Annotated in this window: 46 protein-coding genes, 1 tRNA gene and 1 pseudogene (1 of these 48 running past the window's edge); 30 read left to right on the forward strand and 18 right to left on the reverse strand. The window is 44.5% G+C overall.

Translation table 11 applies throughout. The features are described 5' to 3' along the window. The first annotated feature begins 120 nt into the window (after positions 1–120). Positions 121–1350, forward strand: coding sequence for an alpha/beta hydrolase family protein (locus ONT18_RS13105; RefSeq protein ID WP_264905940.1), 1230 nt, complete (start codon positions 121–123; stop codon positions 1348–1350). 160 nt (positions 1351–1510) lie between these two features. Here the strand turns inward: ONT18_RS13105 and ONT18_RS13110 are convergent, their stop codons facing one another. Next, positions 1511–2878 carry a DUF3843 family protein gene (locus ONT18_RS13110; protein WP_264905943.1) on the reverse strand — a complete coding sequence of 456 codons (1368 nt, stop codon included), beginning with the start codon at positions 2876–2878 and terminating at the stop codon, positions 1511–1513. A gap of 239 nt (positions 2879–3117) precedes the next feature. Here ONT18_RS13110 and ONT18_RS13115 point away from each other — a divergent pair, with 239 nt between their 5' ends. The 8 genes from ONT18_RS13115 to ONT18_RS13150 all read left to right on the forward strand — a co-directional run bounded on the left by ONT18_RS13115 (position 3118) and on the right by ONT18_RS13150 (position 14344). Further along, positions 3118–5079 carry a DEAD/DEAH box helicase gene (locus tag ONT18_RS13115; protein ID WP_264905947.1) on the forward strand — a complete coding sequence of 654 codons (1962 nt, stop codon included), beginning with the start codon at positions 3118–3120 and terminating at the stop codon, positions 5077–5079. A gap of 298 nt (positions 5080–5377) precedes the next feature. Beyond that, positions 5378–7024, forward strand: a complete 1647-nt coding sequence (locus ONT18_RS13120; RefSeq protein WP_118155066.1) for a hypothetical protein — start codon at positions 5378–5380, stop codon at positions 7022–7024. A 591-nt stretch (positions 7025–7615) separates the two neighbouring features. Continuing rightward, complete coding sequence (locus tag ONT18_RS13125) at positions 7616–8899, forward strand: ETX/MTX2 family pore-forming toxin (RefSeq protein ID WP_118155072.1); 1284 nt, start codon at positions 7616–7618, stop codon at positions 8897–8899. Next, a complete protein-coding gene (locus ONT18_RS13130; RefSeq protein ID WP_118155075.1) occupies positions 8896–9234 on the forward strand; it encodes a hypothetical protein in 339 nt (112 codons plus the stop codon). The genes ONT18_RS13125 and ONT18_RS13130 overlap by 4 nt, the downstream gene beginning before the upstream one ends. Before the next feature lie 11 nt (positions 9235–9245). Further along, a complete protein-coding gene (locus ONT18_RS13135) occupies positions 9246–9386 on the forward strand; it encodes a hypothetical protein (RefSeq protein ID WP_233400604.1) in 141 nt (46 codons plus the stop codon). 58 nt (positions 9387–9444) lie between these two features. After that, positions 9445–10269 carry a carboxypeptidase-like regulatory domain-containing protein gene (locus ONT18_RS13140; RefSeq protein WP_118155084.1) on the forward strand — a complete coding sequence of 275 codons (825 nt, stop codon included), beginning with the start codon at positions 9445–9447 and terminating at the stop codon, positions 10267–10269. A 161-nt stretch (positions 10270–10430) separates the two neighbouring features. Continuing rightward, positions 10431–11603 (forward strand): ATP-binding protein, encoded by a 1173-nt coding sequence (locus ONT18_RS13145; protein WP_264905961.1) that lies wholly within the window; start codon positions 10431–10433, stop codon positions 11601–11603. 14 nt (positions 11604–11617) lie between these two features. Then, a complete protein-coding gene (locus tag ONT18_RS13150; protein WP_264905965.1) occupies positions 11618–14344 on the forward strand; it encodes a beta-glycosidase in 2727 nt (908 codons plus the stop codon). A 153-nt stretch (positions 14345–14497) separates the two neighbouring features. Here ONT18_RS13150 and ONT18_RS13155 read toward each other — a convergent pair whose 3' ends face one another. The 10 genes from ONT18_RS13155 to ONT18_RS13200 all read right to left on the reverse strand — a co-directional run bounded on the left by ONT18_RS13155 (position 14498) and on the right by ONT18_RS13200 (position 25343). Continuing rightward, a complete protein-coding gene (locus tag ONT18_RS13155; RefSeq protein ID WP_264905969.1) occupies positions 14498–16639 on the reverse strand; it encodes a S46 family peptidase in 2142 nt (713 codons plus the stop codon). 33 nt (positions 16640–16672) lie between these two features. Continuing rightward, positions 16673–16852 (reverse strand): Fic family protein, encoded by a 180-nt coding sequence (locus ONT18_RS13160; protein ID WP_264905973.1) that lies wholly within the window; start codon positions 16850–16852, stop codon positions 16673–16675. Between the two features lie 122 nt (positions 16853–16974). Continuing rightward, positions 16975–17253: an antitoxin VbhA family protein gene (locus tag ONT18_RS13165; RefSeq protein WP_264905976.1), complete on the reverse strand. Its 279-nt coding sequence runs from the start codon at positions 17251–17253 to the stop codon at positions 16975–16977. 38 nt (positions 17254–17291) lie between these two features. After that, a complete protein-coding gene (locus ONT18_RS13170; RefSeq protein WP_264905979.1) occupies positions 17292–17825 on the reverse strand; it encodes a hypothetical protein in 534 nt (177 codons plus the stop codon). Positions 17826–17836: 11 nt separating this feature from the next. Further along, the gene (locus ONT18_RS13175) at positions 17837–19168 is read right to left on the reverse strand and encodes an ATP-binding protein (RefSeq protein WP_234564668.1); all 1332 of its coding nucleotides are present in this window, start codon (positions 19166–19168) and stop codon (positions 17837–17839) included. Positions 19169–19546: 378 nt separating this feature from the next. Then, positions 19547–20449, reverse strand: coding sequence for an IS3 family transposase (locus tag ONT18_RS13180; protein WP_264905033.1), 903 nt, complete (start codon positions 20447–20449; stop codon positions 19547–19549). 2 nt (positions 20450–20451) lie between these two features. Beyond that, positions 20452–20889, reverse strand: coding sequence for a transposase (locus ONT18_RS13185; protein ID WP_089543290.1), 438 nt, complete (start codon positions 20887–20889; stop codon positions 20452–20454). Positions 20890–21503: 614 nt separating this feature from the next. After that, the gene (locus tag ONT18_RS13190) at positions 21504–22967 is read right to left on the reverse strand and encodes a lipopolysaccharide biosynthesis protein (RefSeq protein ID WP_264905986.1); all 1464 of its coding nucleotides are present in this window, start codon (positions 22965–22967) and stop codon (positions 21504–21506) included. Between the two features lie 16 nt (positions 22968–22983). Next, positions 22984–24213: a nucleoside recognition domain-containing protein gene (locus ONT18_RS13195; RefSeq protein WP_089545119.1), complete on the reverse strand. Its 1230-nt coding sequence runs from the start codon at positions 24211–24213 to the stop codon at positions 22984–22986. Between the two features lie 17 nt (positions 24214–24230). After that, positions 24231–25343, reverse strand: a complete 1113-nt coding sequence (locus tag ONT18_RS13200) for a PDDEXK nuclease domain-containing protein (RefSeq protein WP_182000955.1) — start codon at positions 25341–25343, stop codon at positions 24231–24233. A gap of 702 nt (positions 25344–26045) precedes the next feature. On the opposite strand from ONT18_RS13200, the gene ONT18_RS13205 reads away from it, so the two are divergent. The 4 genes and pseudogenes from ONT18_RS13205 to ONT18_RS13220 all read left to right on the forward strand — a co-directional run bounded on the left by ONT18_RS13205 (position 26046) and on the right by ONT18_RS13220 (position 30282). Next, on the forward strand, positions 26046–26651 hold the full coding sequence (locus tag ONT18_RS13205; protein WP_264905991.1) for a hypothetical protein: 606 nt from the start codon (positions 26046–26048) through the stop codon (positions 26649–26651). A gap of 6 nt (positions 26652–26657) precedes the next feature. Next, positions 26658–27488, forward strand: coding sequence for a zinc ribbon domain-containing protein (locus tag ONT18_RS13210; RefSeq protein WP_218433434.1), 831 nt, complete (start codon positions 26658–26660; stop codon positions 27486–27488). A 903-nt stretch (positions 27489–28391) separates the two neighbouring features. Then, a pseudogene (locus tag ONT18_RS13215) lies at positions 28392–28709 on the forward strand (energy transducer TonB); the annotation flags it as partial. Positions 28710–29298: 589 nt separating this feature from the next. After that, complete coding sequence (locus ONT18_RS13220; RefSeq protein WP_437183728.1) at positions 29299–30282, forward strand: cation diffusion facilitator family transporter; 984 nt, start codon at positions 29299–29301, stop codon at positions 30280–30282. A gap of 145 nt (positions 30283–30427) precedes the next feature. Here ONT18_RS13220 and ONT18_RS13225 read toward each other — a convergent pair whose 3' ends face one another. Beyond that, complete coding sequence (locus ONT18_RS13225) at positions 30428–32485, reverse strand: TonB-dependent receptor plug domain-containing protein (RefSeq protein ID WP_264905995.1); 2058 nt, start codon at positions 32483–32485, stop codon at positions 30428–30430. A gap of 381 nt (positions 32486–32866) precedes the next feature. On the opposite strand from ONT18_RS13225, the gene ONT18_RS13230 reads away from it, so the two are divergent. The 4 genes from ONT18_RS13230 to aat all read left to right on the forward strand — a co-directional run bounded on the left by ONT18_RS13230 (position 32867) and on the right by aat (position 36740). Then, entirely contained in the window at positions 32867–33373 is a 507-nt protein-coding gene (locus ONT18_RS13230; protein ID WP_264906000.1) for a flavin reductase, read from the forward strand. 10 nt (positions 33374–33383) lie between these two features. Continuing rightward, positions 33384–33686, forward strand: coding sequence for an ATP-dependent Clp protease adaptor ClpS (locus tag ONT18_RS13235; protein ID WP_006849241.1), 303 nt, complete (start codon positions 33384–33386; stop codon positions 33684–33686). Between the two features lie 110 nt (positions 33687–33796). Next, on the forward strand, positions 33797–36031 hold the full coding sequence (locus ONT18_RS13240) for an AAA family ATPase (RefSeq protein ID WP_373689852.1): 2235 nt from the start codon (positions 33797–33799) through the stop codon (positions 36029–36031). A 43-nt stretch (positions 36032–36074) separates the two neighbouring features. Then, on the forward strand, positions 36075–36740 hold the full coding sequence (gene aat, locus ONT18_RS13245; protein ID WP_117694924.1) for a leucyl/phenylalanyl-tRNA--protein transferase: 666 nt from the start codon (positions 36075–36077) through the stop codon (positions 36738–36740). Positions 36741–36850: 110 nt separating this feature from the next. Here the strand turns inward: aat and pafA are convergent, their stop codons facing one another. The 3 genes from pafA to ONT18_RS13260 all read right to left on the reverse strand — a co-directional run bounded on the left by pafA (position 36851) and on the right by ONT18_RS13260 (position 42516). Then, positions 36851–38461 carry an alkaline phosphatase PafA gene (pafA, locus tag ONT18_RS13250; protein ID WP_264906009.1) on the reverse strand — a complete coding sequence of 537 codons (1611 nt, stop codon included), beginning with the start codon at positions 38459–38461 and terminating at the stop codon, positions 36851–36853. Between the two features lie 81 nt (positions 38462–38542). Then, on the reverse strand, positions 38543–40513 hold the full coding sequence (locus tag ONT18_RS13255; protein ID WP_437183739.1) for a heavy metal translocating P-type ATPase: 1971 nt from the start codon (positions 40511–40513) through the stop codon (positions 38543–38545). A gap of 419 nt (positions 40514–40932) precedes the next feature. After that, positions 40933–42516, reverse strand: a complete 1584-nt coding sequence (locus ONT18_RS13260; protein WP_233339218.1) for an ATP-binding protein — start codon at positions 42514–42516, stop codon at positions 40933–40935. A 450-nt stretch (positions 42517–42966) separates the two neighbouring features. On the opposite strand from ONT18_RS13260, the gene ONT18_RS13265 reads away from it, so the two are divergent. From ONT18_RS13265 to ONT18_RS13280, 4 genes are all read left to right on the forward strand, one after another. After that, positions 42967–43464, forward strand: coding sequence for an AlbA family DNA-binding domain-containing protein (locus ONT18_RS13265; RefSeq protein WP_264906018.1), 498 nt, complete (start codon positions 42967–42969; stop codon positions 43462–43464). Between the two features lie 41 nt (positions 43465–43505). Then, positions 43506–44366 (forward strand): DUF2971 domain-containing protein, encoded by an 861-nt coding sequence (locus ONT18_RS13270; RefSeq protein WP_233339216.1) that lies wholly within the window; start codon positions 43506–43508, stop codon positions 44364–44366. 200 nt (positions 44367–44566) lie between these two features. Beyond that, positions 44567–44728 (forward strand): hypothetical protein, encoded by a 162-nt coding sequence (locus ONT18_RS13275; RefSeq protein ID WP_264906024.1) that lies wholly within the window; start codon positions 44567–44569, stop codon positions 44726–44728. A gap of 248 nt (positions 44729–44976) precedes the next feature. Beyond that, on the forward strand, positions 44977–45630 hold the full coding sequence (locus tag ONT18_RS13280; RefSeq protein WP_264906028.1) for a hypothetical protein: 654 nt from the start codon (positions 44977–44979) through the stop codon (positions 45628–45630). A 684-nt stretch (positions 45631–46314) separates the two neighbouring features. On the opposite strand, the gene ONT18_RS13285 is transcribed toward ONT18_RS13280, so the two are convergent. Beyond that, a tRNA-Ile gene (locus ONT18_RS13285) sits at positions 46315–46388 on the reverse strand. 172 nt (positions 46389–46560) lie between these two features. Between ONT18_RS13285 and ONT18_RS13290 the strand changes: the two genes are divergently transcribed. From ONT18_RS13290 to ONT18_RS13320, 7 genes are all read left to right on the forward strand, one after another. Continuing rightward, a complete protein-coding gene (locus tag ONT18_RS13290; protein WP_264906032.1) occupies positions 46561–49200 on the forward strand; it encodes a calcium-translocating P-type ATPase, PMCA-type in 2640 nt (879 codons plus the stop codon). A 43-nt stretch (positions 49201–49243) separates the two neighbouring features. Further along, a complete protein-coding gene (locus ONT18_RS13295; RefSeq protein ID WP_264906036.1) occupies positions 49244–50182 on the forward strand; it encodes a bifunctional riboflavin kinase/FAD synthetase in 939 nt (312 codons plus the stop codon). A 50-nt stretch (positions 50183–50232) separates the two neighbouring features. Further along, positions 50233–51066, forward strand: a complete 834-nt coding sequence (locus ONT18_RS13300) for a CPBP family intramembrane glutamic endopeptidase (protein WP_264906040.1) — start codon at positions 50233–50235, stop codon at positions 51064–51066. 80 nt (positions 51067–51146) lie between these two features. After that, on the forward strand, positions 51147–52043 hold the full coding sequence (locus tag ONT18_RS13305; RefSeq protein ID WP_264906044.1) for a hypothetical protein: 897 nt from the start codon (positions 51147–51149) through the stop codon (positions 52041–52043). 601 nt (positions 52044–52644) lie between these two features. After that, positions 52645–53877, forward strand: coding sequence for a site-specific integrase (locus tag ONT18_RS13310; RefSeq protein WP_153083897.1), 1233 nt, complete (start codon positions 52645–52647; stop codon positions 53875–53877). 64 nt (positions 53878–53941) lie between these two features. Then, a complete protein-coding gene (locus ONT18_RS13315) occupies positions 53942–55153 on the forward strand; it encodes a site-specific integrase (RefSeq protein ID WP_118161256.1) in 1212 nt (403 codons plus the stop codon). After that, positions 55150–55512: a hypothetical protein gene (locus tag ONT18_RS13320; protein WP_264906051.1), complete on the forward strand. Its 363-nt coding sequence runs from the start codon at positions 55150–55152 to the stop codon at positions 55510–55512. Before ONT18_RS13315 ends, ONT18_RS13320 begins: the two co-directional genes overlap by 4 nt. A gap of 238 nt (positions 55513–55750) precedes the next feature. Here the strand turns inward: ONT18_RS13320 and ONT18_RS13325 are convergent, their stop codons facing one another. Further along, positions 55751–56059, reverse strand: a complete 309-nt coding sequence (locus ONT18_RS13325; protein WP_008145366.1) for a helix-turn-helix domain-containing protein — start codon at positions 56057–56059, stop codon at positions 55751–55753. Between the two features lie 82 nt (positions 56060–56141). Then, positions 56142–56453 carry a helix-turn-helix domain-containing protein gene (locus ONT18_RS13330; RefSeq protein ID WP_008656559.1) on the reverse strand — a complete coding sequence of 104 codons (312 nt, stop codon included), beginning with the start codon at positions 56451–56453 and terminating at the stop codon, positions 56142–56144. Between the two features lie 397 nt (positions 56454–56850). Here ONT18_RS13330 and ONT18_RS13335 point away from each other — a divergent pair, with 397 nt between their 5' ends. Further along, positions 56851–57333, forward strand: coding sequence for a DUF3408 domain-containing protein (locus tag ONT18_RS13335; protein ID WP_153085319.1), 483 nt, complete (start codon positions 56851–56853; stop codon positions 57331–57333). Between the two features lie 184 nt (positions 57334–57517). Beyond that, positions 57518–57671: the beginning of a MobC family plasmid mobilization relaxosome protein gene (locus ONT18_RS13340; RefSeq protein WP_264906055.1), read on the forward strand. 260 nt of this gene lie beyond the right edge of the window; 154 of the gene's 414 nt are visible here — the first part of the coding sequence; its start codon is at positions 57518–57520; its stop codon lies beyond the right edge, outside the window.

Genomic DNA, 57671 nt, shown 5'->3' on the forward strand with positions numbered 1-57671 from the left:
CAAAGGTACACAAAAATATCGAGATTATTGGGCTCTTTTTGCGGATAATTTCTTAATTTTGCAAACAATAACTAATCTTATAAACAGGAAGAAAGATTTCTAACAAAACAAGACAAGAGAATGAAAAGGATTATCACATATAGTATCATCGCATTGTTGCAGGCGTCGGTGGCGCTTGCTCAGACCTCTGTGTCGCTTGCACAAACACCTTCGAAGCCGAAGCTTCAGAAGCGGGAGAAGTATGAGTGGCAGGGAGAGATTCCTACCTATGTAGAAACGCTGAAGAAGGAACTGACCTATCCGATGGCTTGGGGAAACAGTCCGATTAAGAACTTCAAGAAGTGGAAGAAGGCGGCAAGGGCGAAGGTATTAGAATGCATGATGACGCCTCCGAAGGCGGCTGCGGCTTGGAATATGGAATTTTTGGGCGAGGAGCAGAGAGACGGATATAAGGCGCAGAAAATCGCCTTCAATATCAATGCCTATTCCCGAATTACGGCTTATCTCCTGATTCCGGATGGCAAGGGACCATTCCCAACAGTCAATGCGCTTCATGATCATGGTGCCCATCTCTTTATCGGAAAGGAGAAGATGATTCGTCCTTTCTTTACTCCGGAAGAAAAAGATTCCCCTACGAAGCAGGCACTCTGTCAGGAGATCTTGGATGATGCGGATGCGTGGGCAAAGCAGCTTTATGATAATCAGTACGTGGGCGATTATCTGGCGAAACATGGCTACGTAGTCTTTTCGGCAGATGCTCCGATGTGGGGAGAACGAGGCCGGAAGGAGGGCGTGGATAGAAACAAATACGACCTGATAGCCGGCAACATGATGATGCTGGGTAGAGACCTCTCTGCCTTCATGACTTACGATGATATTTCCAGCACCGAGTTCCTGGCTTCGCTGCCGATGGTAGATGCGAAGCGTATCGGATGCGTAGGCTGTTCGATGGGAGCCTATCGCTCGTGGATGCTCTCTGCATTATCGGATAGAATCAAGGCGGGTGCTTCTATTTGCTGGATGATTACTACGGACGCTCAGCTTACCCGGAGATTCGGAAGAAAGGAGAATGGCGGTTTTGCGAATTGCATCCCGGGGTTGAGGCAGTATCTAGACTATCCGCACATCGCCTCCCTCGCCTGTCCGAAACCGATGCTCTTCATCAATGGCACAAAAGATAAGCTCTTCCCAGTGCCCGGCGTAAAAGATGCTTTCGCCGAAATGCACAAGGTTTGGAAGAGTCAGGGAGCAGATAATCTGCTGGATACGGAGCTTTGGGATATTCCTCATTCCTGCGGTTTGAAGGCACAGGAGAAAATGCTGGAGTTTCTGGACAAGAATCTGAAATAAGAAATAAATAAAGAGCGGAAGAACAGCTGAGGTTAACAGAGTTAACAGTTAACAGCTGATTTTCCGCTCTTTCTTCTATAAATCTGTAAAAGTCTGCTACGCTAACCCCTTAAAAAATGGAGTTAGCGTAGTAAACTTTTTGAGTATGCTGAATGCATCTTTACCACAACTCCTTAGGCGACAGGTCTTTATCCTTTCTGCCCATCAAGTAGTAATCGGCAAGGAACTGGAGGTTTGCCTGCGTAATCTTCAAGCCTTCTTCCTTTACATACTGGCTCGTAAAGATGTTTGCGTCAGGAATCAGGTTGTTTTCTATCAGTTTGCAGACAATTTCGTAAGGGAATGGGAGACCATTGCCGCTGATAATGCCAAAGCTGTCAGTCTCTGCACGCTCCTGTACATAGTATGGGTTCTCAGGCGATGCGATACAATGAGCCAGACCGAAACTGATGTTGATGCCTGTATATGGACTTCCGCTTAAGATGATGCCTTTCTCGTATTTCTGAGGGAATCGGATGTCCTTTGGCAACTCGAATTCAATCTCCTTGAGGAATTCCTTCAGCGTCTTCACATCTTCCAGGAAGATGAACTTGTCTTCGTATCCCTTCGCCTTGAGCAGATTGTAGTCGTGAATCGCCTTCTCATGATCTGCCTTTTCATGTAGCTCAATAGCCTTCTTCCTGAACTCCTCATCCTCCCAAAGCTTATGGGTAGGCATGTTCCTGCAAATCTTGCGGAGCCATTCGTAAGAAGTGAGCGCCAGGAGATTGTTTCTGCCGGCGATGGTCATTTCCATCTGCACAGAATAAGCGAGCGGTTCGGTGAGACCCTGAGGCGAGTTTGCCATCTGCTGGAGGGTAAACTGCAGGCGCTTCTGGTTGCCCACGTTGAAATAGCAGCCATAATGGAACCACGCCAGGGTGTCGCGACGGTGAATCTCATCCAACTCCTTGTTCTTCTCGATGTCCTCTTCGGTCGTTTCAGCGTTGCCCTCTATCTCAGGCATTTCGCTGAGATAAGTCAGAAGACGCTCGTTTTCCGGAGCCGTTTCGTATTCTCTGTCGAGAATGTTGTAGGCAAGTTTGGCAGCCAGTTCCAGGGTTCCGAAGAGGAAAGGAACGGCTTCCTGTACGAAACTGCTCTGCTGGTAATGGTGCCAGAGCAGGAACTTGACATCAGCGATGTTGATTTCCTCAGGGTCGTAAGCCGGGTCATCTTCGTTGAGCGTACTCTTGATGAATTCGCTTTCTTTCTCATAGAAAGGAATGTAGGTGCCGTAGCGCTGCTTGCATTCTTCCGTGAAAGTTTTCCAGATGCCTGTGCCCGAAATCACATCTTCGAAATAACCGGCAATGCTGAGTGCCAGCTGCTTGGCGTCATCCATATTCTTGAAGTTATGGGTGTAGCACGCCTCGTCAAGAGCGTGGTATATTTCGTTGGCGAGTTCTGTATAATACAGATCAACTTCGTCTGCTTTTTCGTATGGATGCAAAGCAATCCATTCTTGGGTGAAAATAACTTTTTTCATATATTTCAAGTTTTCTTGGTTATCTGCTTGTTGTAACTTTCATGCAAAGGTAATAAAATATTGCAGAAATCTGCAAGAAACTCACATTTTTTTCGTATCTTTGCACCCGAATTTAGGCAATCTTAATAAATGCGTGGGATTGCCGCAAGCGTTTCGGAAGGATTTTGCACCCTAATTCATGGCTGGGAGGGTGAATTCGGCCTTCCATTTAGATTATAATGAATTAAGGTTAAAAAGATTTGAAGACATTTGAAGAATTAGGCGTGAGCGAGGAGATTCGCCGTGCCATCGAAGAGCTTGGATTTGAGAATCCAATGCCAGTTCAGGAAGAAGTAATCCCATATTTGCTTGGTAATAAGAACGACGTGATTGCGTTGGCGCAGACCGGTACGGGTAAGACTGCATCTTACGGTATTCCGGTTATCCAGAAAACTGATGCCAGCAGCAAGCAGACACAGGCTATTATCCTCAGTCCTACACGTGAGCTCTGTCTCCAGATAGCAGACGATTTGAACAGTTTTGCCAAGTACATCGACGGTTTGCATATTGCCGCAGTTTATGGCGGTACCGACATCGGAAGCCAGATTCGCACCCTGAAGCATGGTGTGCAGATTATCGTGGCTACCCCTGGTCGTCTGCTCGATTTGATTAATCGTGGCGTGGCTCAGTTGGAGCATGTGAACAACGTGGTGCTTGATGAGGCTGACGAGATGCTGAACATGGGCTTCTCTGAGAGCATCAATGCCATCTTCGAGAACGTTCCGGAAGATAGAAACACTCTGCTCTTCTCGGCTACCATGAGCAAGGACATCGAGAAGATTGCCCTCAACTACCTGCACGACCACAAGGAAATCGTAGTGGGTTCGCGCAACGAGGGTGCTGAGCATGTAAACCACATCTACTATCTGGTAAATGCCAAGGACAAGTATCTCGCCCTGAAGCGTGTGGTGGATTTCTATCCACGCATCTTTGCGATTATCTTCTGCCGCACCAAGCTGGAGACTCAGGATATTGCAGATAAGCTCATCAAGGATGGTTATAATGCTGAGGCGCTGCACGGCGACTTGAGTCAGCAGCAGCGTGACCTCACTATGCAGAAGTTCCGCAACCATACCGTTCAGTTCCTGGTGGCTACCGATGTGGCTGCCCGTGGTCTGGACGTAGATGATCTGACTCACGTTATCAACTATGGTTTGCCTGATGATGTGGCAAGCTACACCCACCGAAGCGGTCGTACCGGTCGTGCCGGAAAGAAGGGAACATCCATCTCTATCATCCATACCAGAGAGAAGTTCAAGGTTCGCCAGATTGAGAAGCAGATTGGCAAGGAGTTCGTGGACGGCGTTTTGCCTACCCCAGAGGAAATCTGCAAGAAGCAGCTCTTCAAGACCATGGACGACATCATGAAGACCGATGTGGACGAGGATCAGATTGAACCATACATGGCAGAAATCAACCGCCAGTTTGAGTACATCGACAAGGAGGACATCATCAAGAAGATGGTAACCATCACCTTCGGTAAGTTCCTCGATTACTATAAGAATGCTCCTGAGATTATCAAGCCTGAAACCGGCAAGGGTTCCCGTGGCGGCGAAGGTCGTGGAAGCCGTGGCGAGGGCCGTGGCAAGGTTTCCAATGGTCGCAGAAAGCATGAGACTGAGGCTGGTTTCAAGAGGCTGTTCATCAACTTGGGTAAGGCGGATGGTTTCTATCCGGGCGAAATCATGCAGTATCTGAACAAGCACGTGAAGGGTCGTCAGGAGGTTGGTCACATCGACCTGCTGAGTAAGTTTGCCTACATCGAGGTGCCTGAGGAGGATGCGAAGCGCGTGATGAAGGCTTTGAACGGTACTGAATATAAGGGCAGAACCGTGAGATGTAACGATGCTGATGAGGAAGGTCATGGCAGAGCAGCCCGCGGAGGACGCAGTTCTGAGGGCAGAGGCGGCCGTGGTTCAGAAAGAGGCGGACGCAGCTCGGAAGGTCGTGGCCGCAGAGGTTCTTCTGATGATGCAAGAGACTCTCGAGATGCTCGTGGAAAGGGAGGACGTGGAAGCCGTGGCGGAAGAAAGTCTCGCCCTCAGGAGGATACAGGCGATTGGCGCCAGTTCTTCCAGAACAACGACAACGTGAAGTTCAAGGGTGAGGAGCCAAACTTCGAGGAAGAAGGTTGGGCTCGTCGCAGACCTAAGAAGAAGTAAAGCATTGCATGATGAAGTAAAGTAATTCATGTGGCTATAGTTATCATAGTAAAGAGCATTCTTTCTTGTAAATCAAGGAGGGGTGCTCTTTCCGTTATGATTCTTGTGGGAAACATCAAAGTTACTATGCTTTTATGAATAATCTTCGATATTTAGACTTTTTCTTTTGATGTTTTTTGTGTATGTTGTTGATTACCAGCTTGGTTGCTGTAGATGAAATTTTCTTATATTTAGACCTGGTTTTTACTTCTATCTAAAAATAAAATTGTATTTTTGCAGATTAAATAACTATTGATATATGAGAAAAGTAACTTTATACATGATCTTGGCTTTTATGGTAGCACCAATCTTTGTTTCCTGCTACCAAAGTCATAAGAAAGAGTTGGGCGTGGCTTATGCACTAGCTGAGACTGAACCGGATAGTGCCTTGGCGTTTTTGAACCATATAGAGCAGAGAAAACTTTCTGAAGAGGATATGGCGAAGTATGCCCTCATTTATTATATGGCACAGGATAAGTCTGGTTTGAATGTGGATAACGATTCCTTGATTCGCATAGCATATGATTGGTATGAGGAACACCAAAACGATTCGCTCTATGCTACAGCCTTGTATTATATGGGAGAATACTATAGGCTTGTTGATAGTATAGTACTAGCGAAGGCTTGTTTGGAAAAATCCTATAATTTGGCAAAAAAGAAAGATGATGATTATTTGATTTCGCTTTCATTAGATAAGTTAGTGAGAGTAGAGGGAGAATTGAATCCACATAAAGCTATGAAACTTGCAAGAAACTTAGTCGAATTCTATGATAAGCGACCTCAATTACCTCTTAAGAATAAAGTGTATGCTAGACTTCGTTTAAGTACAAGCCTCTTAGATATCGATAGTTTACACTCTGCATTAGATGAAAATTTGCTAGCTCTCAATGATGCAAAAGCGTTGAAAAACAAAGAGGTTATGTCTGATGTTTGTCAAGATTTGGCTTTTGTTTATGGTGAACTTGGTAAAAAAGATAGTAGTTTGTATTATGCAAAAATCGCAAGTAGTCAAAGAAACCCAGAAGATGTTACTTGTCAATTAGAATTGGCTTTTGCCTTTTACGATGTTGATTCTCTAAATGAAATGTTTGCAATTTTAAATAACCTTAGTCCAAAATCAAGGGAAGACAAGAATAGTATCCTTTATCTAAAAACTTTGGGGGCAATAAAAAATAAAAATATAAATTTAGCCATATGCTATACCGATTCTGCAAGTGATAATTACGAAAATGCATATCGCAAAGCTGTACAAGGGAAATACAACTATTATGCCTCTTATATAAATAACGTAAAGGAAAAAGCAGAACTAAAAGGTAAGGCGAAAATGCAAAGATGGGTGTTACTGCTATCTCTTCTATTACTTATTTCTTTACTTATATTTATTGTGTACGCTTATTTCACATACAAAAAGCGGATTGCCCTTAAAATACAGCAAGAGAAAGAGCTTGCTGCGACGAAGTTGATTCATGAACAAGAGTTGCATGAACAGGAAATGCTGATGACAGACAAATTACATAAGGAAGAGATTGCTCATAAAGAAGCTCAACTGGTAACCATGCGTGGTTATTTGCTAAAGAAAATAGAAATTGTGGAGAAATTGAATTCTATCGGAGAAAAAGGAATTAAACATTTAGTCTTGTCAGAGGATGACTGGGTGGAATTAGAGATGTTTTTGGAGGGTGTAGAGGATTTGTTTGTAACAAGGTTGAAAAAACAACATTCAAATTTGACTCAAAACGACATTAGGCTTATGATGTTGCTACGCCTGAAGTTGCCTCAGAAGTCTTTGGCTTCAATTTATTGCATTAGCGAGAAAGCCATCAAGCAAAAATTGTTCTTATATAAGGAGCGAGTAGGCATCAAAAATGAGCATATTTCATTGCGAAAATACATTGAAACATTTTGAAAAATCCATTCGAAAAGTATTTTTAGACCTTGTTAAAACTGGGGGGTGAATAAAACCTATTGTATATAAAGTTGTTGTGCGATTTTTGCCACGTTTAATAAATAGACCCAAAAAGTTTGTGTTATAGCCAAAAGATAGCTAATTTTGCAACCGAAATTTTAATTCATTAAAAGAGAGTCGTTATGAGAAAGATGATTATGGTAATAGGTTTGTCACTGCTTTTGGTTGTTCCAACTCATATGGATGCCAAAGAAGTCTACTTCCGTCATGGAAGTAAGGATAGTTGAAAAGCACGTACTGTACTTCCACAAGTAACTGGTGATTTAGAAGCAGAAGAGTTAACTCTAGATATCTATAGATATGCTGGGATTGCTCAAATCTGCATATCTGACGATAATGGTAATATGGTACAAACATATTCTGAAGTAATCCAAGGCAAGAATACTATGCATTTGCTGTTTGGTGATTTGTCTAGAGGTCTGTATACAATTGTGGTGACTCTAGGTAGTAATATCTATATAGGAATAGTAGACATAATTTAGTCAATCTTTTGGAAACATTATTATAAGTATAACTAAAATTATCACGCTTATGAAAAAGTATTTGAGTGTTTTGATGTTGGTAAGTGCTATCGTTTTGTCAGCTTGTTCAACAAACGATAGTTTTGATTCTATCTTAGCAAAAAGTAATCAAAGTGAGATAGGGCAAGATTATGCTGTTGGTACAGGTTCTGGTTGTATTGTTCCTTTAGACTCGACGTGCGTGAGAAAGAAAGTACAAACAAGAGCCTATAATGACAACGATGTTAGTGAAGAACTTAGCCAATTGGACGAGGTTCCTATATACTTACAAGTTGCAGGAAATACATCAAACCTACAATTTCTTAGTGCCTCTAGCCAAGGTAAAGAGCTTTCACTTGCAGCATTTAATGAAGAAGATGAAGGTCTACAGTTTTATCTGAAGATATTGCCTGCTACAGCTGGTATCCCATACTTAATTTATTCCACGAAAACAAAGACCCCAATAAGTATTGGAGCATATTCTAATGCTCCAGATGTAAAGGTTGTGTATGCAATGAAGGAAAGTACAACATCTTTGTTTGGAGCGTCATGGGATATAAAAAAAGCGGATTATTCAACAGATGCATATATCTTGGAAAGTCAAGATTATCCTCGACAAGGTAGTAGTGGTAATTGGTATGACATATATTATAGCGTAATAACTGCTAATGGAGCGAAATTATCATTGGAAAAATATTCCAAAATGGCAAGACAAGAATTTAGAATAATTCCTGTTGAGAAGTTTAATGTGGAGAGTGTGGAGTTTGATACAGATGCGGGTGTTTTAAATAAAGTTCCTAATGTGCTATATTCTGAGAAATATACAAATAAGGGTCCGATAGCTCAAACTTATTCTTTCAAGGTGCAAGAGTCATATAGCAAATCTTCCAGTTTTAATAAGAAAACCTCTTATAATGTTTCTGTTTCAACGGAGATAAAGACTAGGGTTCCTTTTATTGCAGAAGGTAAAATTACGACCTCTGTCTCCGGAGGGCAAGAGTTTACATATGGAAAAACTGAGGCAAAGACAGTTACAATAAGTAGGGAATATCCTGTGAGTGTTCCTGCAAATTATACTGCTCAATTGTCTGTTGTATTCTATAAATATAATATGGATGTCGATTATGTTGCAACTTGTGTTGGTGTTACTTCTGGCAGACGAATAAAGATTAAAGGAAAATGGAGCGGTGTAGATGCTCAGTTTGTAGATGCTGTTCTAAATCTTACACCTATAGATTCTTCTACAGCTTCTAGTCGAAAGATAATAATCACAAAGCAAATGTTAGATTCAGGTAAGATAATTAAGGTAGAATGAAAAAATACTGTTTTGTAGCATTTAATTTGTTGGCTTCTTGTACAGTGATTCCTACAAGTTCGCATTTTGCTGATGGACAGTTGACTTTGAACCTAGACAAACAGACAGTAATAGAACGATATGGAAATCCTTTCTCGATGGATATTTCTATTGATACGGATTCTGTATTAAAAGAACATTTGTATTACAAAGAAGCAGTAAGAGTTAAGAATTGTCCTTTTATTGTTACGACAAAGTTGGATTTCCATAATGGTAAGTTGTATAAAATGTACCAATTTGATAAAATGGTAGGAAATGTCGCATTAGAGGCTGATTCTGTAAAAGTAGAACATTAAATAAAATAATTATGGACAAAATGAAAAAGTTTGTAGACTCTTTGGATTTAGAAGAGTTGTCAAGTCGTGAGGAACTTGTTGAGATGGTTTCTGCACAAGAGTTTGACAAAAACCAAGATGTGACGCTTCTTGCTTGGAACATCCCAATTTAATTTAAATGTAGAACTAGATGAGTGGGCAAGGTTTTGCCCACTCTTTAAAACTTGGAACATGAAGAGATTTTTATTTATTCTAATTGTTTGTGAACAGATGGCTTTAGCATGTGTTGCTGCAAACAGAACCATTAAAGGCCATATTGTGGATGAATCTGGTCGGAATGTAGAGTTTGCAAGTATACATGCGGATAGTATTTATGCCGTGTCTGATAAGGATGGAAACTTTTCATTAGTGGTACCTGATGGTATGAAAAAAGAAATAGTTATTAGTCACATCAGTTATCAAATGTGTAGAATTCCTTTTGGTGTTTATAGTAAGAATAATGAATTAAACATTACACTAAAGGAAAAGATTAGTAACTTGTGTGATATAACAATTGTATCTGGAAAAAAGCAGAAAAGTATTGTTGATAGGGGTGTGCGCGCACCTGGTGATGTTGCTTTTCATAATGTTCAAAATACTCAATACGAAACAGGACCATTGTTTTCAGTAAACAAAGATTGGTTTGTGAAAAATGTCAAGTTGCGTGTGCAGAAATGCTCTTTTGCATATTGTACAATTCGTTTAATTGTCTATGAAATTATAGGCACGCAATTTGTCCCGATTCAGCATCGACCAATCTACATACAAGTGTCTAAAATCTCCGATAAAAAAGATTTTTTTGCATTGGTAGAAGAACCTTTAAAACTGAAACATAATCATAAATATTATATTGGTGTAGCTGTTATGGCAAGTAGTGGAAATGGTGAAATACATTTCCCAGCTTATTTTAAGAAGGGATGTGTGAGAAATCTGTGTACAGATAGAAAAAAGAATTTCCCTGTAACATTGGGAGTTTCTGTTTATGGAATGCCGGCAAGACACCATTTAGCCAAATAACATGGGTAGTCATAAAAATAATTGTACTTGCATTTATTGTGCCTTTTTCTTCGTAATTTATATTTTGCGGTAAAAATATAGCAATTTCTTTGGTAAATTGCGGTGTTTTTACCGCAATTTTTGTATATTTGCAGCCGTAAACATCAAATAAGGCAAGAAATATGGAATTATTGAAGCAACTTTCTGACAATCTTATCAAGCGTACCGATACTCGATACCTACGATATATGTATCATCAGATTCCTTGGTCGAATCGGATGACGGCTCTTGTTGGACCTCGTGGAGTCGGCAAGACAACACTTCTTTTGCAGTATATCAAATTGAATCTTCAGATGAAAGACACACTCTACGTGAGTGCAGAATCCATCTATTTCGCTAATCATACTCTCTTTGAAACTGCAATGAAGTTTAGCCAACTTGGAGGCAAGCATCTTTTTATCGATGAAATACATAAATATAAGGGTTGGGCTACAGAACTTAAAATGATATACGATAATCTGCCAACCTTGCAAGTGGTGTTTACCGGTTCTTCTGTGCTTGATATTTATAAAGGTACAGCAGATTTAAGTCGCCGGGTATTGGTCTTTACGATGCAAGGTTTGTCTTTTCGTGAATACATCGGTATGGAAAAGGGCATAGACATTCCTGTCTCTACATTGGAACAAATCGTAAACAATGAAGTTGTGTTGCCTGAGGAGATTGAGCATCCGTTGGCATTGTTTAATGAATATTTGCGCAAGGGCTACTATCCTTTTTCTAAGGATGAGGGCTATAGGATGCGACTGAATCAAGTGGTGAGTATGACTTTGGAGACGGATATACCACAATATGCCAATTATACGGTGATGGTGTCTAGAAAATTGAAGGAACTGATGCAGGTAATAGCTGATAGTGTGCCTTTCAAGCCAAACATGAGTACCATTGCTACAACTATCAAGGTAGATCGCAATAACCTGCCCGATTACTTCGAACTTATGGAGCGTGCAGGTTTGATAGCCCAACTTCACGAGTCCACAGGAGGTGTGCGTGGTTTGGGTAAGGTAGAAAAGGTGTATCTTGATAATACCAACCTCTCCTTTGCTCTCTCTTCTTCGGTGCCTGATATTGGCAATCAGCGAGAGACTTTCTTTTTTAATCAGATGCGTGTGAATCATGCTGTCTTCAATTCTCCAATTTCTGATTTTCTGATAGAAGACAAGACATTTGAAATTGGTGGTAAAAAGAAAGGTCAGAAGCAGATTTCTGAGGCTAAAGAAGGATATGTTGTGAAGGATGATATAGAGACAGGCATGGGCAATGTTATTCCTCTCTGGGCTTTTGGTATGAACTATTAGACAATTATAAGTAAATGAAGAAATCTATTCTTATCGCTTGTCTGGGACTGGTAAGTCTGGGCTTGCAAGCACAGAGCATTTCGCTCGCTGGTGAATGGAATGTGGAGTTGGGAAAGAGCGGTAGTGCTTTTGCCAAGAGTAAGCGTGCCTTCCAGGGTGAGGTGAAGCGTGCCATTCTTCCCGGTACCATCGATACGAATCATCTGGGATTCGCTCCGAAAGATACGATGGAAACAACGCATCTTACGAGACTCTATGCCTATAAAGGAGCTGCAAGATATTCCAGAACCATCAATATTCCGAAGGACTGGAAGAAAAAGCCGGTAGAACTCTTCCTGGAGCGTACCCGACCGACATGGGTGTATGTGGATGGAGAGCTGGTGGATTCCTGCAACTTCATCTCTACTCCCCAGCGCTATCTTCTGCCAAAGAAGGTGAAGCCGGGCAAGCATCTCCTGGAAATCGTGGTGGATAATGGAAAAGGTGTGCCTGATCAGGTTTACGGTTCCAGCCATGCTTATACGGAAGATACGCAGACCAACTGGAATGGAATTATCGGAAGAATTGAACTCCTGCTTGTCGGTTCTGCTGATAGCAAATCGGCAGAAACTCTAACAGGAGCAATCCCTAGCCGTTCTGTAGCTTCTCCTTCCGCCCTTCAGATGCCTGATTTCGCCAAGGATTTCCATATTGAGGGCGCTCACTTTTACGCCAATGGCCATAGGATATTTCTCCGTGGCAAGCATGATGCGGCTGTATGGCCGCTGACGGGACATGTGGAAATGAGCGTGGAAGGCTGGATGAAGTATCTCGGAACCTGCAAGGAATATGGAATCAACCATGTGCGCTTTCATTCCTGGTGTCCACCGGAGGCGGCTTTCGTGGTAGCGGACAGTCTGGGAATCTATCTCCAGCCGGAACTTCCTTTCTGGGGTTCTTTTGACAAGAAGGATGAGAAACTCATGACCTTTCTGCATCAGGAGGGAGTGAATATCCTGCGGGAGTATGGTCATCATCCATCTTTCAGAATGATGGCGCTGGGTAATGAACTCTGGGGCGACATCGACAAGATGAAGGAGTTTGTGGATGATTTCCGCAAGATTGCGCCTGATAAATACTATACCTTCGGAAGCAATTACTATCTCGGTTATCAGGGAGTAAAAGAGGGAATGGATTACTTCACCACTTGCCGCATCGGAGGCGAGGGATGGGGCAAATACAATACTCATACCCGTGGTTCCTTCTCGTTTGCCGATGCCTACGATGGAGGAATGATCAATCATTTCCATCCTAATTCTACGATGAATTTTGATGAGGCTTGCGATAAGGCAGGAATCCCAATCATCTCTCACGAAACAGGACAGTTTCAGACCTATCCTGATTATCGGGAAATGAAGAAATACACCGGAGTGCTTCATCCTTATAACTTCGAAGTTTTCCGCCGTCGTCTGGCTGCAGCCGGAATGCTCTCTCAGGCAGATGATTTCCACAAGGCTTCGGGTTTATGGAGCGTGAAACTCTATAAAGCCGATATAGAAATGGATTTGAGAACCCGGAATATGGCGGGCTTCCAACTCCTCGATATTCAGGATTATCCCGGTCAGGGAAGTGCTTTCGTAGGCATCCTGGATGCGTTTATGGAGAGCAAGGGAATCACTACGCCCGAGGAATGGCGCCAGTGGTGCTCGCCTGTGGTTCCTCTGCTGGAAATGAAGAAGTTCTGCTTCGAGGACGGCGAGAAGATTCAGGCTAAGGTAAAGGTAGCCAATTATGGCGGTTCTTCGCTGAAGGGCAAGAAACTGAAATGGCATCTGGCTGCCGAGAACGGATTATTCTGTATGGATGATGGAACTTTCAGCACCAAGGATGGTGAAGTGAGAAAGAATGTGGGCGACTTGATGGCTGAGGATGAGGGAGTATTGAACATCTTTTCATACGATGAAGGTTTGGTGGATGTGGGTGAACTGAATGGTGTTTTCCACGTGCAGAAACCTGCCAAGCTGCTTCTTACATTAAATATTGAAGGAACGGAGGCAAGAAACTCCTACGAACTATGGGTTTATCCGAAGAAGGCGATGGAAAAGAAGGGCGTCATCATTGCCAGAGATTTGAATCAGGAAGTAGTGAAAGTATTGGTAAAGGGCGGAAAGGTGCTTTGGATGCCTACGGCTTCCAGCCATTTTGTGGCTGCCGATGATACGCTTTCGCAGGCAGATAATGCTACTCCTTATACTGTGGGTGGACTCTTCCAGACCGATTACTGGAATTATCGCATGTTCAAGACCATCTGCGAGAACAACAAGAAGAAGGTTTCTCCAGGAACCCTGGGTATTTTGACGAATCCGGAGCATCCGATATTCAAGGGATTCCCTACGGAGATGCACACCAACTGGCAATGGTTCCCAGTTATCAAGGAATCGCATCCGCTGGTGCTTGACAACTTCGCCAAGGATTATCGCCCGATAGTTCAGGTGATAGATAATATCGAGCGGAATCATAAGTTGGGTTTGGTGATGGAATGGAAGGTGGGAGCCGGAAAGCTCCTCGTCTGCATGAGCGATTTGGAAAAGGCTGCCAAATACCCGGAAGGCAAGGCTTTCTATCAGAGTGTAATTGGTTACATGCGCTCTGCCGATTTCAATCCATCTGCAGAAATAACGGTGGATGAATTGAAGAAGAAACTCGCAGAAGAGCCTAGAAAGATTACGATGAAGGAATTGAATAATATCTCGCAATATTAGTTGCGAACCTATAAGAAAAATCAAGAGCGGAAAGCCGGGAGTTAACAGGTTAACAGTTAACAGCTGATTTTCCGCTCTTTTTATATTATCCTGAGACTAATCTTTATCCCAGGATAAACCTTTATATCATCTCTGTTGATTCAGAGATAGAATTTACTTCGCATTGATCTCCTTCAAGAGGCGGTCTGCGTGTCCCCACTTATCCATCAGGTAGAGCACGTAGCGAATATCCACGCCAATGCAGCGAGCCAGGCGCTTGTCGAAGTTAATGTCAGAGCTGAGGCTGTCCCAGTTGCCATCGAAGGCAAGACCAATCAACTCACCCTTACCATTGAACATAGGGCTACCAGAGTTACCACCGGTAATATCGTTGTTGGTGAGGAAGCAGAGCTGCATCTTGCCAGTCGTCTTATCCTGGTACTTGCCGAAATCCTTCTCAGAGAGAAGCTCGTGCATGATAGGCTCAGCGTAGTAATCGATGAACTTATCGCCCTGCTTCATCTTCTCAACGAGGCTCTCGGCTGTGGTATAATAGCCAGATGGCTTACCACCGAGGTCGAAACCGCCTACCTGACCGTAGCTCAATCGCATGGTGAAGTTGGCGTCGCTGTAGTGAGGCATGTCTTCCTCCATACGGAGCTTGGCAGCGCAGAGGTACTTCTCCTGCTCGGCGATGCTATCGTTGATGCTGCCCATCTGAGCAGCGAAATCTGCAAATACATCGTTCAAATCCATACCGAAGCTTACGCCTGGATCCTTCTCATATCCCTTCTTGTTGAAATAGAGCTTGGCGCCCTTCTTCATGATGAGCGACTTCTCCCAGAGATAATCCACATACTTGGCGTAGTTGCCGCCAAACTCAGCGTCGATGGTCTTGTAGAACTTAGGCAACCACTTGCTGTCTACGTGCTCCTTGTAGTTCTTCAGAAGGGTAGCGAGCACTTCCTTATCGAGCGCCATATCCCATTCTGCAGAGTTATCTTCAAACTCATGATACTGCTTCTTCTTGTTCTTCTCAGGACCCTTCACCTCCATGTTGGTCTGGAGCTTGATGGCACGGGTAGAGAACTCGATATTGCTTCTTCTTGTGAAAGATTCAGCGAAGTTGGTCCAGGCGTATTTCACGTCTGCGCTCTCCTTGTAGAGCTTGGCGAGCTTGTCGAAATCTACCTTGTGGGCGAGGTCGTTGGCTGCCTTGGCTGTATCCTGCCAAGCACGGAGACGGGTTTCGTACTCACGCTTCAGATTCACGATGCCGATAGAGTCGATACACTTGTTCATACCGATGGAGTTCTTCCAGTAGTTGGAGCTCTGGGCGTACTTGCTGTCATACTTGATGCGCACAGCCTCGTCGGCACGCATGTGCTTCTGCATCACCTCCTGCTTTACGCCACGAACCTGGGCACGAGGAGTATTCTCAGCATCGCGCATAGTCTGGATTCCGTAGCTTGAAAGATAGCGCTCTGTGCTGCCTGGGTAACCCATGGTCATCGCATAGTCGCCATCCTTATAACCCTGGAGAGAAACCTGAGCCCAACGCTTTGGATGATAAGGCACATTGTCCTTGCTGTAGGCAGCAGGACCGTTGGTCTTAGGGTCGGCATAGATGCGGAATACAGAGAAGTCGCAGGTCTGGCGAGGCCACATCCAGTTGTCGGTATCGCCACCAAACTTACCCATAGACTTTGGTACGGTGAAAACCAGACGCAGGTCGGTGAAGTCGCGATAGGTAGTAGCGTACCATTTGTTGCCCTCGTAGAAAGGCTGAACGGTGATATGAAGGGTAGAATCGTTCTTCTTCGCCTCTTTGGTCATCTCGTTCTCCAGAGAATCGATGAGTTCATCGCGCTTCTTGTTGTCGAGTTTCTCGTATCCGAGGCTCATCACCTTATCGGTTACATCCTTCTGCTCAACCATAAAGCTGACGAACATATTCTCGTTAGGCAATTCCTCTGCGTATGATTTTGCAAAGAAACCGTTGAGCATGTAGTCGTGCTCCACGGTAGAGTGGCTTCTGATAGCCTCGAAACCGCAATGGTGGTTGGTAAATACCAAACCGTCTGGAGAAACGACTACGCCCGAGCAATAGCCCGAGAAGTTTACCACAGCATTCTTCAAGGCGTTCTCGCCGTTGTAGAGCTGGTCGTAAGTCATACTGAAGCCTTCGCGCTGCATCATCTCATATACAGCGTTAGGCAAGTTGTAAATCGTCCACATTCCCTCGTCAGCGTGAGCGGTGTTGATTCCGCAGAACGCCATGATAGAGGCGATAAGGACCGTTGCTTTTTTCTTCATTACTTGTTTTTGTTTTCTATTTTTATTATGATGTTATTTATTCTTTTTCTTATACCCTTCTTTCCAAGTCTTTGCCTGTTCTGTCATTCGATATTGCTGGCGTGGATGTCTTGGGGTGTTTGGGTATTTCCTTTCAATAGCTTTTTCTGAGAGGGCAGCGTTTAAATATAGTTCACTAAAACTTTTTCTGTCCTTTAGTCCGATTGAACCCATAATTTCCGCAGATGTCATATATTCATCGTTAAAGGATAGAATAAGAGTCTCCACATGTTGACTGAACTTGTGGGGTACTTGTGGGGTACTTGAGGATAGCTTGCGGGGTACTTGTGGGGTACCTATTCTTGGCTGCTCTTTCCATTCATCAGTCGGCCGGATATGCAAATCGTCTTGCTCTGATAGTAAGAGTTAATCAGTTTTCTGGTTTCATCCAGAGTGATTTCTCCTTCGATGTTTCGTTTAGCCACATCTACGAGATACGCCGACGGTTGCAGCCCATCTACAGCCTGCAATCCGATAGCCGTCTTCCAGTTCTCGGCGCTTTCCTTCTGCGAAGGTTCTCCTTGTCGAAGATATTCATCGAAGGATGCGAACTCGTTGATATTATCTTTATTCATAGATGTAATGCTTGATATTTAACTTTGCAAAGTTACGACTATTTCCCGAATTTTCCAAGGCTTCGCTTGATTTTCTTCATAATTTGCTTTTTTGCCGATAACATTCCTGGTGATAGAGCCTCCTGCTCCAGCATATCCAGAGCCATTCTTAACTCTTCGAGGAGTTCGGGATAGTATTTCATCTGCTCGTAGGCGAGCTTCATGCAGTAGCAGCGGATGGCGTAGGGCTGGGAACAGGCGGTAATCTTGGCGATGCAGAAATCGATGAAATCAGAACGGAGTGATTCTTCCTCGAATGGCTGACGGAGAAGGAGTTGGAGCATCAGGCGGCGCTTGGTCTCATTCTTCTCTACGAGAACTCGGTCTATTAAGTCATCGTGCTTGGCATAGAGCCACTCGTTGTTCTGCATGTCGAAATGAGTGAATACCCACAGGGCATTTGTGGATATTCGCTCGTCCTCATCAAATGTTAGTTGATAAAGATGAGCTTTTTTACGGTTATTGCCATGGGTAAGAATACAAATCTCATAGATGTCATCCATGCAAAGTTTCTTATTCAGTTTCTTCCTCATGCTTCTATGGCTTATTTGATGATGAAACTCTTCTCTACCTTGTGTTTAACAAATTCTCTAGCTGCGAATAGTGGTACATTTTCCATCCATTTTTGGTCTTGGAAACCTCGCATGGAGAAACGGATACCTTTGAGATGATAGGAGGCAAAATCGTGAGTGATAAATGCTGCTAGTGATTTTGCCTTTACATTCTCCTCAGCCTTTACTTCTATTGGTAAGATTTCGCTGCCGGCTTGTACCATGAAATCAATTTCTTGGGTAGAGCTTGGCTTACTGTAATAATATATGGGTAAGTAAGGAAGAGATTTCAGCTGTTGAAGCACGAAATTCTCAGTAAACGCCCCCTTGTATTCGCTAAACACGTTGTTGCCAATGAGAATCTGGTCAGGTTGTGCCATTGTGAGTGCTCCCAACAAACCTACATCAAGCACATATAATTTGAAAGCATCCATGTCTGCATAGAATTTTAATGGAGATTTGGCATCTCTTGTTCTTTCTACCTTATGGACGAGTCCTGCGTCAATGAGCCATTGTATTGCAATCTCGAAATCTTTAGCCCTAGCTCCTTTTCTTATTGCACCATAGATGAACTTCTTGTTCTCGCGAGCCAGTTGGGCTGGGATTGATTGCCATACCATTCTTACTCTTTGTGTCTGTTCTTCGGTGTGTTTGCTGATATCTGCCTCGTATGCATTCAAGATGTTTTGTTGAATTTGCCTTACTTGCATTGGGTTGTGATTTTGTGTAAATTCCAATACTGCTTCGGGCATACCTCCAACAAAGTAGTATCGTCGAAGGTATTCTATGAATTTTGGGGCGAGGCTGTTGATAAGTTCCTTATCTCCGCTTTGCAATAAATCCAAAAGTTGTTTCTCTCCATTGGCAAGTAGAAATTCCTCATAAGTCATGGGGTAGAGGTGCATGATGTCAACTTTACCGACAGGGAAGGATTCTCCTTTCATGTTCATGACACCGAGCAATGATCCTGCTACGATGATATGCAATTCTGGCTTGTCTTCACAGAAATATTTCAGCGAGGACAAAACAGGTGGAATCTCTTGTATCTCATCGAGAAATACAAGGGTCTTGCCAGGAGTGATGTCTTGGTGTGCATAAGCAGCAAGGCCGATGGAAAGTCTTTCTGCATTTGCGTCACCTTGAAAAAGTTGAGCAATGCTTTTGTTTTTGTAACAGTTGATGTAAACCATATTCTCAAATTCGTTGTTGCCAAACTCTTTGATGATATAGGTCTTGCCAACTTGTCTTGCTCCATACATGATGAGTGGCTTCCTGTTACTGGATAATTTCCAGTCTTTCAGATGGTTGTATATGAATCTTTTCATGTTTGCTACACTATTGTGAGGGAATGATATTTGTGTCTGCACATTTTTGTGAGGGAATAATGCCTTATTACCAACACTTTTGTGAGGGAATATTGCTGCAAAGATACTGATTTCTTTTGAAAAACCACAAAAAACGTCCTTAAAAATGTGTAAAACTGTCTTATACGTGAAAAAGTTGTCACCTTTAGGATGGTTAAACTAAATATGTTACTATCTATTTTTCTTATCACTAAATGAGTTACGCATTTTTAATTTTATCACTATATGGGTTGTCAGCGAATCCCCATTATACCTAACTAGGTTACTCTTTTTAAGGAGCTATCCCTAGAAAGGTTACGGTGATGATATTCTTTCAAATGCAAAGATACACATTTTCAACTAATTAGAAGAATTTTCCCAAGGATTTTTCCACATTTTCTGCTGTGGCCCCGCTTGAGTATGTGCAACAGATGGTGTTTGATTACCGATACTCATATGCGGTCTTTCGTCGTTATAAAACGCAATAATCCTGGTCAGTTCCTTCTTACATACTTTACGAGTAGGAATTGTCATCCTATAAAGCCATTCCGTTTTTAAAATGCCGTTTGCACGTTCTGCTATGGCATTCTCCAAAGGATCTCCTGTTTGAGTCATACTTATTTGTGAGCCATGACTTTTTAGGATAGACACATAATTCTGACTGCAATACTGGCTTCCTCTGTCAGAGTGATGGATGAGTCCTTTTGCAGTTTCTTCATCAATGCTTTTATATGCCATTTTAAGCGCTTCTAATGGATATACAGTTTCTAATGTTGGACCAACAGCCCATCCAACGATTTTATGGGAATACAGGTCTGTTATAAGCGAGAGGTAGCACACACCTTCATTGGTTTCAACATAGGTGATGTCACTTGCCCAAATCTGGTTCGGACGGGTAGGAACTACTCCCTTAATCAAGTTTGGATATTTGCGGTAATTATGGTCGGAATCTGTTGTCTTATAGCGCCTACGGCGCTTTATACGCACCATGAGCCCATGCTTACGCAGCATCTCAATAAATGCGTCACGACCAGGGAAACAGCCTGTATCCTCAAACATCTGTTTCAATATGGCATGCAACTTTACAGCTCCTAAGCCAGGATTTGACTTACGATACTCACGTGCCTTTTCAATGATGATAGACTCAATGACATCTTCAGCAAAGCCGTCAGAGACATTGCGCTTATTATATGCTTGCCGGGTGAAACCAAACAGCCCACATAGAGTGCCTAAACCTTGGCTCTGGCACTCTGTGCGGAGCAAGCTTACTGTTTGGTACCAGATTTTTTTCTCACAGGAATATTGAAGGTTTCTTCTGCGAGGTCAATCATGGTGGAGAATGCCTTAGAGCGAAGCTTCTCTAACTCCAAAGCCTTGCGGAGACGCTTAATCTCTGCATCTTTCTCTTTCAACTGTTCATTTGTTGTCTTTGCCATATCGTCACGGTTTTGGTCTTCTGGCGGCAAAGATAACAAATCTTTTTCATTTAAGAACTTATCCATCCAAGAAAATAGCACTGTACGACTGCTTATATAGTATTTCTTGATGATTTCTTCTGCTGGGAGCCCACTCTCCATATACTCTCGAACTATCATGATACGATCATCATCTGTAAAAGAGTAGCTATTCAACTCTACCTCACGGGTCTCAAACCAACCAGTGTCCTCATTATACACACGTTCAATTCTTGTCTTACGTTTCATTGTCACTTCTGTTTGTTCCTAAGTGACAACCTTTTTCAGGGAAGTACAAACCACAAAAGGTCGTCCTTAAAAGTGTGATATTTTACAACAAGTCGAACAAAAAAGTGCAAAAACAGCTGATATGCAAGTGCGCATACCAGCTGCTTTCTTAGTATGCTCGGCAGACCTGCTGACTGCAGTGAGCAGACCTGCTGACTAGGCTCAGCAGAGCTGCTGAGCCTAGTGACAACTTTCCAGAAGCAGTCTCCTTGAACTCCATATTCTATCTCTTTGAACCTGATCAGACGTCTTCTTTCACTTGCGCAGTCATATTCTTCAGCTTACGGAGCCGTATCCTTCGGTTAACGGAGCCGTATCCTTCAGCTTGCATAGTCATATCCTTCAAAATACTCAGTCGTCTCGTTTCGTTCACTCAGCCGTTTGCTTTAGCTCTTACAGGGCGTCTTGCTGGCTGCTATTATATCCTGAGTATTGCTCGGGACCAGGAACATTGGGTCCTTTTGTCTATTCTTGAACCGTATGCGAAGGTTCTGTATAATATAAACAAAAGAAGTCCGTGGACTTACACATTGTCCACGGACTTCTTGGAATATAATCTCAATGATTGGAATCTCTTACTTTCTAAAGTATTTTCCTACCACTGGCAGACTCTTTAATGGGAAATCCTTCTTCACGAGATAAGCGGCGAAGATGAGGATGAGTACCGTATTGATGAGGCAGGCAATTCCACTGGAGAAGTATCTGTTTGCCTCGGTCATTCCTGCAAAGAGGATGAGGGCGAGAACCACATAAATCATAATCTCTTTCACCGGATAGTTGATAGGATACTTCTTCTGACCCACAAAGTAGGAGAGAAGCATGGCTGTTCCATAACCTGCGAAACCGGCCCAGGCACAGGCGATGTAACCATAAACTGGTACGAAGATAACGTTGATGGCAATCAATACTGCACAACCGATGCCTGAGAAGTAAGCACCCCAGATGGTCTTGTCGATGAGCTTGTACCAGAAACTGAGGTTGAAGTAAACTCCCATCATGATTTCGGCAGCCATTACGATAGGCACTACCTTCAATCCATCCCAGTAGTCGCGACCGATGATGTGGCGCAATACATCCAGATAACCTACCACCACCAGAAAAGCCAAGAGGGTGAAGATGACGAAATATTTCATCGCCGAAGCGTAAGTCTGTCGGTTGTCCTTATCCTTTGCCTTGCCGAATACGAATGGCTCGTAAGCATAGCGGAAAGCCTGGGTAATCATCGCCATGATCATCGCAATCTTGCTGGCTGCTCCGTAGATTCCGAGCTGCGTATGAGCATCGCCCTTCTCATAGATGTAAGGGAAGAGAATCTTGTCGGCTGTCTGGTTCAGAATACCGGCAATACCGAGCACGAGGATAGGCCAGCTGTAGCCCATCATCTTCCTGACGAGCACCTTGCATTCGCTCCAGGAGCATTTCTCGCCCATGAATCCTTCCTTCAGTTCCTTGTAGAAACAGAAGGTGATGGAGGCGGTACAAACCAGGTTGATGTAGAAAGCATAACCCACATCGTGACCATCCATGATGACGTAGTAAACCAGGTTGAGCGCAATGTTCAGACCGATGAAGAGCAACTTGAAGGCAGCAAACTTCAATGGGCGCTTCTTGTATCTGAGGTAAGCGAACGGGATGCACTGGAAGGCATCAATAGCCACGGTTACGAACATGGTCCATACATAAGCCGGATGGTCGGCGTAGCCCATCGCATCGCTCAAAGGCGTGATGAAGAGGAATACCAGGGCGATGAAGAGCAGGGAAGTGAAGCCCACCATGCTCAATACCGTGTGATAAACCTTTTCTGAGTTTTCTCCCTCCTTGTTGACAAAACGGAAGAAGGTGGTCTCCATTCCGTAGGTCAGGATAACGAGGAGTAATGCCGTATAGGCGTACATGTTGGTGATGACACCATAACCACCACTTGCGGCGCTAATCTTAGCCGTATAGAGTGGTACAAGCAGATAGTTGAGGAATCTGCCGATGATACTGCTCAAACCATAGATGGCGGTATCCTTTGCTAAACTTTTGAGGTTTGCCATATTAATTTGTTTTTTATTATCCGAAGAATAAATATGCTATAGCGATTGCTGCGATGACTCCTGCCAAATCGGCGAGCAAGCCGCAAGCCACGGCGTGGCGGGTATTCCTGATGCTTACGCTTCCGAAATATACTGCCAATATATAGAAGGTGGTATCGGTGGAACCCTGGAAGATGCAGCTCAATCTGCCCACAAACGAATCAGGACCATAGTTCTTCATCGCCTCCAGCATCATGCCTCGTGCACCACTTCCCGACAGCGGTTTCATGATGGCGGTAGGTAGGGCGCCTACGAAATCGGCGTTCAAGCCGCATTGTTCTACCGACCACGAAATGCCTTGAATCACCATATCCATCGCTCCCGAAGCACGGAACACGCCGATGCCCACAAGGATAGCTACGAGATAAGGGATAATCTTTACCGCAGTAGTAAAACCTTCCTTCGCTCCCTCGATAAATGCATCATAAACATTCACTTTCTTCCAGAAACCAGCCAGGATGAAGCAGAGGATGATGCCCAGGAGAATCATATTCGAAGCCAGGGTAGTAACTGTATTCATCGTATCCTTGTCCATCTGTCCGAATCCCCAGATGATGATGCCTACGAAGGCGCACATTCCCAATAGAGTAGCGAGCAATACCGGCTGCAGGATGTTGATGCGCTGCCAGAGCGAAGTGATGATGATTCCGGCAAGCGTAGCCACGAGCGTAGCCATCAGGATAGGGATGAATACATCCGTAGGCTGGGCTGCTCCGTAGGAGGCACGGAAGGCAAGGATGGTGGTAGGGATGATGGTGAGACCTGAGGTGTTCAGAACCAGGAACATGATCATCGGGTTCGTTGCCGTATCCTTCTTCGTGTTGAGCTCCTGCATCTGCTGCATCGCCTTCAATCCTGTTGGTGTTGCTGCATTATCGAGTCCCAGCATATTCGAAGCGATGTTCATGAAGATGCTTCCCATCACCGGATGGTTCTTCGGAATATCGGGGAAGAGACGGGTGAAGACCGGGCTGAGTGCTCGTGCCAACACATTCACTACTCCCGCCTTCTCTCCAATCTTCATGATGCCAAGCCAGAGTGCGAGCACGCCCGTCAGTCCGAGAGAAATCTCGAAGGCATTCTTGGATGAGTCGAAGGTGGAATCTACAATCTTCTGGAAGATAGTCGTATCTCCCATTGCCAATCCGATGAGTGCGAAGATGAACGCAATCACGAAAAATGCTATCCAAATGTAATTTAAAACCATATTCTGTTTATGCTTTCTTAATCGTTGTTATTGCTAGTGGAATTCTTTGCGGATTGCTCTTTCATTTCGAGTAAAGTTCGTTCATATACCTCTTGTAGCTGGTAACTTGCAACACCTAATGGAGTGGTAATGCCTCTTAAAGCCCACTCAACAACAGATGAATCTTTGTCTTTGCATAGCAGAATACCAATGCTAGGGTTATCTCCTTCGTCTTTTAAAAGTTCGTCGGCTGCTGCAACATAAAAGTTAAGTTTGCCAACAAACTCTGGCATGAAATCAACCACTTTTAGCTCAATCACAACATAACATTTGAGTTTGGTATGATAGAATACCATGTCGGGGAAGTATGATTTTCCACTTGGTGTGGTAAGTTCCATTTGTCGCCCAACATAAGCAAAACCTTTGCCCAGTTCGAGTAAAAAACGAGTAATGTTTTGAGCCAGCTTATCCTCTAGGTCCTTTTCCGAGAAGTCGCCAGCCATGGATAAGAAATCTAATTTATAAGGGTCTTTGAGCATCTCGTTAGCCAAGGCTTTCTGTGGCGCAGGGAGTGTGGACTCAAAGTTATTCAAGGCTTTTCCCTTTTGCTCATAAAGATGGGCTTCGATAATATGTTCTAACTCATTACGACTCAAATTGCCTTCAATCACTTGGTTGAGATAGAACATTGCCTCCAATATGGTCTTGCATTTTGAGACAATGACAGTCTGATGCCTCCAGGGTACACGAAGCAAAATCGCAGGCATAGGAACGCTAGTACTTTCTAAGGTTTCTAATTTTGTACCAGCTTGGTACAAAAATTCATTTTGCGAAGAATAGAAGAGATACCACTTGCGTATTTTATAAAGATTTGACCAAGAAAAACCTTCTACATTTGGAAATGCAGAACGCAAGTCCAAACTAAGCTGTTTTATAAAATTAGTGCCCCACTTATATAGCTTTTGCTTGTTACAAATGTCTTCTCCCAAGCTCCAATAAAGCTTGTGCAACTCTTCATTGACTTTGATAGCCGCTTTGAGTTGGGCGATGCGAATACGACCTTTCAAATCGGAGAGCCACTTCACATAGTTGCTATCCGACATAATAGATTCACTATTCACGAATTGGGGTATGCTATTCTTTTCTGCCATATCGTTTACTCTTCTGTTTTATTTGTTGCTTTTCCAAGCACGGGTGCAAAAGTACAATAAAAATTTCGCATAGCGTGGTTAAATACAGAAAAATCCCTCAGAGAGGGAGGATTTTGATGAATTTTATCCCTCAATGAGGATTTTTTGCAAAAAACTTTTGTTCTTTCAAACATTATTCGTATATTTGCCGATGATTCTGAGTAAGAATCACGACATAATGGAAAAGGCGCATACTTAGCGCTTTGTTCTTGACGGATTGAAACTTCGCAAACTTCATGCATTGTCAGAACATAGCAACGGTAGGTGCTCTCGGGATGTGTTAATTCACATCCCTTTACTGGTATGGCTTATTGCGTCAAGGCGATAGGTCTATATCCGTATGGGGAAAAGTGTATACATATCGGCGTGGGCTTCGACGTTGCTCGTTCAACAATGCAGGGCAATGCGAAGGCCTCAATCCGTGGGACGAGTGACAGGTAAGTTCCCACGCTTTTTTATTTTGCCGAAACCGAAATCTTAACCCGCCAAGTCTCGGGAACACCTGGCAAAATGATAATATACCAATGAAACAGAACGATTTTTACTACTTTTGTTAAGCCGAAATCAAGAAATTTCGCTTATGAACCATTATGGACTTGATGGTTTCAAATAGAATAACTATCTTTGTCCCCGACATTTAATAACTTTAAAATAGAATAGCGTATGAAACATGTAAATGCTTATCCTTTTGTTGGTAAGGATTACGAGAAAGGATTCTTGAATAGTGGCAAGAAAGTGTTGTTGTTAGGACTAAGCCATTATAATGAAGAAAATGTTGGTGCTCCTTGTCACCATACATTTACTCAAGAAATTGTGGACGGTTTTGTAAGTGGTGAAGATGCCTCTTTCTATAGAGGCTATACTAGCCAAACAAAGGCTTTGTTGAACAGGGAAATATCTGTAGATGATAGAGAATGCGTTTGGAATCAACTTGCTTTTTACAATTTTATTCAGTTCAATATAGCAAGACCAGGTGTAAAGGATACTTCTGACGAGTTTAATAGCTCTGTTTCGGCATTCAAGGAAATTCTTGAAGAGTTGAAACCTGATGTTATCATAACTTGGGGTTATGGTCTCTTCAATAGACTTTATCCTCTTGGCGAGAAAGATGGTGAGAAACTGTTTCTGGCTAATGGTGATGAGGTTTATACTCGTTGGTTTAGCACTGGCGGCGAAGATAAGGCTCTTATGATTCGCCAGCGTCATCCTTCTCGTGGATATTCTTGGCGAGAATGGGCTAAGGTTTATCAAGATTTGTTTGACAAATAGAAATGTATGGATACAAAGCATAAACGTTGCCCCTATTGTGGGGAGGAAATCCTTGCCGTGGCAAAAAAATGTAGATATTGCGGTGAATGGCTTGATGCTGACACAGAAAAGTCTATGACTCAAAAAGTAGATAGTATAGAGCCTGAAGAGGCAAGCACCACAGTTGATCGTGAGGAGAAAACATCTTTCTGGCGAAAGTCTTGGAAGGTGCTTTCTGCTATACTTGTGGTAATTCTGTTTGTTGGGATAAAAGTAGGACTGAAAGAAGGGGGCAGAGAGCTTGTGAAAGAAGCAGCAAAAGCACAAACTACAAAAGGTGATACTTTATCTGACGAAGCACAAGAAGTATATGCATTTAAAATGCTGAAAGAGGGTGATGACTATTTCTGGTATTTGACGGATGGAGGTGATAATGTGTACGTTTATGACGATGAAACATCATACGAGGATTTTGTCTTTCCTGCAATTGTATCAGGCGAGTTGAAAAGAAGATTGCTTCTGATAATGGAGATGAAGTATCCTAGTAAAACGTTTTGGCATTCTGCAGAGTGTGAACGTCATACCGTTGATGCTTTTAACCAATATGGAAGCTGCGTGATGGAACTTCCGATGAAAGAACGGAAGGAATTGGATGGCGTGGATATAACAGAAGTGATAAACAAAGCATATTACGATTGGAATCCTTTTCTGGTAAGAATCGTAGATAAGGGATATGGCTTCCAAACTTATTGCGTCAGAAAATCTCAAGAGTGGGATGGACAAAGGTTCGTAAGATTTTCGCGAGGAGAAAATGATGGGATAAAGATGGAAATAAATAGTACTAATGCTTTTCTATAAAAAAGGAAAATTATGAAACATATTATTTTACTTATAGTAGCTTTGCTATGTATGGTTGGTAGCAATGCTCAAACGAGAAAGCCTCAAATGAGAAAAATGGGGCAAACGTCTCAAACGGTTAAGGGTAAGACCACTTCTATGGGTAAGAAGAATAGAGGTGCAAGAAATAAAAAGTCGGTGGATTCAAATACACTGTTTTGGCAAAGACTTATTGAGAATGCTGCAAAAGAATCAGAACGCGAACGATATGAAATGACCGACAGAGGACGAGTCTTGAAAAATGTGAAGGAAAAATTTAGTGCATGGAATGAGATAAGAGAATTCGAGAAGACTACAGCTTACGAACAACGTTTACAGCAATCTTCAAAGTTTGTGTTTGACTCCATTTGCTATGACGCAATTAAGGATAGAATGGGGGAAAATTGGAGCTTGGATTTGGAAAAGTATAATGCCGACAAAGAATATTTTCCTATTACATGCAATTTTAATGAAATAAAAGCTACTGTATATGTATCTGTGCCTATAGCAGAAGCTCCACAATTTCAAAAGGATTTTAATAAGCATGGGGGATTTCAGACTGCAGAGCCACTACGTCGTTTTGGCAAGTTCGTTTATGTTCAGAATATGATTTGTCCGACCTCGATACTCGTAAATCGAAAGCCTTATTGGATTTGGCGTGGAGGCAATAGAGAAGGGTATTATGGTGAAATAAATGATGATTTCTTCATAGATGCAGATACAGCAAAGGTAACGTATAAAGATGCCAAGCCTTTGGTCGTAAAATTTAATGATTTGGGGATAAAAAACAAGTATCTTACAAATTATGTCTATGTCTTTAAAAAAGAGGAACATGTCAAGTCGATTATGATGCCTATAGATGGCAATTCGGAATTGGTTGATACAGATAAAATTTACGAACAAGTAGAAGAAATGCCTTCATTCCCTGGTGGCTCTAATGCCTTATTATCCTTCATTGCGGCTAATCTCAAATATCCTGTAGTTGCACAAGAAAATGGAATCCAAGGTAGGGTGATAGTAAAATTTGTTGTCGATAAAGATGGAAGAATTACAGATGTTGAGATTACAAGAAGTGTTGATCCTACTTTGGATAAAGAGGCTATGCGAATAGTCAAGGCTATGCCTAAATGGAAACCAGGGAAGCTTAAGGGAAACTGTGTTAGGGTGAAATATACTATCCCGATAGTCTTTGGACTTTCATAAAATATTCGAGTTTATAACTCTCGATTTACTTAGGGATAAATGGCAATCTTGGAGGGGAAATATCCAAGATTGCCATTAGCCTTTTCCTTATAAATTATCATATAGAATCTTTATCCAACAAGAAATCAAATACGTCCATAAATACGATGCCGTCATCGTTTTGGTATTTCTTGATGAGGTCGCCTGTTATCACATACTTTATAAAACTATCGTCTATACGTAGCAAAGGTAGATATTAGTCTCTATATTTACAATCATAACAGGAAAGATTTTTGCGGATTTCCGCGGTTTTCTTTCACAAAAATAATACTTTTATAGATTCTGCGTAGTATTTTTGCGGATTTCCGCAATTTTCTTTCGCAGAATTAACGGTTACGGCATGATATTTTAAGTTCGGTGATTTGTCGAATTCCATACTTTTCTCTCTTCGTCATCACATTATTCCCTATTCGTTATACTTTTTTAATCTCTCTTTTTATCCGATTTCAGAAAAAAGATGTACTTTTGCCGCTCAATTCATGAAAGACAGGAATTTGGTTATACAAAAACATTATTAAGGAAGCAAAGGACTTCTGTTATATTTTATAGTATGGACAAGAATGAGAGAATAAATAACGAGCAAGAGATGCCCGCAGAAACGAAAAAGAATCATTCCGCAGATGCGGATAGAGTAAAGGAAGTATATAAGGTGACGATAGCGGGAAGCATCATCAATGTGGTGCTGCTCGTACTGAAGTTTGTTGCAGGTATTCTCGGACATTCTGCAGCCATGATAGCGGATGCCATCCATTCGCTTACCGATTTCGCCACCGATGTGGTGGTACTGGTATTCGTAAAACTAGGCAATAAGCCGAAGGATAAGGACCATGATTATGGGCATGGCAAATACGAGACGCTTGCCACAGCCATCATCGGTATTTCGCTCTTCGTGGTGGGTGTGATGATCTGTTATTCTGGCGTAACCAAGACCTATCGTGCCATCTGCGGCGAGACACTCCAGCAGCCGGGCGTTGTAGCCTTGATTGCTGCCATCGTAAGTATCGTGATGAAGGAATGGGCTTATCAGTTTACGGTTAAAGCCGGAAAGAAATATCATTCCGAGGCTGTAGTGGCGAATGCCTGGCATCATCGCAGCGATGCTTTATCAAGTATCGGAACGATGTTCGGTATTGGTGGTGCCATTATCCTGGGAGAAAAATGGGCGGTGCTCGATCCGCTTGCAGCCATCATCGTGAGTGCCTTCATCATCAAGGCTGCCTGGGGACTGGTGATGCAGTCTGTGAAAGAACTGACGGATGCCAGTCTTCCAGAAACTGAGGAAGATGAAATCCTGAAGATTGCGAACGAAGAGCAGGGAGTGGGAGAGATTCATAACCTGCGTACCCGTCGCATCGGAAACAAGATTGCGATAGAAATGCATGTCCGCATGCCGGGTTCTCTTTCGCTTTATGAGGCTCATGAGCATGCTACTCACATAGAAACAAAACTGAAGCAGCACTTCGGTGCAGATACCCATGTGGGAATCCATCTCGAACCGATAAAAGTGAACGGAAAATATCAGAAACCGGAATAACTGAAATAAAAGGAAATAGCCGGAATAAAAGGAAACGAGCCTTGACGGAAGGATGAATCCTCCATCAAGGCTCGTTTTTTTATTTGATATCCGAATCGTGTTTCGGATATTTATCATCTTTTGGGATGATTATTATCTGATTATATTATCGGCCGAGATTTACGCTGGCTCCTGCCATAATCCACAAACCTGGCTGCTTAACAGCTGTGAGGTCGTAATAGCGGTGGCAAGTGATGTTGTCGGCTTTCACGAAGATATTGTATTTCTTCTCGTCCCACATCAGTTTGCAATCTATTTTGGTATATGGATGATAGCCATTCATTCTCTGCTGCCATCTTACGCTCCACGAAGCTGAAAGCTTGTTCCATATCTGATGATCCAGCCCGAATACTGCCTTGTGCTTGAGATACTCCAATGCGTAGAGTGATTTCAGAATGTTTGTCTCGGTCTTATGATCCTGATAGATGTAAGCATAACCCAACTTGATGCGGGTGATGAAACTGTTTGGTACCAACTCTCTCATGTAGATAGTTGCATCCACGTTGTAGCCCATGTTGTTGAGCTTTCCGATGTTCATCACGTGATACTTGCTGTCTTTCTGCTCGGTCACGGATGTCTGAACCCAGTCAATCATGTTGGTGCCGTGTGCGTAGAATCCGCTAACGGTTGCTGCAAAACCAGTCTGGCGATATTGAGTTCCCACCTTGAAGGTTGAGTTCTTTTCCGGGTTTAGGCTGATGTCGCCCTGCTGCACCACATTATTTATGTATAAGTCGGTGTAGGTAGGCATTCTCAATGCCTTGTTCCAGGAAGCGTAGAACTTCCAGTTATCGTTAGGACGATAACTCATATCCACACCAGGATAGAAACGGAAGTCGTTGTCCAAACCTGTATTCTTGTTAGCCAAGACACCAGCCGACAAGGTGAAACCGTCGAAGATAAAGTTGTGCTCCAGCATGATGTTGGTATTGGTGCGCTCGCCCTTTCGGGTATATTGACGGTCAGAACCCGAGATATCCTTATAGTCTTTCTCTGCGAGTTCCTCGCCCAATGCAGTAGAGTAGATGCACTCCTTGCTGATGTCGAAACCCACTGCGGTCTTACCCAAAGCCCAAGCCACGTTGGCATTCAGTCCACCACCATAAACATCGAGGTCGTGATAGTTCTCGCCTGCTGCAGCTCCAGCCTTTCCACGAATCAGCTGATAGTGATCCTTGAATTTGTTATAATAGAATTGAGGCGCAATCTCCCAGGTCTTCTCCTGGTTATGCAGACTCAGATTGAGCGAAGCCAGACCGTGGTCTGTCTTCTCATATTGGTTGTTATATTTGGCGCTGTAGAAAGTATTGGCACCATAGCTCTGGCTAGCAATACCCAACTGGGCGTTGATGTCGAAACGCTGGTCGTAAGAGAACGAGAGATTGCCGTAGCCCTGTCCCTTCTCGAAATCGCTGTTCTCCGTGCCGCCATCCGAGCGCTTGTAACCTCCGCTTACGGAATAAGCCTGGGTCCACTTGCCCGTTTCAAAAGCCGTCTGCACACGTCCCTGTGCTCCGAAACTTCCAAAGCTTCCGCCTTCTACACTTGCAGATACCCCCTCACTCTTAGCCTTCTTGGTTACGATGTTGATGGCACCATTGAAGGCTGAAGTTCCGAATAAGCGCGATGCCGCCCCCTCGAGCACTTCGATGTGGTCGATGTCGGCAAGAGCAACAGGAAAATCAGAAGCATTGTGACCAGTCTGAGGATTGGAAATGTTGACGCCATTCAAGAGAATGGTAATCTGGTCAAAGGTTCCACCATTGATGGAGATATCCGTCTGAACACCAAAGCCACCACGCTGACGGACATCCACGCCGGTAGCTAATTTCAATACATCGTTGATAGTCTGCGCAGCCGCACGATGAATATCGTCGCGGGTAATGACAGACACAATCTTAGGTGACTGCTCTACAGTCATCGGCGCACGAGATCCGGTAACGCTCACCGCATCCAGCTCGTAAGCCTTTCCGCCCTTGTAGAGGGTAGAATCAACCTTGGCTCCCTCTGTGCTTACGCCTGCTGCCTTAGCATGGCTCAGGGTAGCAACGCTGAGCGCGCCAACAAGTACCTCTCTTCCCAAAACTGCGAAGAGTGAGTAGTTCTTGTTAGAGAATCGGTTGAACTTCAAGCTGTTGCGCTTGTTGAAAATTGTTTTGTACATTAAATAAAATGTTTATAAATGAATAATAAATCGATGCCGCAAGCCTGCTCGGTTTTCGGCATTCGGGGTGCAAAGGTACTGCCTTTTGGGCAACTGACAAAATAAAATGTGAATTATTTTTTCAACTGCCGATGCAAAGTTAATGTAAATCAAGGTTGGTTTCCTACCTCACAAATCGTATTCAATTCAGCCTTCTTGTGGAATAAAAAAGTATTAATTAGGCATAATCCTCAATAGGGTGATGCGATTTTCTTAAAGAAACATTCGCTTTTTCAGATTATTCTTGTATCTTTGCAGTTGATATGGGCAGCATTCAGCAATCAGAATACTGCTGTCGCAATTTTATGGTAATTAGAAATTAAAAAGAAAGGAACAGATAAGATGGAAAAGATCAACGTAAAAGAACTGAATGACAACGTCTTCGAAACTATTGGTAAGGAGTGGATGCTGGTATGTGCCGGCAACAAGGATCATTTCAATATGATGACCGCCTCTTGGGGCTGTTTGGGATGGCTTTGGAACAAGCCGGTGGCTGTGGTCTTTATCCGTCCGGAGCGTTTCACCCACGGCATCATCGAGGAGAATGAATTCATGACCCTCTCTTTCCTCGGTCATAGCGAGGAGGCTCGAAAGATTTATAACTTCTGCGGCTCCAAGAGCGGACGCGATTTGGATAAGGTGAAGGAAACAGGACTGATTCCTGTAGAAACTGATAACGGCAGCATCGCCTTCGAGCAGTCACGACTCACCCTGGAATGCCACAAACTTTATAAGGACAGTATGACCGCCGAGAAGTTCCTCGACAAGGACCTGCTCCAGTGGTATGGTGCCAAGGGTGGATTCCATGATGTCTATGTTGTGGAGATTACCAATGCTTATAAAAAGTAAGAATTAAAATATGGCTCAAGAACAAACAGCAATTCGTGAACGCCAGAAAACCAGGCTCAAGGAGCCGGGGCGTTACGTGGTAATGATGTTCAACGATGACTTCACACCGATGGACTTCGTGGTAGAAATCCTCGAATCCATCTTCTTCAAGTCGCAGGCTGAGGCTGAAGCAATCATGCTCAAGGTTCATCACGAAGAAAAAGCCGTGGTGGGCACCTACAGCTATGACATCGCCAAGAGTAAAGTGGAGAAAGCGATGGAGAAAGCCCGTACGCAGAAGTTTCCGCTTAAACTCACTTATATGCCGGAATAGGCGTTGATTTCGGGGAAATATCCCCAATATATGCTAAGAAAAAGAAAGGAAAGAATAGAATGGATAATATGGGATTAACCCGATACATGAGTGTTCTGATGGACGATGCCATGAAGCAAGCCCGGTTCTTCGACCACGAGTTCGTGATGCCCGAGCACATGCTGCTGGCGTTGCTCAGGCAGTATGCATTCTGTCAGGCGCTGCAGGAAGAAGGCGTAGACAGCCTCAAAATGCACGAAGACTTGGTGGGATGGCTCGCCAAGCAGGAGCGTGTGCCTGAAACCATCAAGTATCTGCCTGAGCCGTCATCGCTCTTCAAAACCATGTTTGGAACGGCGTGCGCCCTGGCTGCTGCTGCCGACAGACAGCTGGTGAATGTACCCCATTTTGTGCAGGCGATGTTTGGCTTGCAGAATTCAGAAGCCGCCTTCCTGCTGTGCAAGAATGTGGGCGACCGGCAGGGCGAGTTCCTGGCGAGCGTTGACAGTTATTATCCTATTGGAGAAGACACTGGAGAGGCTGGCATGGGCATGGGAGCAGACTTTGATGATGACGATTATGCCAACGAGTATGATGACGACGAGGAAGAAGGCAGAAGACAGGTTGTACAGGATTGGCATCAGCTGGTTACCTGTATTTCTGACAAGGTAGAAGAGCACAATCCGCTCATCGGAAGAGAACAGGAACTGGACAGAACCATCCAGGTGCTCTGCCGTGCCGAGAAGAACAATCCGCTCCACATCGGAGAAGCCGGAGTCGGCAAGACAGCTCTGGTCTATGGTCTCGCCAAACTCATCAACGAAAACCAGGTTCCTGAACGCCTCAAGGGGGCTCGCATCTACGGCATGGATATGGGACAGATGCTTGCCGGTGCCCAATATCGCGGCGACTTCGAGAAACGCATCAAGATGGTGATGGAGGGAGCCGTGAAGGAAGGCAATACCATTATCTACATCGATGAGATTCATAATATGATAGGTGCCGGTCGTGGCTCAGATGGCGGACCTGATGCATCCAATATGCTGAAGCAATATCTGGAGGCAGGCGATATCCGTTTCATCGGTTCTACCACCTACGAGGAATATAACCGTTACATGGCTCAGAGCAAGGGCATCGTGCGCCGGTTCCAGCAGATAGATATCAAGGAACCTACCGAGGAGGAGGCTATCAAAATATTGGAGGGCTTGCAGTATAAATACAACAAGTTCCACAATGTAACCTATCGCAAGGACGCCCTGGAATATGCCGTCCGTGCCAGCGCCAAATATATCAGCAACCGCTGTCTGCCTGATAAGGCCATCGACCTGATGGATGAGGCGGGTGCTTATCTGGAGGTGCATCCGGTAGAATCTCGCCAGCGCTCTTATGTTACCAAGTCTATCATCCAGCAGATTCTGATTAAAGTCTGCAAGATTGATGCGGCTGCGATGAAAGATGAGAATAACGATGCTTTGGCTACGCTCCGTCAGCGCATACTCGACAAGATTTACGGTCAGGACAAGGCTGTAGACAAGGTGGTTGAGGCTGTGATGATGGCAAAGGCGGGATTGACAGATGATGACAAACCATTGGCTTCGCTCCTCTTCGTGGGACCTACCGGAGTAGGAAAAACCGAGGTGGCACGGCAGTTGGCCAAGGAACTCGGCATCGAACTGGTACGCTTCGATATGAGTGAATATACCGAGAAGCATACCGTGGCAAAACTCATCGGTTCGCCAGCCGGATACGTGGGTTATGAGGATGGAGGACTTCTGACCGATGCCATCCGCAAGACGCCAAACTGTGTACTCCTGCTCGACGAGATAGAGAAGGCGCATAGCGATATCTACAACATCCTGCTCCAGGTAATGGACTATGCCCGTCTGACTGATAACAAGGGCCAGAAGGCTGATTTCCGTAACGTGATTCTCATCATGACCTCAAATGCCGGAGCGCAATATGCTTCACGGGCTAGCGTAGGTTTCAATGGGAACGTAAGTCGTGGCGAAGCGATGCTGGCACAGGTGAAGAAGACTTTCAAGCCTGAGTTTATCAACCGACTTTCCGACATGGTGGTGTTCAACGATATGGATAAGCACATGGCAGAACTGATTCTTGCCAAGAAACTTCGTCAACTCGATGCGAAACTGGCAGCAAAGGGAGTTACCGTAACGTTAACCGATGCTGCGCGCGAACAGTTGCTGAAATGGGGCTTTACCAAGGAATATGGTGCCCGCGAGATGGACCGTGTCATCGGTAACCGCCTGAAACCGATCCTGATGAAGGCGCTGCTCTTCGGCAAACTCAAGAAGAGTGGCAAGGCGCATGTCGACTTTGACGGAAAGGAACTGGTGATTAATTATTAGAATGAAAGTCTAGTCAAGAATATTCTTGATAAAAGATAAGCGTATGATATTACAGATAGATGATACTGCAGACGAGATTTATTTTCCCGATCCGCATTATGGCGATGAGGATGGATGCTTTGCGATTGGTGGCGATTTGAGTATCGACCGCCTGTTGCTGGCTTATAGCAATGGCATCTTTCCCTGGTATAGTTTCCGTGACCAGCCTGAAATACTCTGGTTCTGTCCGATGAAGCGTTTCGTCATCTTCCCTGATGAAATCCACATCAGTCATTCTATGCGTACCCTGATGAGGAAGAACCGATACAGCGTAGGAATCAACGAAGATTTCGATGGCGTGATACGGGGATGCAGCAAGACCAACGGACGGTATTGGGAAGATGGCGCATGGCTGGGCGAGAACATCATCCAGGCATTTACTGCCCTCCATAAGCAGGGCTTTGCGGCGAGCGTAGAGGTATGGGATAATGAAACCGATGAACTGGTGGGGGGACTTTATGGTGTCACCATCGGCAAGGTTTTTATCGGAGAAAGCATGTTCTCCAGGGTTCCGTCAGCTTCTAAGATTGCCCTCATCTTCCTTGCCAGATACTTGCAGGAGCACGGTGGAAAGATGATAGATTGTCAGTTGGAGACTCCTCATCTCAAATCGATGGGTGGCAGATATATTTCTTACGAGGAATATATGAAGATTATGAACGAAGAATAAGAGATGTTCTTCTCGGAATAGAAGAACATCTTCTTTTGAATAAAAAATAAAGGCTAGGTTCCCGGAATCGTGAACCTAGCCTTTGTTATTATCTGGCTTTTTGCTTTTTATTAGAATATCGGTGTGCCGATGCAGCCGTTAGGTGCCTGAATATGCAGCATCGCACAAACGGTAGCGGCTATATCTGTCATATAGTGAGGCTGGGCACTCTCGCCGTGCTGGATGCCCCAACCCATAAACAGGCAAGGAATATGGATATCGTATGGATTCCATGCTCCGTGGGTAGTTCCCTTGCTGCTGTAATAATCGTAGTGACCTGGTTTCAGTACAATCTGAACACCTCCGCTGCGCTCGCGGTTATAACCGTTAATGGCGCGGAACTTCAGCTCTTCAGGGATGCTCTCGATAGAGGTCTTCTCCATGTCGAAGGCATAGTGCACGTCCTTGTCTTTCTTCAGTCTGTCTACTACCACCTGCTTGATGGCTGCGTAATCCAGACCGAGTTCTTCGATGATGTCTGTATTGAAGAATACCTGATAGTTCATAATGGTCTTTACTAGGTCCTTGTCGGTGTTGAACTTTGTCTTCAGACTCTTGTTCAATTCGTCTACCAGTCCCTTCTTGTTCCAGATGCCGGCAGGGATTCGTTGATCCTGCAGGAAGGTAGCGTTGTTTACGCCTCCATGGTCGGCGGTGAGGAAGGTGAGATAATTTCCCTTGCCTACGGTCTGGTCGAGATAAGCGAAGAAATCTGCCAAAGCCTTATCTAATCTGAGATAGCAATCCTCTGTTTCGATAGCGTTTACGCCCACCTGATGACCGATGTAATCGGTGCTTGAGCAGCTGATGGTCAGCAAATCAGTATCTGTGTTTCTACCCAGATTTTCTCCCTCAATGGCAGCCTTGGCAATATCGAAAGTCAGGTTGCAGCCGAATGGGGTACTGCGGAGAATCTTGTAACCATGCTTTTTATATAAAGTAGGCAGGTCGAGTGGCAATACCGCCTTCTCGCCCTCAGCGATTCCATTCTCGTAGTTGTTGTCATCGCTGGTGCTCTCCTTATAGGAATCGATAGGATAGAGCGTCTCCCATTTCTTGGAAAGATACTTGTTTGGGAGTTTCTGCTTGTTGAACTTGTTCACCCACTCAGGCAACTTATCCATATAGAAAGTACTGGTGATGAACTTGCCCGACTTGTCATCAAACCAGAAAGCGCCATTGGCGTGATGGCCCGCAGGGAGGATGGATGCTCTGTCTTTCAAGGCTACACCAATCACCTTAGAGCGGTTGTTGGTAGCCAGACGGAGTTCATCGCCGATGGTTGTTACCCACAGATTGCGAGGCGACATCTTGCCAGCCTTGCTGTCAGAACCTACAGGGTTGACGGTATCGTCGGCAGTACAATACACTACTTTTCCATCTTTCACGAAGTTGTTTCCTGCAATTCCGTGGATGGAAGGAACGGAACCGGTCCAGATAGAAGAGTGGCCGATGGCTGTAACCGAAGGGATGTAAGGAATCTTGCAGTTTTCTACGCTGAAACCTTCTCCGAGCATTCTCTTGAATCCGCCTTCGCCGTAGCGGGCGTAGTAGCGATAGAGATAATCCCATCGCATCTGGTCGATAACGATGCCTACAACGAGTTTAGGGCGTTGAGGCTGAGCCTGTGCAATGCCGCAGAAGCAGCAGAGCACGAAGATGAGTTTGATAATCTTATTCATAGTCAAAATGTCTTTTTTATACATAACCATTCAGTATTGTATATTAGAATTCGGTTGCAAAGATACAACTTATTTTGGTATTTAACGATAAAAAAGACGATTTTTACCCAAACTTCTCATGGCGTTCAATACGGCCAGTACCGTAACACCTACATCGGCAAAGACAGCCATCCACATGGTGCCGAGACCAATAGTGGCGAGAATTAGTACGGCAACCTTCACTCCGATGGCAAATATCACGTTCTCGTGAGCGATATGAATGGTTCTTCTGGCTATCTTCACGGCAAGGGCAATCTTTCTAGGGTCATCATCCATCAGTACTACATCGGCAGCTTCGATGGCTGCATCGCTTCCAAGTCCACCCATGGCAATGCCCACATCGGCACGCTTCAATACAGGGGCATCGTTGATGCCATCGCCTACATAAGCGAGCGTCTTGCCTGCTGGTTTTGTCTTCAGCAGTTGTTCTACATGCGAAACCTTATCGGTTGGCAGCAGTTCTGCGCGGCACTCGTCCAGTCCCAGTTTGTGGGCAACATCTTTTCCCACTTCTCTGCGGTCACCCGTCAGCATTACCGTTTTCTCTATTCCAAGTTCTTTCAGCTCTCTGATGGCATGGGCGCTTCCTCCCTTAAGGGTGTCGTTGATCACAATATGTCCCGCGTACTTGCCATCAATGGCGACGTGGATGATGGTTCCCACCTGGTTGCAGTCGTGCCATTGGGCACCGATGCTTTCCATCATCTTCTTGTTGCCCACGAAAACCACCTTGCCGTTCACTTTGGCACGGATACCCTGTCCTGCAATCTCCTCTACATCGGTCACCTCGCAGCCATCCGTTGCTTCTTGTGGAAAGGCAGTACGCAGGGCTGCGCCGATAGGGTGGGTAGTGAAATGTTCAGCATGAGCCGCCAAATGCAGCAGAATCTTCTCCTTGTCAGAATATTCACCAATATGTATATTATCAGCATCGTGGGATGAATGGTCTGGGCAGGAATCATCAACATGAACAGCTGCCACGGCAAACTCTCCGTGGGTCAGAGTTCCGGTCTTGTCGAACACAACGGTTCCCACCTTGGCTAAAGCATCCATATAGTTGCTGCCCTTGATGAGAATACCGTTCCGGGATGCTCCGCCGATGCCGCCAAAGAAGGTGAGGGGCACGCTGATGACCAGGGCGCATGGGCAGGAAACCACCAGAAATATCAGGGCGCGGTTGAGCCATAATGGGAAGTTCTCGCCAAAGGTTCCTTCACCTACGATTCCTGTTGCTGCCAGGAATGGAGGAATAACCGCCAGGGCAATGGCTGCGAAAACAACGATAGGAGTATAGACTCGGGCGAAACGGGTGATGAAAGCCTCGCTCTTCGACTTGTTCTTGTCTGCACTCTCTACCAGAGAGATAATCTTGGATACGGTACTCTCGCCAAAACTCTTGGTGGTACGTACACGAACTACTCCTGAAAGGTTGATGCAACCGGACATGATAGTATCGCCTTCATTCAAATCCCGTGGCATACTCTCACCTGTCAGGGCAATGGTATTCAAGGCTGAGTTTCCCTCAACAACAGTACCATCCAATGGAACTTTCTCTCCCGGACGGATTACGATAGTTTCTCCTATCTTGACGTCTTCCGGCGAAACCGACTCTACTTTTCCGTTTCTTTCAACATTCGCTACATCCGGTCGGATATTCATCAGATGCGAAATACTGTCGCGGCTCTTTCCTTCCGCATATCCTTCGAAGAGTTCGCCCACCTGAAAGAAGAGCATCACAAAGACTGCCTCCGGGAATTCTGTATCTGATCCTGGGAAGAATCCGATGCAAAGTGCTCCGATGGTTGCAATAGCCATCAGAAAGTTTTCGTTAAACATATCGCCCTTGGCAATACCTTCTGCAGCTTCGCCCAGCGTCTCATGTCCTATCAATAAATAAGGAATGAGATAGACGAGGAGCAACTGCCAGGTTGCCAGACTGTATTCCTTTTCGATGAAAACAGCGATAATCAGGAGGATGATGGTTGCTCCTATCAGAAAGAGTTTGGATTTCAAACCGCCTTCTTCATGGTGATGATGGTGGTGGCAACCGCACCCCTGGTGCTCATGTTCTTCTGTGCCGCATGAGCAATCATAATGATGTTCATGATGATGTTCGTGAGAATTTTCACAATGGCATTCATGATGATGTTCGTGAGAATGTTTCATTTCTTCCATAATTTTGCAATACTTTTAGTTCTATATAATCAGGAACATTCAGTTCCTTTTTCTATTTCGGTTGCAAAATTACAAAAAGGTTTCTGCAACTTGGTTGCAAAAGCTCCAGTTGCCCTCTTTTTCTTGCCGGATGCTCTTACTCGGTCGTTTGGCTTCTTGGGCAAATTAAGAAGAAACGTGAAGATGATAGCTCATCGAGAAGACATTCTCTAAAATCAGGGGCATGCCGTATCAAGTAACGACATGCCTCTATTGCTTTATTCTTCATTTACCATTTCCCAATCCAAAACGCCTTTGCCTTCTTCGTCTAGTTCTATGCCTAAGCCTACTACCTCTCGCTTGTCGGCCTTGAAAGGCTCCAGGTATTGTTGGTCTTGAATTTGCTTGATGGCAGCTTCCTTGCCACCATTGTTTCTTAACTTCAACTCTATTACGTAGATGTGATGAGTTGTTTTGACAATGAGGTCGATTCTACCAGTAGAAAGCATGTGCTCTACTTCCACCTTCAAACCGATGGCATTCAAGATGGTACTGATGATCAGTCGGTAACGCTCTTCCATATCCATGGATGCCAACTTCTTGTTGCTGTAAGGTACGTCGGCAACCAATGCTTTGAGCGCTTTCATCGCCTTGTCTAACTCTTTATATTCCAAATATTGGTACAACTGCGCTTGCAGAGACTGCGTATCAGCCTCTTGTCGCATGGTCAATGCAGGCAGTACGCATTCGTAGAGCGCCTGTTTTACCTCTTCGTTTGGGAAGCCTAAGTGATAGACATTTCCTACGCACGATTTGATGGTGAGATAACCTGATTGATATAAGAAGAGTTCTGGACCTCCGCCAGTAACATCGGAAGTCTCCAATGTGTTGCGGAGAATCATGCAATCCTCAAAATCCGGTAGGCGCAACTCTGCATCCTTGATGAACTTCGGCAGCATGGATGTGGCTCCCGATGATGCCCAATAACTGTTGAGATCCTGGGTGTCAAGCGCATTGATGAGGCTGAAAGGATTGTAGATGTCAACCATGTTTCGGCGACTGAAATGGTAACCGTCGTAGTAGTCCTTCAGTTTGTCGTGGGTTTCCTGCAAAGTCCATCCGTTTACCTCTGCCATTTTTTCAAGTTCAGGCTTGAAGTTCTCTTTTATCTCCTCCTCAGTGATGCCGCAGATGGCTGCATATTCAGGGAGGAAACTGATGTTGGTTAGATTGTTGAGCACGGAGAAAAGGGAAATCTGCGTAAACTTAGTGATGCCTGTGATAAAGACCAGACGCTCGTATTCATCATCGGCCTTTAAAATGGCAAAGACTTCACGATATACCTCGGTACATGCTTCGTGTTCCGGGGTTTTCCAGGAGTGCTGGAGTGGAGAGTCATATTCGTCGATGAGGATGGCAACCTTCAAGCCCGTCTGTTTGTATGCCGTCGTAATGATGGCATCAAAGCGGTCGGCAAGCTGGGCGGTAGGGTCGGGAGTGATGACATACTTCTCTTCGTAGTATCCGAATCGCAGATTCAGGTATGAACGCAAGGTTTCTGCATTGGCGCCTCCACGGCTCATGTCGAGTCGAATCACGGGATATGCCTTCCAATCCTTCTCCAAGTCCATGATTTTGAGCCCTTCGAAGAGTTCCTTTCTTCCTTCGAAGTAACATTGTAACGTATCAATGAGCACAGACTTTCCGAATCGGCGAGGACGGCTCAAGTAATTATACCTTCTACCTTTGTTCGCCAAATCCCAAATGATGTCAGTCTTATCAACATAGAGATAGTTTTCTTCTCTTATCTTGTTGAAAGATTGTATGCCTATAGGCAGCTTTCTGTATTCATTGTTTGCCATAATCCTTTCTCCTTTATTTGTATGGCGCAAAGATACGGCAAATAATTGAAACCACCAAATTTTGAAAGAGGAATTATGGTGTTGCTTTTTGGATGTACATTCTTTCTGCAAGCTTGAATTCGCTGTTTCAATCATAGTTTCCCAAAATTGCATAAATAGCAAAAAACGACAAAATATGGCACAAAAACTAGTAGCATCATTCGGTACGTTTTCAGAGCGTAAATGTACCATGGCTTTAGTGTTAAGGATATTAAGAAGATGTCAAAGAAGGAGATGCCAGAGCTTTTTGCGAAGTTCGAAGAAGAAAAAGGAAATGCAGTGCATTATCAGAGAAGTGACACAAAAGTGTTTGTTTTTGGGCGATAGCTTGAAAATAATCCTCAAATCTTTGGCATTTCGTATTTATTTTCGTAATTTTGCCCTTATTTAGGCGATAAACTATAAGGAACAATGACAAAAGAAGAGCTTGAAAAGCGAATCAATGAGATAGAATGGGATGATTCCGAAATGAAGACAGCCCAGAATAAACTTCCTAATGATGTCTGGGAAACGGTATCTGCTTTCTCTAACACATCAGGAGGTTGGATTGTGTTTGGTGTTCACCAGCATGGTAAGAATGTTGATTTTAAAAGCGATTTGGTATGCTCTACCGTAACGTATTGGTTTAGTGACCAAGCTAATGACCAAGCTAGTGACCAAGCTAGTGACCAAGCTAGTGAACAAGTTAGTGAACAAGTTCAAATATTAGTAAATGCAATTCGAGAAAATGTGTATTCTATGTTTGATATACAGCGTAGGTTAAATATTTCTAGCAGAAGGTATGTATTGGTAGAAATGCTGACCCCTGCCATTGAGCAAGGATATGTTTTGCGAGCATACCCAGACAAACCTCGACACCCTAAGCAAAGATACTATCTAAGTGAAAAGGGGTTGAAGTTGGTAAAATGAAAGCAATAATGTCTGATATATAAGTATAGGAGAAATATATTATGGATAATTCTGAAACTCAGGAGATATTTAATAGTATTAAGGACAAGTTAAGGCATTGGACTTCCTCTGTCTTTAATGAGTTTTATGGGCTTCAAAAACTTGGTAGTCTGTATTATTATACAGATATGAATGCATTGGTTAATGGGATAATTGTACCAGAACCAGAGGTAAACCGTGAGATTTGTCTTTGGGCAACAAAGTGGTCACATCTAAATGACTCGCAAGAAAACTATATAGCTTTGGATATGTTGAAAGATGTGTTTAAGAATAATCTGGAAGTTTATTATGCTTTTGTATCATTGTCTGGAGATAATCATTCTATTAGCTTTTCAAAAGAAAAGGACTATTTGCCCATGTGGAGTATGTATGGTGCTCAGGGAACAGGCATTATGTTAGAGTTCGATGTTTCGGAATTGTTGAAAATATATGGTGTCAGATTAATGCCTTGTGTTTATTATGATACTGAATATTTTGAATCGGTGTGTAAAAGATTCTTTGGTTTGGAGTTTGGTGATGAATTTGAGTATATGTCTAATGATAAGAAGACGTTAGCGATAGCCATCTTGACAATAATGTTTGTCGGGACACTGAAAAATTCTGCTTTCAAATATGAGAATGAGGTTCGCATAGTAGGAATAGGGACTCCATATTATGATAGTAAAAGGAGGGAACAATTCCGAGTGAAAAATGGAGTCTTGGTTCCTTATATAAAGGAGTACTTGCCAAAATCATGTTTGAAATCAGTATGGCTCGGACCTACAGCAGATAAGGATTTGTCATTAGACGCTTTACGTTCCTATTTGGATAGTTGCAATATTGAAGCAGAAGTAAACTGTTCTCAAATTCCTTATAGAGGCTAGACTTGTGTATAAGTCCGTTTTTGTTAATTCTGTATAAACATACATAGGTGTTGCATAAATATTCATGTTTTTGTTGTATATTTGCATCTGCAATCTCAATTTGTATAAGTTGAGCTCCTAAAAATGCCGTTTAATGTTGTTATGCGCAGTTGTAAGGGTGCGGCAAATCCTTTAGGGTAGCGTGCAAAAATATTAATAGAATGGAAATTAAAAGCAACAAACAGGCGTATGATGTTTTGCAAGTAATAAAAGAGAGTTTGCAAAATACAGCAGATGCAGCTGGATTACCACCAACGGAAATTGCTGCACAGTTGGGACTTATAGATAGAGTACAGTTGTATCTCTGTCCAAGTGCGAAATAGAAATAGATTTAAGGTTAAAAGTCAGAGAATTTATCTCAGCAAGACAAATTCTCTGACTTTGCTTTTAGTTGTTTGTGAAACAATAGGCAATGAAGACCTGTTTTAAATTTTGGTTTTTCCTATAAGTTAGTGTGTCTTAAAGTGTTAGAGCAAATTTCTGTTATGTTAGGTTAAATTATTTTGTAGAACGGCTTGTAAGTCATATTTTTTATGTATTCTTGCTTATTAAATTAATAAAATAATAGGTTATGGAATTATATAAAGGTCTGTTGGACTCAATAAAACTTTTGGGTGACGGAATAATTAAAATAGTTGAATATGAGGATGGTTTCATCATTTTAAATTTGACAGATAGAAAATTGTGTGTGTTAGATGATAAGATAATTACTTTCGATAACATCTTAGATGTCTCTGTTAGTTCTGAAACAAAAAGAGATCCACGTGTGGAATTGGCAAATGCTTTTGCTTCTAGTGAAGCTTCAAAAACGACCACTAATACAGGTAGTATAGTAGGTCGATCCCTAGTGGGCGGACTTGTTGGAGGTGTACCTGGAGCAATTATTGGTGGTATGACTGCAGAAAAGAAGACTGAAGTTTTTCATACTGTAGATTCTCGTTATGAGGATTATACTATAACTATTATAATAAAGGATTTAATTAACCCTACTTTATCTATCCATATAGGAAATGATAGAGAGACAGTTGAAGAAATTGCAAATCTGTTTAAGGCAGTATTAGCGTCAAAAGATACTGTAAAAGGAAATGCTATGGATATGGACAAAAGCTCATATCTTTCTAGTATGTATTCTAAAGCTCGCAAACTGAAAGCAGAAATAAGTGTTACAGCTAATGGCTTTGTTATGAATGCAGATAATGAATCGTTAGCAGAGAGTGTAAACTAAACTGTGTTAAACTACTTTTATTGTAGCTTGACACAGTTTAGTTTACACTCTCTATCTTCATGATTGATTACTCTATTCAAACTTGTCAACACATAAATAGTAGTCTTAGTGTTGATTTTGACTTTATAGCAAAAACTAAATACTTGCAAGATAAACCTTTGTTTTTAACACTTTTCATCCGAAAACGCCCGATTTATGTTAAACTTGAGTTACGCCTGTTAACAGACTTGGTTTGCCCTTCTCTGGTACAGTCTCTGTGATGTTGGTTACGAATCCTTTTATTCTCTGCTTGTTCTTTTCACGATACTCTGCATCGGAATCGTTGGAATTCTGTACATTTCTTGACTAACGCTTTGAACCTCGGAGCTTTCCAGCAAAAAAATGTTGCGACTACCGTGCGGCAAGCCGTGACAAAAATGATGTGTAGATTTTACGTTGTTCCTATCTAGAGTGTACGTGTGAACATTGGGGAAGAGATAAGAAAATGTTGGGATGTGACAGTGAGTAGTGAACCAAAATAATAAAGATCTTTTATTTTGCCTTTGGGGGATAGTGCATAACATTGCAAAATGTCAAGATAAAGTCTCATAAGAGGGTATTAACTGAAATACGATGTTTTCGCAATGTTTTCGCAGAACAAAAAAGCGACTTGCGCTCGAAAGCGTAAGTCGCTGATTTTCAGCGTGGACCAGCTAGGGCTTGAACCTAGGACCTCCAGATTATGAGTCTGTTGCTCTAACCAACTGAGCTACAAGTCCGTTGAATTTTTATTAAATTCGAGTGCAAAGATACTAGATTTTGGGCAAATAACCAAATAAAATCTTAAAAATTTTCTTAGAATCAGAAAAATAGCGTATCTTTGCACCAAATTATGTGCGCACACGTGCGTATGTACTTATTAATCGTACAAAAAAGAATTTCTATTCAGAAATGGACATAGACAAAAATAGAAGAATCGGTCTTACCGATGAACAAGTTAAACAGAGTAGGGAGCAGCATGGCAAGAACGTGCTCACCCCTCCTCAACGTACTTCATTATGGAAATTGTATTTGGATAAATATCGCGACCCGATTATCCAGATACTTCTTGTGGCGGCTTTCGTATCCCTCATCCTTGCTTTTATCGAAAAGAATTTCATGGAGACCATCGGTATCTTCGTGGCTGTTTTCCTTGCTACTACCGTAGGTTTCTATTTTGAGCGCGATGCTGCCAAGAAGTTTAATCTGCTCACGGCGCTCAGCGAAGAGCAGCCGGTAAAGGTGCGCCGCAATGGTAAGGTGATGGAGATTCCGCGCCACGATGTGGTGGTGGGAGATGTAGTGCTTGTGGAAGTGGGCGACGAGGTGCCTGCCGATGGAGAACTCATCGTCTGCAACGACCTGCAGATTAATGAATCTGCCCTTACGGGCGAACCTGTTGCCGAGAAATCTCTGGAAGGCGGTGGCGATGGAGCCTATCCTCGCAACGTCATCCTCCGTTCTACCATGGTGATGAATGGCAGGGGCGAGTTCGTGGTTACTGCCGTGGGCGATGCTACCGAGATTGGTAAGGTGGCGAAGAAATCTACTGAGCAGACTTCGGTGGAGACACCGCTTCACATGCAGCTCGATAAGTTGGCGAAGATGATTTCCAAGGTAGGCTCTGTAGTATCAGTGGCAGCCTTCTTCATCTTCCTGATTCACGATATCCTCACCAATCCGGCATGGGGCGGCAAGGATTATTTCTATATGGCAGAAATCGTGCTGAAATACTTCATGATGGCTGTTACCCTGATTGTGATGGCGGTGCCGGAGGGATTGCCGATGGCGATTACCCTTTCTCTGGCGCTCAACATGCGAAGAATGCTGAAGTCGAACAATCTGGTGCGCAAGCTCCATGCCTGCGAAACCATGGGTGCCGTTACCGTGATCTGTACCGATAAAACCGGTACGCTTACCCAGAACAAGATGCAGGTGAGTGCCCTGGAACTCAAGCAGGGCGATGAGGCGCTGCTCGATACTGCCATTTCCCTCAACTCTACAGCCGAGTTGAATGACGGCAAACCTATCGGAAACCCTACCGAGTCGGCTCTCCTGCTCTGGCTCAATGCCCAGGGCAAGGATTATGAAGAACTCCGCAAGCAGGTGAATGTGCTCAAGCAGTTGCCTTTCTCTACTGAGAGAAAGATGATGGCAACCTTGGCAGAAGTTGATGGCGAGACCTATCTCTTCGTGAAGGGTGCGCCTGAAATCGTGATGAAGAAATGCATCATCGAAGATAGAATGCAGAGACAGTCAGCCGAAGAACTCGATGAGTGGCAGCATAAGGCGATGAGAACCCTGGCGTTCGCCTATAAGAAGATAGAAGCTTCTATCATGAGAACTTCCAGAACCTCTACTGCCGAAGTGGTAGCACTTCTCGATGCCAACGACCTTCAGTTGCAGGCCATTGCAGCCATTGCCGATCCTATCCGTCCGGATGTTCCTGCTGCCGTGCAGGAGTGCCGCCATGCGGGTATCGAGGTGAAGGTGGTTACGGGTGATACGGCTGCCACCGCCTTGGAGATAGGCAAGCAGATAGGTGTCTTCGAAGATGAACCTGAGAATATCGGAGCAGATGGCTCTCTGACCTCGCTCGACCAGCAGATGATTACGGGCGAACAGTGGGAGGCTCTTTCTGACGAAGAGGCTTACGAACGGGCAAAGGATATCCGAGTGATGAGCCGTGCCCGTCCTACCGATAAGCAGCGACTGGTGGCCATGCTCCAGAAGCGTGGCGAGGTGGTTGCCGTTACAGGCGACGGTACCAACGATGCTCCGGCGCTTCACTATGCTCACGTGGGCTTGTCGCTGGGTTCGGGAACTTCCGTGGCTAAGGAGGCTTCGGATATGACCCTGCTCGATGATTCGTTCAAGTCTATCGCCAATGCCGTGATGTGGGGACGCTCGCTCTATCGCAACCTGCAGCGCTTCCTCTTCTTCCAGTTGGTAGTAAACGTGGCAGCCCTCCTGCTGGTGCTTGGCGGTTCTGTCATCGGAACCGAGATGCCGTTGACGGTAACTCAGATTCTCTGGGTGAACCTTATCATGGATACCTTCGCAGCCTTGGCACTTGCCTCATTGCCTCCATCTCACGAGGTGATGAAGGATAAACCACGCAAGGCATCCGATTTCATCATCAACAAGAGCATCGGTTTCGGCATTCTGTTCTGCGGCATCGTCTTCTTCCTCGTGATGTTTGCCCTGCTGGTTTACTGTGAGCGCAGAGGCAAGGGTGGCGTAGATGTGCATGAGCTGACCATGTTCTTTACCACCTTCGTGATGATACAGTTCTGGAACCTCTTCAATGCCAAGGCGCTGATGAGCCATCATACTGCTTTCCGCCATTTCCTGAAGGATAAGGGAATGATTCTGGTGCTTGTACTGGTATTGGTGGGTCAGTGGATAATCGTAACCTTTGGTGGCGAAATGTTCCGCACCACACCATTGTCGCTCTACGAGTGGCTGCTCATCATCGGCTCAACCTCCGTTGTACTTTGGGCGGGCGAGCTGTGGAGAACTTTTAAGAGAATGATAGCAAAGAGAAGATAACCCATAGGGGATTCTTCTGAAATGAATGTTAAAGACAGTCCTTATGAATACAATACATTATAACGATATCGTGCAGTTGCCGCCTTGTGTGGCAACGATTGGTTTCTTCGATGGAGTGCATCGGGGACATCAGTTCCTGATTCATCATCTCGTAGAGACGGCACGAAAGGAAGGCTTGCAATCTACCGTCATCACCTTCGATGCGCATCCCCGCAAGGTATTGCAGGCAGATTATCAGCCAGAGATGCTGAGCACGCTCGATTCCAAGCTGCTGCTGCTTTCGAAGACGGAAGTGGATAATGCTGTGGTGCTGCATTTCGACAAGGCGATGGCTGCCATGTCGGCAAGAGAGTTCATGCAGCAGGTGCTCCACGACCATCTCAACGTAAGGAAACTCTTCATCGGCTACGACCATCGCTTCGGTCACAACCGCGAGGAGACTTTCGAAGATTACGTGCGCTACGGCAAGGAGATGGGCATCGAGGTAATCAGGAACGAAGCCTTCCAGATAGATGGCATCAACATCTCTTCTTCCGTCATCCGCTCTTTCCTGAAAGAGGGAGAAGTGGAGATGGCAGCCCGGTGCCTCGGATTCCCTTACACCCTCATCGGAAAGGTGGTGAATGGATTCCATGAAGGCAGAAAGCTCGGTTTCCCTACTGCCAATCTCGACATCTCTCACTTCGGACAGCTGATTCCTGCCCCTGGTGTCTATGCCGTAAGGGTAAGACTGGAGAATACGGTGGAATGGAAGCGGGGAATGATGAATGTGGGCAATCGCCCAACCTTCAATGGCAGACAACTGACGCTAGAGACGCACATCTTCAATTTCGACGGGGATATTTATGACCAGCTCTTGCTCGTAAGCTTCGTGAAGCGAATAAGGGGCGAACAGAAGTTTGACAGTCCCGAGGAGTTGGCGGCGCAGCTGAAAGAGGATGAGCAGACCGTGCTGGATCTCTTTGAAAAGGAAGCGGAATGATAGCGAGAATGCTATTAACTATAAACGATTAATTATAAACAGTAAAAGCAATGGCAAAGATTAATTTAAAGAGAGGTTTGACGGATATCGTCCTCTACCTGATTATATTTATAGTAGTACAGATTATCGTGATGTATGCTGGTGCAGGAATCTGGGCGGGCATTAAGGGCGAAGGTTACCAGGCAACGCTCCTGGCTATCAGTTCGGGCAGCAATCCTATCCTGATGGCGCTTACCTCAGCGTTCAGCAACGTTATCACCCTCGTCATCTTCCTGAAGACGAAGTGGACACCGCTGACCCGCGATTATCTGCTTTCCAAGCCTTGGGCAACGCTTCTCTGGGTGGCATTGTTCTCTCTGGGAACCATCATTCCTCTGGAGTTCATATATGAGCAGATAGGCATCGAGATGGACGAGAATGCCGAGCAGATACTCGCATCGCTCATGAAGGAGCCTTGGGGCTATGTGGCTATCGGCGTTCTGGCGCCTTTTGCTGAGGAGGTTGTGTTCCGTGGAGCCATTCTCCGCACCCTGCTGGGTCTTATGAGCAAGAAGAACCATTGGGTAGCCATCATGATTTCGGCTGCCATCTTCGGTCTGGCTCACGCCAACGTAGCGCAGTTTATCAATGCCCTCCTGCTGGGCTTACTCCTGGGTTGGATGTATTATCGCACCAAGAGTCTTGTTCCGGGCATCCTGCTCCACTGGGTGACTAATACGATGGCGTATGTCCTATCCAATATCATGCCTCAGAGCGATGGCAAGCTCATCGACCTCTTCCATGGCGATGAGAAAACCATGTATTATGCCATAGGCTTCTCTCTCTGCATCATGATTCCAAGTTTCATACAGCTGGTTATCAGATTAAAGAAGGTGAAGGCTTAAGAGATAAATAAACGAGTAAAAAGGTTACCTGGATGGGTAGCCTTTTTTCAGATATATAACCGGATAGATAAGTAGATTTTATGAAGATTATAGAAAGCAGTATCATAGGAAAGAAGAGCCCTGAGGCTTGTGAGGATGGAATGGTAGTTACCGATGATTTCATCGCTGTGATTGATGGCAGTACGAGCAAGACGCCGAAGCATCTCAATCCTGATATGAAGAACGGAAGATACGCCATGATGCTTATCTCGGAATATATCCGGGAGGAACTGAAGGCGGATGCCTCGGTAGATGAATTCTGCCAGGGCGTAACGGCGTATATATATAATAAGGTGTATGAAAAGCTTGGGGTGGAAGAGCGGTTGAAGGAGCATCCGGAAGAGCGCCTTACCGCCTCGGCTATCCTTTATAGCCGGACAAGGAATGAAGTATGGATGGTGGGCGATTGCCAGGCAATCATCGCCGGAAAGCTTTATGAGAACGGCAAGCCTTATGAGCAGGAGATTGCCCGGAAACGAGTAGAACTGATAGCGCAGGGCCTTTCGCCTGCTGAGGCTAGAAAGCAGATAGAGCCATTATTGATCGAGGCGATGCTTTCCGGGCAGAACCAGACCTATACGGTTATTGATGGATTTCCTATCTATCGGGAGGGAGTGAAGGTCGTTTCGGTTTCAGATTCCAGTTCTGTTCAGGATTCTGTTTCATCATCAGATTCTTGTTCTGTTCAAGATCCTGTTTCCTGCTCAGGCTCCGCTTCTGCATCAGATACAATTCCATCTTCTTCCTCCGAGATAGTATTGGCGAGCGATGGCTATCCGTTCCTGAAGCCAACCTTGGCAGCGAGCGAGGCGGCATTGGCAGAGCAGATTGCCAACGACCCTCAGAACATCCGTTCCTTTATCGCCACCAAGGGCATCGTAGAGGGCAATAAGAGCTTTGATGATAGAACTTATATTCGATTGGTTTATTGCCAGTAAATAAAAAACCGCAGGTTTATTTATTAGCAATAAACAAAAATGGCTGATTCCGCCAGAAAAAAATAACACGGACAAATTGAATTTGTCCGGTTTGTTTGGAGGCTTGTAATATCCCAATAATCAGTAGATTATGAGCGTTCGGACAATTTGTCCGGACAAATTCAATTTGTCCGTGTTATTTTTTAGCATGAAATGACAAGTAATGGCAAGGATTTCTATCCGGCAAGCGATGTGTTCCCAAGAAGAAAACAATGACTTCTGCCCCGAGAAACGGTGAGTTCTGGAGGAGAAAACTATGAGTTATTTTCTTTAACATAAAGCTCTAAAGCAGCCAAAGGAGAATAAGAGAGGTTGGAACGTAAACAGTTGGGAATGAGTAGATTTGCACAAAGTTGCCAAATCGGCATAAAGCAAGCGAGTGAGGAATATTGAAGTAGTTCAGTTACTAAATCGTGAGCCACAGTTACCTATGCAAAGCAGGTAACAATGCGGAAAGGCAACTTTGTGCATCAACGGATTTCATTGCGCTGATTCTCAATGTTTTGCGTATCAATGAACGCTTACAAAATGATTATATTTGCACACTCAAAATGTAAGCGTTATGAAAATCGAAAAATTCAAGGTGTTGCTCTACCTAAAAAAGAGCGGAATGGACAAGAATGGAAAAGCTCCCATCATGGGACGCATCACGGTGAACAGGACTATGGCGCAGTTCTCCTGCAAGTTGTCTTGCACTCCATCGCTTTGGAATCCTCGTGCCAGCCGATTGGAGGGCAAGAGCAAGGAAGCCGTGGAAACCAACAAGGACATCGAGCAGTTGTTGCTTTCCATCCAAAAGGCTTTCGATGTGCTTGTGGAAAAGAGAACGGACTTCGAGGCTAAGGATGTCAAGGAGGCTTTGCAGGGCAGCGTCAAGACACAGACCACCCTTCTCTCCTTCGTGGACGAGCATATCAGTGAACTCAGCACCCATGAGGGCATCGATATGTCGAAGAGCAGTGTCTGGACTTACAGAAAGATTCGCAAGAATCTCGCTGAGTTCATCGGGGAGAAGTATAGGTTGACTGATTTGGCTTTCGGACAGCTGACCGAGCCTTTCATCAGTGACTTTCACCATTACTTGCTTGACGAGAAAGGCTTTTCATCAGGAACCATCACCATCTATGTGTCGCTCTTCAAGAAGATGTGCCGCATTGCCTTTGAGCGAGGCTTGTGCAAGAACCTGCTGTTCGCCCATTATCGGGTTGGCACTCCAAGGGTTACGACACCCAAGGCTCTCAGCATGTCTGATTTCATAAAAATCCGTGATGTGGAACTGCCCGAAGACAAGCCGAGACTATCCGTTAGCCGTGACCTGTTTCTTTTCGCCTGCTATGCAGGAACAGCCTTCATAGACACCGTTTCCATCACGAAAGCCAATGTCAAGGTGTTGGAGGATGGTGACAAATGGCTCATCTATAACCGCAAGAAGACCGGAACACTTGCCAGGGTGAAACTCCTGCCCGAGGCGTTGGAGCTGATGGCGAAATACGAGGACGGGGCAAGAGATACCCTTTTCCCATTGCTGAGCACGAATCGTGTTCGTATCGATCTCATCACCATCTGCAAGTTGGCGGAAACGAGCAAGACCTATTCCTACCATTCGGGACGACACTCGTTCGCCAGCCTCATTACGCTGGAGGCTGGTGTGCCGATGGAGACCATCTGCAAGATGCTCGGTCACAAGGATGTGAAGATGACGCAGCGGTATGCGAGAGTAACCCAAAAGAAGCTGTTTGAGGACATGGACAAGTTCATCGCTGCAACCGAGAAGGACTTTATTCTCGCATTATGAACAAGGCTTTCAACTTTTCTTTTTACAGTTTCAACTACATTATTATATTATAAGGACAACAACTATGAGCAGAAGTACATTTTCAATTTTGCCTTACATCAACAGACAGAAGGTGAAGGCAGACGGAACAGCCAACATACTTTGCCGCATCACCGTTGACGGCAAAAGTGCAGCCATTTCCACAGGCATATCCTGTACCCCACAGGAGTGGAACGCCAAGAAGGGAGAGGTACGGAACGCAAGGGACAACGGACGATTGGCAAGTTTCCTTGCTGAGGTCAAGGATAAATACAACTCACTTCTTACCACCAACGGCATCATCACCGTGGAAATGCTGAAGGCTGTGTTGAAGGACAAGGACACGACAGGAAGGTTCTTGCTGAACTTTGGTGATACCATCGTGGAATGGTATCGAACCTCAAAAGCCAGACAAACCTTTCTGCACAAGCGGACATGGCAGAAGAACCTGAGAGCCTTTGTCCATTCGTTGGATAAGGACGACATCGCCTTTGAGGACATAGACGAGAATTTCGGGGAGGAATACAAGCTATTCCTGAAACGAGACCAGGGACGTATCGACAGCTACGTGAACCATTGCCTTCTCTGGCTGAACATGTTGATGTACAAGGCAGTGGACAGGAGCATTATCCGCTTCAATCCCATAGCCAAGATAGGGTATGAGAAGAAGGCAGCCCCGAAGATGACCCATATCAGCAAGGCAGACTTCATCAAGATGCTCTCTACCCCGATGGCTGACGAGCGAACGGAGCTTGCACGCAGATGTTTCATTTTTGCCTCGCTCACCTCCTTATCCTATATAGATGTAAAGAAACTGTACCCTCACCATATCAGTGAGAACTCCGAGGGTAGGAAGTTCATCCGCAAGGAAAGAGAGAAGACAGGCGTGGAGTTCTTCGTGCCACTCCATCCGATAGCCGAGAAGATTCTTTCGCTCTACAATACCACGGACGACAGCAAGCCTGTTTTTCCACTGGGTGAGAAGAAAGACATCTATCTTGATGTGCATACCCTTGGAATGGTGCTTGGCATAAGTAATAAGTTGGGATTCCACGCCAGCCGCCATACATTCGGAGTCTTGATGCTCAACGAGGACATTCCCATCGGCAGCATAGCCAAGATGATGGGACACGCAGACATTACAAGCACACAGGTCTATGCGCAGGTGACGGAGCAGAAGATTTCAAATGACATGGATAAGCTTATTGCCAAGCGAGAAAGGAACAGATTATCGAACGAAAAAACTATTGGAAAATGAACAGAGGAGTTATAACTATCAGCGAGAGCGGAACGGTATCCATGCCGACCGATACTGTATGGATGACCATGCAGGAGATTGCCGACATGTATAATATATTCGGCTGTTATGTGCGCAAGGCTGTCAAGGCTGTATTCAAGGACGGCATTCTGAAAGAGCAGGGTGTACGCCGTCATGTCAGGAAGAACGACCGCATCAGCTATGATGTGTATAGCCTTGAACTCGTCATTGCGGTAGCCTTCCGTATTGACAGCATTGAGAGCAGAGCCTTTCGGGAGTTCATTATGCAAGCCATCATCAAAAAGCAGACAAGCCGCACTAAACTGGTCTGTATCTTTACAGAGAATGCAATGGCATAGACCTGCCATAAAGCAACGTTCCTTGGAGGCTTTGCGCCTCCAGCCACTTGGGCGAACCACCGCAGTGTGTTTTAGCATGGTATTAGATTTATACAGGTAACACAAATGATACCCGGCAAACACGACCAACTCGGTATAGCCAATAAAATGAGGCGACAACCTATAACAACCACGCTCGGTAAGTTATACGTTGTCGCCTTGTTCATTTCACCCCACTCATCAAGGACATGTATTTCTCCTACAAGCCCTTCATTCTGTACGCCTCACGATAGTTAGCCATCAGAATCTTCTGAATGTCGGACTCGCGGTAGAGTATCTTTCCGCCAAGCTGGATATACGGGATGACACCGTTGTTTCGGTAGTCCTGCAGGGTTCTTCGGCTCAGTTGCAGCCTGGCACAAAGCTCCTTGTCCGTCATGAAGCGCTCACCGCCAAGCATGGGGCGGTAGTTCATCACGGCACGTTCAAAATTGTCAACCATTCGGTTGAGGTGGTTCACGATGTGGTTCATCCACTCGCTGTTTCTTGTCATTACTTCATTGCTCATAGTTGTCTCGTTTTATTGTTGATACTTACGTTACTCGGTTTACTTGCTGCATTGGATTAAGTGGCTGTTGTATATTGACAGCCTAACCTGTGCGCTTGCGAAAGCGCATGTCCTTTTTCTTGTCCTCCACTACTGCTACGATAGCCATCACGTCCTCCGGCTTGTAGTAGGTCTTGTGGCTGATTTGCGTATAAGCCAAAGTTCCGTTGTCCCGAAGCGTCTGCACTGTCCGTGGGCAGATGTTGAGCGTCTGACACACGTCCTGCGTGTCGAGCCACTTGTTCATGGTCTTGTCCTCACTGCGCTCACGGATTCTGTCCATGCGCTTCACGAAGTTCTCCAACTGGGCATCAAGATAGTTGAATGCCTCTTCCTCGAATACGATGAATCCCATACTTTTCTTTTTTCTAAGTTAATACTATGTTATATGTCGCAAAGCTCCACGCATATGCTGTGCTCCACGTTTGTGAGTGCAAAGATAAGGCACGGCAATCTAAAAACAAGCGTTTTCAATTTCTGTGGCAGTATGTTGCCGGGGTTTGCCGACTTCAACGCCAAAAACAACAAGAAAAACTTGCACGACTGCAACGAATACATGAACAATGATGAGTTGAGAAATACGTTGAAGTTCTCACAACTATCTCGGTATGCAAATAAGCAAGCCACAACTAAATTGCCACGTTACACCCAATCAGTTGCATGGCTGCACTCAGTACACTTACTTTGCACCCGACAATCGGTCAATGGTGCAAACCGTGACCACTATACTAACAAATAAAACAGCATAAGCTATGGCAAGAACAAAAGATGCAGTCTTGACTCCTGAGCAAAAGGAGCTGATGGAAAAAGAGTATTTGGATTTTGTTAAACCATCTACGTATGGCAACAAAGCCAATCCAAGTAGTTGTAATTCTCTCTATGATGATGTAGAGAACCCAGAGTTGAGAGCAATTGTAGAGAAAGTTGCTGCAACAACTCCCTATAGAGAGGAAACATCAACGAACGAGGCTCAATCGCCACCGAATCCGCAGAAGCGCATCAGCGGCAAGCAGCGCAAGGCGACATTAGAGGAGTATCAGCAGACCTTCCTCCAAGTTCCAAGGATTGACGACCGCAAGCCAGTCTTCGTCAGTTCCGATGTACGAGACCGTCTTGATCGTGTCGTCCGCATCCTCGGAGGGAGACGCATGAGCGTATCGGGCATCATCGAGAACATCGTGCGCCACCACCTAAGCCTTTATGAAGAGGACTTCGAGGCTTGGCGCAAATTGTGAGAATTAAGGTCTGCGACCTTGGACGTGGATAGCTGAAAGGCTGTAGTTCCAACTAACGTGTTCTGAGAGGGAGCGAGGTTATGTTTTGGGAACCCCAAAACGCCTCGCTCCACCATGAGGGCGGAGGAATTTTGCTCCCGGCGGTCGCAGAAAGTAAGTGTACCAACTGTAAACAGTATATCGAATGACAAGCATACATGAACAGGACAGGAGAAAGGGCGGAAGACCGCCCACAGGCAGGATTCACAAGCTGTCGAAGTCTGTCACGGTGAAGTTCTCGAAGCCAAGCTACGAGGCACTGAGGCTGAGGGCGAGAAAAGCCAACCGCAAGTTGGCGG

Source organism: Segatella copri (genome assembly GCF_026015295.1).
GTDB lineage: Bacteria > Bacteroidota > Bacteroidia > Bacteroidales > Bacteroidaceae > Prevotella > Prevotella copri_C.

What these genes read in the sequence shown, in the direction of transcription:
- ONT18_RS13105 (WP_264905940.1), top strand. Translation starts at nt 121, where the DNA reads ATGAAAAGGATTATCACATATAGTATCATCGCATTGTTGCAGGCGTCG.
- ONT18_RS13110 (WP_264905943.1), bottom strand. Translation starts at nt 2,878, where the DNA reads ATGAAAAAAGTTATTTTCACCCAAGAATGGATTGCTTTGCATCCATAC.
- ONT18_RS13120 (WP_118155066.1), top strand. Translation starts at nt 5,378, where the DNA reads ATGAGAAAAGTAACTTTATACATGATCTTGGCTTTTATGGTAGCACCA.
- ONT18_RS13125 (WP_118155072.1), top strand. Translation starts at nt 7,616, where the DNA reads ATGAAAAAGTATTTGAGTGTTTTGATGTTGGTAAGTGCTATCGTTTTG.
- ONT18_RS13130 (WP_118155075.1), top strand. Translation starts at nt 8,896, where the DNA reads ATGAAAAAATACTGTTTTGTAGCATTTAATTTGTTGGCTTCTTGTACA.
- ONT18_RS13135 (WP_233400604.1), top strand. Translation starts at nt 9,246, where the DNA reads ATGGACAAAATGAAAAAGTTTGTAGACTCTTTGGATTTAGAAGAGTTG.
- ONT18_RS13140 (WP_118155084.1), top strand. Translation starts at nt 9,445, where the DNA reads ATGAAGAGATTTTTATTTATTCTAATTGTTTGTGAACAGATGGCTTTA.
- ONT18_RS13145 (WP_264905961.1), top strand. Translation starts at nt 10,431, where the DNA reads ATGGAATTATTGAAGCAACTTTCTGACAATCTTATCAAGCGTACCGAT.
- ONT18_RS13150 (WP_264905965.1), top strand. Translation starts at nt 11,618, where the DNA reads ATGAAGAAATCTATTCTTATCGCTTGTCTGGGACTGGTAAGTCTGGGC.
- ONT18_RS13155 (WP_264905969.1), bottom strand. Translation starts at nt 16,639, where the DNA reads ATGAAGAAAAAAGCAACGGTCCTTATCGCCTCTATCATGGCGTTCTGC.
- ONT18_RS13160 (WP_264905973.1), bottom strand. Translation starts at nt 16,852, where the DNA reads ATGGGTTCAATCGGACTAAAGGACAGAAAAAGTTTTAGTGAACTATAT.
- ONT18_RS13165 (WP_264905976.1), bottom strand. Translation starts at nt 17,253, where the DNA reads ATGAATAAAGATAATATCAACGAGTTCGCATCCTTCGATGAATATCTT.
- ONT18_RS13170 (WP_264905979.1), bottom strand. Translation starts at nt 17,825, where the DNA reads ATGAGGAAGAAACTGAATAAGAAACTTTGCATGGATGACATCTATGAG.
- ONT18_RS13175 (WP_234564668.1), bottom strand. Translation starts at nt 19,168, where the DNA reads ATGAAAAGATTCATATACAACCATCTGAAAGACTGGAAATTATCCAGT.
- ONT18_RS13185 (WP_089543290.1), bottom strand. Translation starts at nt 20,889, where the DNA reads ATGAAACGTAAGACAAGAATTGAACGTGTGTATAATGAGGACACTGGT.
- ONT18_RS13190 (WP_264905986.1), bottom strand. Translation starts at nt 22,967, where the DNA reads ATGGCAAACCTCAAAAGTTTAGCAAAGGATACCGCCATCTATGGTTTG.
- ONT18_RS13195 (WP_089545119.1), bottom strand. Translation starts at nt 24,213, where the DNA reads ATGGTTTTAAATTACATTTGGATAGCATTTTTCGTGATTGCGTTCATC.
- ONT18_RS13200 (WP_182000955.1), bottom strand. Translation starts at nt 25,343, where the DNA reads ATGGCAGAAAAGAATAGCATACCCCAATTCGTGAATAGTGAATCTATT.
- ONT18_RS13205 (WP_264905991.1), top strand. Translation starts at nt 26,046, where the DNA reads ATGAAACATGTAAATGCTTATCCTTTTGTTGGTAAGGATTACGAGAAA.
- ONT18_RS13210 (WP_218433434.1), top strand. Translation starts at nt 26,658, where the DNA reads ATGGATACAAAGCATAAACGTTGCCCCTATTGTGGGGAGGAAATCCTT.
- ONT18_RS13220 (WP_437183728.1), top strand. Translation starts at nt 29,299, where the DNA reads ATGGACAAGAATGAGAGAATAAATAACGAGCAAGAGATGCCCGCAGAA.
- ONT18_RS13225 (WP_264905995.1), bottom strand. Translation starts at nt 32,485, where the DNA reads ATGTACAAAACAATTTTCAACAAGCGCAACAGCTTGAAGTTCAACCGA.
- ONT18_RS13230 (WP_264906000.1), top strand. Translation starts at nt 32,867, where the DNA reads ATGGAAAAGATCAACGTAAAAGAACTGAATGACAACGTCTTCGAAACT.
- ONT18_RS13235 (WP_006849241.1), top strand. Translation starts at nt 33,384, where the DNA reads ATGGCTCAAGAACAAACAGCAATTCGTGAACGCCAGAAAACCAGGCTC.
- ONT18_RS13240 (WP_373689852.1), top strand. Translation starts at nt 33,797, where the DNA reads ATGAAGCAAGCCCGGTTCTTCGACCACGAGTTCGTGATGCCCGAGCAC.
- aat (WP_117694924.1), top strand. Translation starts at nt 36,075, where the DNA reads ATGATATTACAGATAGATGATACTGCAGACGAGATTTATTTTCCCGAT.
- pafA (WP_264906009.1), bottom strand. Translation starts at nt 38,461, where the DNA reads ATGAATAAGATTATCAAACTCATCTTCGTGCTCTGCTGCTTCTGCGGC.
- ONT18_RS13260 (WP_233339218.1), bottom strand. Translation starts at nt 42,516, where the DNA reads ATGGCAAACAATGAATACAGAAAGCTGCCTATAGGCATACAATCTTTC.
- ONT18_RS13265 (WP_264906018.1), top strand. Translation starts at nt 42,967, where the DNA reads ATGACAAAAGAAGAGCTTGAAAAGCGAATCAATGAGATAGAATGGGAT.
- ONT18_RS13270 (WP_233339216.1), top strand. Translation starts at nt 43,506, where the DNA reads ATGGATAATTCTGAAACTCAGGAGATATTTAATAGTATTAAGGACAAG.
- ONT18_RS13275 (WP_264906024.1), top strand. Translation starts at nt 44,567, where the DNA reads ATGGAAATTAAAAGCAACAAACAGGCGTATGATGTTTTGCAAGTAATA.
- ONT18_RS13280 (WP_264906028.1), top strand. Translation starts at nt 44,977, where the DNA reads ATGGAATTATATAAAGGTCTGTTGGACTCAATAAAACTTTTGGGTGAC.
- ONT18_RS13290 (WP_264906032.1), top strand. Translation starts at nt 46,561, where the DNA reads ATGGACATAGACAAAAATAGAAGAATCGGTCTTACCGATGAACAAGTT.
- ONT18_RS13295 (WP_264906036.1), top strand. Translation starts at nt 49,244, where the DNA reads ATGAATACAATACATTATAACGATATCGTGCAGTTGCCGCCTTGTGTG.
- ONT18_RS13300 (WP_264906040.1), top strand. Translation starts at nt 50,233, where the DNA reads ATGGCAAAGATTAATTTAAAGAGAGGTTTGACGGATATCGTCCTCTAC.
- ONT18_RS13305 (WP_264906044.1), top strand. Translation starts at nt 51,147, where the DNA reads ATGAAGATTATAGAAAGCAGTATCATAGGAAAGAAGAGCCCTGAGGCT.
- ONT18_RS13310 (WP_153083897.1), top strand. Translation starts at nt 52,645, where the DNA reads ATGAAAATCGAAAAATTCAAGGTGTTGCTCTACCTAAAAAAGAGCGGA.
- ONT18_RS13315 (WP_118161256.1), top strand. Translation starts at nt 53,942, where the DNA reads ATGAGCAGAAGTACATTTTCAATTTTGCCTTACATCAACAGACAGAAG.
- ONT18_RS13320 (WP_264906051.1), top strand. Translation starts at nt 55,150, where the DNA reads ATGAACAGAGGAGTTATAACTATCAGCGAGAGCGGAACGGTATCCATG.
- ONT18_RS13325 (WP_008145366.1), bottom strand. Translation starts at nt 56,059, where the DNA reads ATGAGCAATGAAGTAATGACAAGAAACAGCGAGTGGATGAACCACATC.
- ONT18_RS13330 (WP_008656559.1), bottom strand. Translation starts at nt 56,453, where the DNA reads ATGGGATTCATCGTATTCGAGGAAGAGGCATTCAACTATCTTGATGCC.
- ONT18_RS13335 (WP_153085319.1), top strand. Translation starts at nt 56,851, where the DNA reads ATGGCAAGAACAAAAGATGCAGTCTTGACTCCTGAGCAAAAGGAGCTG.